This window comes from Actinotalea subterranea (genome assembly GCF_008364845.1).
Taxonomy (GTDB): Bacteria; Actinomycetota; Actinomycetes; order Actinomycetales; family Cellulomonadaceae; genus Actinotalea; species Actinotalea subterranea.
Window position 1 is genome coordinate 1 of sequence record NZ_VTTP01000012.1, and the last position, 57,553, is coordinate 57,553.

The following is a 57,553-nucleotide window of genomic DNA, read 5'->3' on the forward strand; positions in this document are numbered from 1 at the left end:
TCGGGATACTTCCTCGGTGCTGCCATGACCCTCATCCTCCGTGGGTTGAGAGCCTCTACGGAAGTCGGGGCGGTTCAGTGCTCGCGGTCCTCGCTCTCGTGGTGGCGCTCGTCCAGGCCGCCCAGATCTGGGCCGGTACCAACCAGCGGCGCATCTTCACCCTGCACAGCTCGGGCCGCTCCTACTGGTCCATCCAGTCCCACCAGGCGGTCGTCGAGGGTGTGTTCATCCTCGTCGTCGTTATGGCCGCCGCAGGGGTGTCGGCAGCCACCTACGGCACAACGCCCGCTCAGACCGTTTTCGTGCTCGGTCCGATCATCCCGCTGTACCTGGTGGGCAGCGTCGCCGCACACCGGGTTGCCGCCGGCACCGTATTCGCCGCCTCTCTGCACCGCAGGGCCTGACGCACAACGTGGAGAACCAGTGAGCATCGAGGTCACCGACCTGACCGTCACCATCGGATCGCACACGATCCTCGACGCCATCAACCTGACCTGTCGACCCGGGGAGATGCTGGCCCTGGTGGGAGCCTCCGGATCGGGCAAGACCACCCTGCTCAACTGCCTGGGCCTGCTGCAGCGCCCGACCCGCGGGACGATCCGCGTCGACGGAACCGACGCCTCCGGATGGGGTGACCGACCGCGGCAACGCTTCTGGCGCGACAAGGCCGCCTTCATCTACCAGGACTACGGCCTCATCGAGGACGACTCCCTTGAGTACAACGTCACCCTCACCCCACGGGGACTATTCCGAAACCGTCGGCGCGTGCAGCCGCGCGTCGAGGACGCGCTGGCCACCGTCGGGCTCGCCGGGCGCGCGCTCGACCGCGTCTCGGTGCTCTCCGGCGGTGAGAAGCAACGCGCTGGCGTCGCCCGTGCCCTATACAAGAGAGCCAGCTACATCTTCGCCGACGAGCCGACCGCATCGCTCGACGCCGACAACCGCGACACCGTCACGCGGCTGCTCGCCCGAGCTGCTGCAGACGGGGCATGCGTCGTCATCGCGACGCACGACGAAGAACTCGCAGCCCATGCCGACAGCGCAGTCACCCTCGGAATCGCTTCGCTCTCCCTCCCCGCGCATCGGGTCGATGCCGAGAGTGCCCTCTGAGCGCTGAGGGTGACGTGTTTGTGCTCCCACAGCGACCCGGCTCCTCAGTCCCGGGTCTGCTCCGCCGGGAGTAGCGCACGGAGGGCGATCGTCTCTGCCACTCCTTGGCTGGCTACTCAGACGAGGGTCCTTCAGTCGGCGGTGGGCGGATCCTCGGCGACGAGCTCGACCTCGAAGCCGGCGTCGTCCTCGAGGAAGGCGGCGTAGTGATGCGGACCGCCTGCATGGGGGTGTCGGTCGGCGAACAGGAGGCTCCAGCCGTGCTGGGGAGCGTCGCGTACCAGGGCGTCGACCTCCGCCCGACTACCGGCCCACAGCGCAAGGTGGTTCATCCCGCTGCGGAGCCGTTGTGCGCGTCCGGGCACGTGGTCGCTGCCGGACTCCAGCACGAGGTAGGAGTCGCCAAGGGCCCATCTCCGGCCGGTCTCCCAGGTGCCAGTGAGCTCGTAGCCCAGCCGGGTCAACAGCCAGGGCCACGGCCCGTCGGGCTGCGTTGCGTCGTCGCGCCACAGCTCGAGGTGGTGCAGGTGTCCTCGGCGCGACATGGTGCCCATCATGGCCTCGGGGAGCCGGCCTGACCGGTGTGCGCCCAGCAGGTACCTCGAGGCATCGAGGGACGTCTCAACGGGCTCGCTTCTGAAGGTCACCGCATAGCGCCCGCTGCACAGCTCGTCGCCGAGCATCTTCGCGGGGTCGGAGTACCCGCGTGCAAACGCCGGCAGGCCGGCGACACAGGTATGAATGGGGCAGGATGGGCCGACGCTGGTGAGGAGGCGCGCGGTGCACGCAGCGGGACGGTTGCGGGCGGCGGCAGCGACGCTCGTCGCGCTCGCGGTGCTCGCGGGGTGCGCGGGCGGGAGCGGAGACGACGGCGCGCCGCCCGGAGCCGGGCCCGACGCCGAGGTGGGTGCGGGGGCGGACCCGGTCGACCTGATCGGCCTGTGGCGGGTGCACGACGCCGAGGGCGAGTCCGACCCCACCTGGCTGCGCCTGGACGCGTGGGGCCTGGACCTGTGGCGTGACTGCGGGCTGCTGACGGGCTCGTGGAGCGCATCCGGGACCGCGATGGTCACCGCCGTCTTCGGCGCCGTGGGCGACTGCGGGGGCTCCGCCGTGCCCGAGGTGCCCTGGCTGACCAGCACGGCCGCCTACCGGTCCGCGGATGAGGGCTGGGAGCTCCTCGACGCCACCGGCTCCGTGGTCGCGACGCTCACGGTCGACGGCGCACCCGAGCCCATCCCGTCCGTCGCCGAGGCGTACGCCGAGCCGCCCGAGGTGACGGCCGAAGCCCGCGCCGCGCTGGCGCCGCCCGCCGCCCTGCCGGAGGGGCTGGCGGCCGTCGACGCCGCCGAGCTCGAGGGCCGGTGGGTCCCGGCGTCCGGCTCCGGGTGGCCTGCCGAGGAGCCGTTCGTGGAGTTCGGTGCCGACGGCTCCTGGACGGCGTCCGACGGCTGCAACGGTGCCGCCGGGCGCTGGGCCGTCGACCAGGGGGGCCGCCTGCTCGCGACCGAGGGACCGATGACAGCCATCGCGTGCGACGGCGTCGGCGTGCCCGGTGCGGTGGCGAACGCTGGCCGCGCGGGTCTCGACGGCGGCACGCTGGTGCTCACGGATGCTGCCGGCGAGGAGCTGCTGCGCCTGGCCCGGGACTGAGCCGCCCCGACCACGCCTCACAGGTGATCCACGGCCGATCCGGCGACGACGCCCTGCCGCGGCGGCTAGCGTGGCCGCACAGGGTTCGACGGATGAGGTGGCTCGCATGACGGCCCGCACGATCATGGTCGCGTACGCGACGCGCTACGGGTCGACCGAGGGGGTGGCGACGGCCGTCGGGGAACGCCTCGTCGAGCACGGCCTCGACGCCCGCGTGCAGCCCGTGTCCGCGGTGCGCTCGTTCGACGGCTGCTCGGCCGTGGTCCTCGCCACGCCGTTCTACCGGGGCGCCATGCTCAAGGACGCGAGGCGCTTCCTCGACGTGCACCGCCACGAGCTCGCGTTCCTGCCCGTCGCGCTCCTGGCCCTCGGGCCGGTCTCGGCGACGCAGGACCTGGCCGGCGCACGTCGGCAGATCGACGCGGCCCTCGCCCGCATCCCCTGGTTCCAGCCGGTCGCCGCCGAGATGTTCGTCGGCCGGTACGACCCGGACCGGCTCACCCTCGGCGACCGGCTCACGGCGACGCTGCCCGCGAGCGGCCTGCGAGGCGTGACCGCGCACGACGACCGCGACTGGGACGCCATCCGCGCGTGGGCCGACACGCTTCCGCCGGTTCTCGACGCCGTCGCCTGACCGCGAGGCTTGCGCGCAGAAGCTCTTACATCGGCGCCGCGCCCGCCGACAGGGACATTGGTCCTAGGCTGGGTCCCGCGCGGCCGAGGCCGCGCACCCGGCCCCGACACCGTCGGGCGGGACGAGGACGACGAGGGGCTCGACGTGCACGCGGACGACGCATGGCCCGACCTGCGGAGCCGCGCACGCGGCCTCGTGGTCGGGTACTGCCTGGGTGACGCGCTGGGCCGCGCACCCGAACCCAGGCGCGCGCAGCTCGTCGCGGGCACACCCAGCATGCTTTTCCTCTCGAGCACCGAGGGCCTCGTCCGGGCGCTCGTGCGCGAGCAGCTCACCGGGCTCGGCGGCGGCCTCGCGGACGCCTGCTGGCACGCGACCACCCGGTGGGCGCACCGGTCACGGCGGGACACCCTCGCCGGCGTCGTCGACCGGCGCGAGGCCGCCGAGCCCGGATCCTGGCCCGACGGCTGGCTGTCGGAGATCGCGATGCTGCAGAGCGGGCGCGGGTCCGCCCCGGCGATCGAGGCCGCGCTCGACCTCGGCCGCGACCTCGACCCGAGGCCTGGGTACTCGGCGTCGGACAGCATCGGCGACCTGGTGCTCGCGCGGGTGCTGCCCGTGGCCCTGCTCGCGGCCGCCCGCCCGACGGCTGACCTCGCGACGGACCTCAGCGCTGCAGCACGGGACGTCGCCGCGTACACGCACGGACTCGTCGGGCAGGTGCTCGCCGTGGCACTGACCCGGACCCTCGCCCACACGCTCGCGACGGGAGCGGTGCACCCGCTCGTGGGGCTGCCCGACCTGTCCGAGCTCTACCTGGGCGTGCCGCACGCCGACGAGGTCGTGCGCGCCCGGGTCGCGCTGCGGGCCGTCGCGGACCACCTGCCGCCGAACCCGCGCACGAGCTCCGACATCAGCCACGGCGTGCCGTCGGGTCCCCGCAGCGCGTTGCGCGCGATGACCGAGGGTCTGCACTGCGCCCTGACGTACCCGCAGCGCGACCAGGTCGCCGACGCCCTCGAGGAGGTGCTCACGGCGACGCCGCAGCCGGCCGCCTCGGCCGTGACCTTCGCGCTCCTCGGGGCCGCGCACGGGATCGAGGCGCTGCCGCCCGACGCCGTCGCCCGGCTCGACGTGGGCCACGTCGCCGACCAGCTCGCCGTCGACCTGCTGACCCAGGCGGAACGGCACCCGCTCGCGTCGAGCAACGGCGAGGCCGCCAAGGCGTGGCTGCGGCGCTACCCGCCGTCCTGACGCCGGCAGCGGGGCCGTCCACGCAGCGGTGTCGGTGCCCGGGTCTAGCGTCCGGAGGGCGGCGCGAGGTGGCTGACGGCGTCCGGCCGGCACGCGGATGCGCGCCGCCGCGACAAGGAGCACACGGTGAGGTACGGCATCGAGGTCGTCCCGTTCGGTGAGTACGCGGACCCACGGCAGGTCGTCGAGCTCGCGGTCGCTGCGGAGGCGGCCGGGTGGGAGGCGGTGTCCGTCTGGGACCACGCCCACTTCCCCGGAGGCGTCGGCGACCCGTGGGTCACGCTCGCAGCGGTGGCCTCGGCGACGACGACGCTGCGCCTGGTGACCGGCGTCAGCCCCGTCCCCCGCTACCGGCCCCACCTGCTCGCCCGGACGCTGCACGCGCTCGACACCCTCAGCGGCGGCCGCGTGACACTCGGAGCCGGCCTGGGCGTGCCCTGGGACCTCGACCCCGTGGGTGACGGCGCGGACGACCGCACGCGAGCGGCGATGACCGATGAGGGGCTCGACCTCGTCGCCCGCTGGTACCGGGGCGAGACCGTCACCCACCACGGCGAGCACTACCGGTCCGACGGCGCGCAGGTCGCCGGGGCGCCGGCGCAGACCTCGCTGCCCGTATGGGTCGGCGGTGTCAGCCGGCCGGCGCTGCGCCGCGCCGTGCGCTGGGACGGCTGGTTCGTCGGGACCATCGACGAGGCCCAGGACGTGACGTTCACACCCGAGCGGCTCGCCGAGGGCGTCGCATACCTCCAGGACCAGCCGGGCGTGTCGACCCGGTCGACCGGACCCGCGTTCGACGTGGTCGTCGACGGCATCTCACCCGCGGACGGGCCCGGTCTGAGCCGCGAGTACGCCGACGCCGGGGCCACGTGGTGGTTCGAGTCGCTGTTCGGCCTGCGCGGGACGCACGAGGAGATGCTCGAGCGGGTCGCGGCCGGCCCGCCGCGCTGAAGCCCGACGCCATCCCCACAGGTTGTGGCGCACGGGAATACCCGTCCACCACACGTGTTGAATACCCCTGGGGGTATACTCTCCCACGCGCATCGACACGAAGGGCACACCCATGGCAACCGTCAACCTGACCGCGGACACGTTCGAGAAGGCCGTCGAGGACAGCTCGATCCTGCTCGTCGACTTCTGGGCGGCCTGGTGCGGCCCGTGCCGCATGTTCGGCCCGGTGTACGAGAAGGCCTCGGAGCAGCACCCCGACCTCACGTTCGGCAAGGTCGACACCGAGGCCGAGCAGGTCCTCGCCGCGCAGGCCGGGATCACCTCGATCCCCACCCTCATGGTCATCCGCGACGGCGTCCTCGTCTTCTCCCAGGCGGGCGCCCTCCCGGCATCCGCCCTCGAGGACCTCATCAGCCAGGTGCGGGCACTGGACATGGACGCCGTGCACGCCCAGATCCGCGAGCAGCAGGGCGCGAACGCCTGACCCTGGGCGTCCAACCCCGCCGTCAGGCGATGGCGAAGATGACCGCGGCGATCGCGAAGCCCATGAGGCCGATCGTCGTCTCCATGACGGTCCACGTCTTGAGGGTCGTCTTCACGTCCATGCCGAAGAACCGGCCGACGAGCCAGAAGCCCGAGTCGTTCACGTGCGACGCCATGACCGAGCCGGCGGCGACGGCGAGGACGACGGCCGCGAGCTGAAGGCCGCTGAAGTCCCCGGCGGCCACCGCGGGCTCGATCAGGCCCGCGGCCGTGATGAGGGCCACGGTCGCCGACCCCTGGGCGATCCGCAGGATCGTGGCCACGACGAACCCGGCGACGATCACCGGCAGCCCGATGTCGCCTAGGGCGTCCGCGAGCGCGTCGCCGATCCCGGAGGCGCGCAGCACCGCACCGAACATGCCACCGGCCCCGGTGATGAGGATGACCGACGCCACCGGGCCGAGCGCCGAGTCGAGCAGCTTCTCGATGACGGTCTTGTCGCGGCCGCGCCGTCGGCCCATCACCCATGCCGCGACCAGGACGGCGACCAGCAGCGCGACGGGCGTCGAGCCGAGGGCCCGTGCGACGACCACCCAGGTCGCCTCGCCGTCGATCACGCCCGCACCACGCAACGTGTCGAGCCCCGTGTTCACGAAGATCAGCACCAGGGGCAGCAGGAGCACGCCCAGGACGGTGCCGAGGCTCGGCGGGTTGTCCGGGTGGTCCTCGTCGGGGGTGCCGAGCAGCTCGGGGACCGGCAGCACCCAGCGGCGCCCGACCCACACCCCGTACATGTAGGACGTGACGTACCAGGTCGGGATGGCGACGACGAGGCCCAGGAGGATCACGAGGCCGGTGTCGGCGCCGAGCAGCTCGGAGGCGGCGACCGGCCCGGGGTGGGGTGGCACAAAGATGTGCATGACCGAGAACGCGCCGGCGACGGGCAGCCCGTAGGTCAGCACCGAGCCACCCAGCCGCCGGGCGACGGCGAACACGATCGGCAGCATCACGACGAGGCCCGCGTCGAAGAAGATCGGGAACCCGAAGATCAGTGACGCGACGCCGAGCGCGAACGGTGCGCGCTGCTCGCCGAACCGGTTGACGAGCGTGTCCGCCATGACCTTGGCGCCGCCCGACGTCTCGACCATCCGGCCGAGCATCGCGCCGAGCCCGACGAGGAGGGCCACGGAGCCGAGCGTCGTGCCGAACCCCGTCGTCAGCACCGAGACCACCGAGCCCGCGGGGACGCCCGTGGCGAAGGCCGTCACGAGCGAGACGAGGATCAGCGCCAGGAAGGCGTGGAGCCTCAACTTCATGATCAGGAACAGCAGCAGCCCGATCGCCGCCGCAGCGATGGCGAGCAGCGGTCCAGCGGTCAGCGTCTGGGTCCAGTCCTCCGGTGGCACGGTTCCCCCTCGGTGGTCATGCGGTGTCGTGACGGTCTACTCGGTCGCCGCCGCTCGTCGGGCCCACCCCTGCGGGCCCCGGTGGCTCAGCCGCCCGCTCCCGGGGCCGGCTCGAGCCCGAGCGTCGTGATGGTGCGGTCGGCGACCTCCTGCGGCGGGACGTCGACGACGACCACCACGCCGTCCTCTCCCTCGACGAGGGGCTCGAGCGTCGCGAGCTGGGACGGCAGCAGCGTCGTCGGCATGAAGTGACCGGTGCGGTGCGCCATGCGCTCGCTCAGGAGCTCCTCGGGGGCGGTCAGGTGGACGAACCGCACGCGCCCCTCCGCCTCGCGCAGCACGTCGCGGTACGCGCGCTTGAGGGCCGAGCAGGTCACGATCGAGCTCTCCCCCCGGCGCGTCTGCTCCGTCAGCCAGTCACGGATGGACCGCAGCCAGGGCCACCGGTCCTCGTCCGTCAGCGGGATGCCGGCCGACATCTTGTCGATGTTCGCCTGGGGATGGAACTCGTCGGCCTCCGCAGCCGGCCACCCGAGGCGCTCCGTCAGGTGCTCCACGAGGGTCGTCTTCCCGGAGCCCGCGACCCCCATGACGACGACGTGCTGGACCTGCCCCGACCCGCCCGTGCTCTCCATCCGGCCACTGTGCTGGACGGCGCCGACGTGCGCGACCCGAGGCCGACCAGTGGTCCCGCACGCCGACGACCACCGACCACGGGCGGGGTCCGACGACGCGCGGTGGCGGGAACTGCCACAACGATGGCCGGATCTCGCCAGCCACGCGCTGCCCCGAGCGCATACCGTCTGCGGGTGAGCACCCCTGCGACCCCGCGCGGCGTCGACCCGAGCCCGACGCCCGGACCTCGCGACCGCCGCACGGCCGTCCTCGCGGCGGGCGCCATGGGCGTCACGATCCTGCTGTGGGCGTCGGCCTTCGTGGGGATCCGCAGCGTCGGCTCCGACATCGGCCCGGGCCCGCTGACGCTGGGCCGGCTGGCCGTGGGCAGCTTCGTCCTGGGCCTGTTCCTGGTGGCGCGCCGGCCCGCGTGGCCCGCGCGTGAGCACTGGCCGCGCCTCGTCGCGATCGGGCTCCTGTGGTTCGGGGTCTACAACGTCGCCCTCAACACCGCCGAGCAGAGGGTCGACGCCGGGACCGCGGCGATGCTCGTCAACGTCGCACCGCTGATCGTCGCCGCGCTCGCGGGCGTCGTGCTCGGCGAGGGCTTCCCGCGCCCCCTCGTCCTCGGCGGGCTCGTGGCCTTCGCGGGCGTCGTCCTCATCGGCACCGCGACGTCGACCAGCACCGAGGCCGACGTGTGGGGCGTCGTGCTGTGCCTCGTCGCCGCGGTGACGTACTCGGTCTCCGTGATCCTGCAGAAGCCCCTCCTCGGAGCGCTGCCCGGGCTCCAGGTCACGTGGATCGCGTGCACGGTCGGCACCGTCGTGTGCCTGCCGTTCGCCCCGCAGCTCGTCGCGGACGTGAGCGACGCCGCACCGGCGTCCCTGTGGGGCCTGCTCTACCTGGGCGTGTTCCCCACCGCGATCGGGTTCAGCACGTGGGCGTACACGCTCGCCCGGACGAGCGCGGGCCGCACCGGCGCGACGACGTACCTGGTGCCTCCGGTCGCCGTCCTGCTCGGCTGGCTGCTGCTCGACGAGGCCCCGCCCGCGCTGGCGCTCGCCGGCGGCGCCCTGTGCCTCGTCGGCGTCGCCGTCACGCGCCGCGGGGCCGGTCGCCGCCCCCACCCCCGCCCCGAGCCAGTGGTGGGCCCGGACGTCGCACTCGCCGCCGACGTGCCCCCTGTCGTGGACGCCCCGGCGCGGTGACCTCCCCGCCCCTGCGGCGCCTGACTAGACTCCCCCTGTGATCTTCAAGGCCGTGGGCGATGGCCGTCCGTACCCGGACCATGGCCTGACCACGCCCAAGCAGTGGGCCGAGGTTCCGCCCCGGCAGGTCCGCCTCGACGACCTGGTCACGACCAAGCGGACCCTGAACCTCGACAACCTGCTGTCGGAGGACTCCACGTTCTACGGCGACCTGTTCGCCCACGTCGTGCAGTGGAAGGGCGTCATGTACCTCGAGGACGGCCTCCACCGCGCCGTCCGGGCCGCCCTCCAGCAGCGCGCCGTCCTGCACGCCCGGGTCCTCGTCCTGGACGAGCAGTGACCGCGCCCGACCGCGACCGCAACCTGCGGCGCCGGCACATGCACGAGCGGCAGGCCGTCGTCTTCGGCTCCCTCGTCGCCGCGCTGGCCGTCGCCGCGCTCGCCTCGGCCGCCGTGTACACCGGGGCCCTGTCCGTGCCGTTCCTCGAGCGCGACTTCACGTCACCGAGCCCCGAGCCGACCGGCCCCAACCTGCCTGACCCGCCGTGCCCGCCCGAGGGCACCCTGCCCGTGGCCGCGAACGCCATCCAGGTCAGCGTCTTCAACGGCGCCGGACGGTCGGGGCTCGCCGCCGAGACGAGCACCGCGCTCGCAGGCCGCGGCTTCGTGGTGCTCGCCGCGGACAACTACCCCGCACGGATCACGACGACGGCGCAGATCACCTTCGGCGAGGCGGGCATCGCCGCCGGCTACACGATGGCGGCCTACGTCGACGGTGCGACCCTCGTCATGGACAAGCGCGCGGACGCGACCGTCGACCTCGTCGTGGGCGAGGCCTTCACCGGCCTCACGGACCCCGCGGCCGTCGCGCTCGACCCGGCGACCGCCCTCACCGGGGTCGAGGGATGCGTGCCACTCGAGACCGCCCGCGAGAACGCGCTCCCCGCGGCGACGCCGACGGCGGCCCCAGAGGACGAGGTCGCGGTCGAGCCGGAGACCGAGACCGAGGGCTGACCAGCAGCCTCAGCCCACGCGGGCCCGGCGGCGTGCACCCCTCCCGGTGCGCACGCCGCCACCGGCCTCAGCGCGCTGCGGCCTCGCTCGTGCCCTCGAGCTCCGTGCCTCCCGGGACCGACGCGGGGCTCGCGGGCTCCGCCGACGTGCCGCGCCACCGGGCGATCACACGCATGAGGTGGTAGACGCCGAGGGCGGCTGCCGTACCGAGGGCGATGCCCTTGAACTCGAGGCCCTCCTGCGGGATCCACGAGTAGTCGGCGATGCCGACGATGAGCGCGACGGCCGCCGTCGTGAGGTTCACGGGGTCCGAGAAGTTGACCTTGTTCTGGACCCAGATCCGGGCGCCGAGGATGCCGATCATCCCGTAGAGGAGCGTCGCGGCGCCGCCGAGCACACCGTTCGGCACGGAGCCGACGAGCGCCCCGAACTTGGGCGACATGCTGAGCACGAGCGCGCCGGCGGCGGCGACCCAGTAGGCGGCCGTCGAGTAGACCTTCGTCGCAGCCATGACGCCGATGTTCTCCGCGTACGTCGTGGTGCCGGAGCCGCCGCCGATGCCCGCGAGCGTCGTCGCGAGGCCGTCGGCGAGCAGGGCGCGCCCCGTGAGGTCGTCGTAGCTCTTGCCCGTCATCGCCGCGACCGACTTCACGTGGCCCACGTTCTCGGCGATGAGCACGAAGACCACGGGGAGGAAGAGCGCGAGGACGCTCAGGTCGAACGTCGGCGACGTGAACGTCGGCAGACCCACGAGGTCGGCCTCGCCGAACGCCGTGAAGTCGACCTCGCCGCGCAGCACCGCGAAGAGGTACCCGATGACGACGCCGACGAGGATCGCGAGGCGCCCGAGCATGCCCTTGAAGAGCACGGTCACGAGGATGATCGAGCCGAGCGTCACGAGGCCGGTGAGCGGCGCGGCACGGAAGCCCGAGCAGCCCTGCTGGACGATCTCCCCGTCGACGACGGCCGACTGGCACGTGCCCCACGCGACGGGCGCGAGGTTGAGGCCGATGAGCGCGACGATCGTGCCCGTGACGATCGGTGGCATCACCACGTCGATCCAGCGCGACCCGGCGAGGTGGACGACGGCGCCCACGACCGCGAGCAGCACACCCGTGAGCAGGATGCCGCCGACGGCGACGGACTGCCCGCCCGTCGCGGTGGCCGCGAAGATCGGTGCGATGAACGCGAACGACGAGCCGAGGTAGCTCGGCAGCCGGTTGCCGGTCACGAGGAGGAAGACGACGGTCCCGACGGCGGAGAAGAACAGCGTGGTCGACGCCGGGAAACCGGTGATCGCGGGCACGAGGATCGTGGCGCCGAACATCGCGACGACGTGCTGGAGGCCGATGCCGATGGTGCGGGGCCACGTGAGCCGCTCGTCGGGTGCGACGACCGCCCCGGTACCGATCCGTCGGCCATCTCCGTGCACGCGCCAACCGATGCTGCTCATCCGCACGACTCCCTCGAGTGGTGGCCGTCCCGTCGATGGCGCAGGGGGCGCCTACGGAGGCCCGGAGGAAGACTAGCGATCGGCGGCCTGCGCCGTGGGCGCTGTGGGATGCTGTGGCCGAACGCACGTACGACCCCGTGCCACACCCAGGGAGCACCCTTGAGCCAGCCCACCCCGCAGCCGGACGCGAGCAGCGAGCCGACCCCCGACGCCACCCCCGCGTCAGGCGCGGAGCAGCCGGTCGAGCAGGCGCAGCCGGTCGAGCAGGCGCAGCACGGCCACCCGGCGCAGGCCCCGCAGGCCCCGCCGCAGCAGGGGTTCCCGAGCCCGGCGCCGTACCCCCAGCAGCAGTACCCGGCTCAGCAGTACCCGGCTCAGCAGTACCCGGCTCAGCAGTACCCCGGCCAGCAGCCCGCCCCTCAGGCGTACCCGAACCAGCAGTACCCGAACCAGGGCTACCCGAACGACGGATACCCGACGCAGACGGCCTACCCCGTGGCGGGCTACGGCTACGCCGCGCAGGGCTACGCGGCGCCCGCCCCGGCCAACAACACGATGGCGCTCATCTCCATGGTCGCCGGGATCCTGGGCTGGACCATGCTGCCGTTCATCGGGTCCGTCGCAGCCGTGATCACGGGGCACATGGCCCGCAAGGAGATCGCCCGGACGGGCCAGCCAGGCTCCGGCATGGCCCTCGCGGGCCTCATCCTGGGCTACGCCATGGTCGGGCTCACCGCACTCCTGATCATCGGCTGGCTGCTCCTGTGGGGCGTCTTCGCCGCCGCCTGGAGCACCAGCACCTACTGAGGTCTGAGCCCTGCGCACCCGGGACGCTGCGGCCGCGTGGTGCGGCTTCGGGCTCGTGCACGCCTGGCTCGCGTGGCTCGGCGTCCACGCCGTGCCGTCGGCCGCCTTCCACGACGTCGACCTGTACCGCTACTGGATGTACCTCGGCCTCGACGCCGGCCAGTGGCCCGTCCTCGACTCCGTGTGGGTCTACCCCGCGGGCGCCCTCGTGCCCATGCTGCTGCCCGCCCTGGGCACCACGACGTCCACGGCCGGCTACGCGATCGGGTGGTGCGCGCTCGTCACGGTGCTCGACGCCGTGGCGTTCGCGACGCTCCTGTCCTCCGGGGGGCGGTCGCTTCCGGCTGCCACGAAGCCCACCACGTGGGGCCCGGCGCCGCGCCGGCTGGTCGCCGCGTGGTGGTGGCTGGCGTTCCTGCTGCTGCTGGGGCCGATCGCGATGGGGCGCCTGGATGCCGTCGTCGTGCCGCTCACGATGCTCGCGCTGCTGCACGCCGCCCGGAGCAGGCACGCCGACCGGTGGGCCGCGGCGCTGCTGACCGCCGCGGCATGGGTCAAGGTCGCGCCCGGGGCGCTGCTCCTGCCGCTCGTCGCCGCGGCACGGCGCCCGCTGCGCGACGTCGTGGTCCCGGCAGCAGCCGTGTGCGCGGTCGTCGTCGGTGGGGTCGCGGCGGGTGGCGGCCTGAGCCGCATCGCCGGCTTCCTCGGCGTCCAGGGCGACCGTGGCCTGCAGGTCGAGTCGGTCACGGCGACGCCCTGGATGATCGTCGCGGCGGTGCGGGACGACGTCGCGGTGGTCCTCAACGAGCAGCTCGTCACCTACGAGGTCCGCGGCCCGGGGGTCGCGGCGGCGGCGAGCGTGCTCGACGCCCTCCTGCCCCTGGCGGTCGCCGCCGTCGCGGTCACGGCGTGGGTCGCGCGGCGTCGGGGTGCGGCGTCGGCCGCGCTCCTTCCAGGGGCGCTCGTCCTCACGCTCGTCCTCGTCGTGGTCAACAAGGTGGGCTCGCCGCAGTTCGTCACGTGGCTCGCGGCGCCCGTGGTCGTCCTGCTCGCGGCTGGACCGGCGTGGGGGCGGGGCGCACCGGGACCCGGGCGCGGCCCGCGCGGCGTCGGCGCCGTCGCCGCCCTGGCGCTCGTCACCGCCGCACTGACGCAGGCCGTCTTCCCGTGGGGCTACCTGCCGCTCCTCGAGGGGGACCCGGTGATCGCGTGGCTGCTCGCGGCGCGCAACGTGGCACTCGTCGTCCTGCTGGTCCAGGCCTGCCTCCTGCTGCGCGCCGCACTCTGCCCGCCCCACGACGGACCGCCCCACGACAGACCGGGCCGCGGCGGGACAGCGGACGGCCGCGCGGACGTCGACGGCCACGGGCCCCGGCGTGGTCCTACGGCCGACGACGGCGGCGGGGAGCCTCAGCCGAGCTGAGGCATCACCTCGCGGGCGACCAGGTCGAGGTGGTCGAGGTCGGCGAGGTCGAGGACCTGGAGGTACTGGCGCTGCACGCCGGCCTCGGCCAGCGCACCGAGCCGGTCCACCGCCTCGCTGACGGTCCCCGCGACGCCGTGCTCCCGCAGCTCGGCCGGCTCGCGGCCGATCGCGGCGGCCCGACGGGTGAGCTCCGCCTCGTCCGCGCCGACGCACAGGACGAGCGCTGCCGAGTAGACGAGGTCGTCGGCGGGCCGGCCGATGTCCTCGCAGGCCTGCCGCACACGCGCGAAGCGCTCCGGGATCTCGGAGATCTCGGGGAACGACGTGTTGTACTCGCTCGCGAACCGCGCGGCCAGCGCGGGCGTGCGCCTCGGCCCGTTGCCGCCGACGATCACGGGCACGCCGGCCAGCCCGGTCCGGACGGCCGCGTCGTCGGCGTGGACGCCTCGGACCTGCGCGGGCTTGGGCAGGGCGGGCGAGTCCGTCAGCGTGTAGTGCTTGCCCGCGTGGCTGAAGCGCTCACCGACGGGCGTCGACCACAGGCCGGTGACGACCTCGAGCTGCTCGGTGAGGAGACCGAAGCGCTTCTCGGGGAAGGGGATCCCGTACGCCTCGTGCTCGCGCGCGAACCAGCCGGCCCCGAGGCCGAGCTCGACGCGTCCGCCGGACATCTGGTCGACCTGCGCGACCTGGATCGCGAGCACCCCGGGGTGCCGGAACGTCGCGGAGGACACGAGCGTGCCGAGCCGGATGCGGCTGGTCTCACGTGCGAGGCCCGCGAGGGTCGTCCACGCGTCCGTCGGCCCGGGCAGGCCGTCGCCGTCGCCCATGACGAGGTAGTGGTCGGACCGGAAGAAGGCGTCGAACCCGAGCTCCTCCGTGGCCTTCGCCACCGCGAGGATCTCGTCGTACGTCGCGCCCTGCTGGGGCTCGGTGAAGATGCGCAGATCCATGCCCCCAGCCTGCCACCCCGCACCCCGCACCCCGCGCGCCGCGCCCGCGGACGGGGCTGGGCGGGGGCGGGTGTGGGCGGGGGCGGGTGTGGGCGAGCTTCAGGCGACGGCGGTGACTCCGAGCTCGTCGAGGAGGGTCAGGACGCGCGCGCGGATCTCGTCGCGGATCGGGCGGACCGCGTCGATGCCCTGACCTGCGGGGTCGTCGAGCTTCCAGTCCTCGTAGCGCTTGCCGGGGAAGATGGGGCAGACGTCGCCGCAACCCATCGTGATGACGACATCCGACGCCTGGACGGCCTCGGTCGTGAGGACCTTGGGCTGCTCGGCGCGGATGTCGATGCCCACCTCGAGCATCGCCTCGACGGCCGTCGGGTTGACCTGGTCGGCGGGCATGGAGCCCGCCGAGCGGACCTCGACGGCCCCGCCGGACAGGTGGTGGAGGAACCCGGCGGCCATCTGGGACCGGCCGGCGTTGTGCACGCACACGAACAGCGCGCTCGGGCGGGCGTCGGAAGCCGGGGCAGAACCTGGTGCGGTCATGACATCTCTCCTGCGGGTCGTGGGTCGGTCGGGGTGGTGCTGGTCGGAGCAGCGCTGGCGGGGGTGGTGCTGGTCGGGGTGCCAACGGTCGGGGTGCCAACGGTCGGGGTGCCGGCCGTCGGCGGGGTGTCCGGGAGGAGCTCGGCGGCGAGCAGGCGTACCCGGCGGTCGATCTCGTCGCGGATCGCGCGCACACCCTCCGGCGAGGACAGGGCGGGGTCGCCCACGGCCCAGTCCTCGTAGCGGACGCCGGGGACGATCGGGCAGGCGTCGCCGCAGCCCATCGTGATGACGACGTCGGCCGCGCGGACGGCGTCGTCGGTGAGCGGCTTGGGGAACGGGTCCGCGTCGGGCGGGACGATCTCGTCGAGCAGGGGCCGCACGGTCGCGTGCACGGCGCCGCCGGGGTTCGAGCCCGCGGAGCGCACGACGACGGCGTCGCCCACGTACTGCTGCAGGAGCGCGGCGGCGAGCTGCGAGCGACCCGCGTTGGCGACGCACACGAACAGGACCTGCGGCACGTCACCGTCGGCCCGTGGACGAGCGCCGGCGGGTTCGCCCGTGGACGCCTCGCCACGCGCGGCGCGTCGTCGGATGCGGCTCAGGTCCTCGAGGCGCTGCCGCGCGAAGCGCTCGGCGAGCACGGGCACGTGCACGGGGATCCGGGACGTGCGCAGGAGCACCGCGTAGGACTCGCGGACCACGGTCAGGACCGCGTCCTGCGAGAGGTCGGGGAAGTCGGGCGCGAGCCGCTCGGCCGCCCGGGTGAGCGCGGTGTCCGTGTGCAGGAGCGCCGGCTGCCCGACGTCGCACGGCTCCGCCTCGAGCGTCACCGCTGCCGGCCCGAGCGACTCGAGCAGGCTCGCCACGACGCGGTGGGCGCCGGGCGCGACCCGGTAGTACACCCATGTGCCGCGACGGTCGGAGACGAGGAGGCCCGCGTCCCGCAGCACCTTGAGGTGGTGCGAGACGGTCGGCTGCGACACGTCGGCCACCGACGCGAGGTCGCACACGCACGCCTCCCCGGACGGCTCGGCGGCGACGACCGAGATCATCCGCAGGCGCAGCGGGTCGGCGAGCGCGCGGAGCATCGCGGCGAGGCGGTCCGCGGAGTCGGTCGCCATGGCGTGGACGGAGCGCGGCGGCGCCGCGGGGGTCGAGGTCATCGTGCGTACTCCTCGTCGGGGTCCGGGACCTCACGTGCGTTGTCACGCCGGGCGCCGGCGCTGACGTCGGCCCCGGTGGGCGGAGCGTCCGCGAACCAGCGTCTGCCGGCCCACAGGCTCACGTGGACGAGACCGACGAGCACGGGCACCTCGATGAGCGGCCCGACGACGCCCGCGAGGGCCTGGCCCGACGCCGCGCCGAACGTGCCGATCGCCACGGCGATCGCGAGCTCGAAGTTGTTGCCGGCCCCCGTGAAGGCGAGCGTCGTCGTCCGCGCGTACCCGAGCCCGAGGAGGCGGCCCAGCAGCATGCCGCCGACCCACATGACGGCGAAGTAGACGAGCAGGGGCAGCGCCACCCTGACGACGTCCCAGGGCCGCTCGGCGACGGCGTCGCCCTGGAGCGCGAAGAGGACGACGATCGTGAAGAGCAGCCCGCGCAGCGCCCAGGGCGAGATCGCGGGCACGAACACGCGCTCGTACCAGGCGCGGCCCCGACGGCGTTCGCCGATGCGCCGGGACGCGAACCCGGCGGCGAGGGGCACTCCCAGGAACACGAGGACGTTGAGGGCGATCTCGCCGATGCTCACCTCGAGGCCAGCGGTGTCGAGGCCGAGCCACCCGGGCAGGACCGTCAGGTAGAACCAGCCGAGACCCGCGAACGCGACGACCTGGAAGGCCGAGTTGAGGGCGACGAGCACTGCCGCGGCCTCACGGTCACCGCACGCGAGGTCGTTCCAGATCACGACCATCGCGATGCACCGGGCCAGGCCGACGATGACGAGGCCGGTACGCAGCTCTGGCAGGTCGGGCAGGAACGTCCAGGCCAGGGCGAACATGAGGGCCGGCCCGACGACCCAGTTGAGCACCAGGGAGCCGACCAGGAGGCGGCGGTCGGCGGTGACGTCCCCGAGGCGGTCGTAGCGGACCTTCGCGAGGACCGGGTACATCATGACGAGCAGGCCGAGGGCGATCGGGAACGAGATGCCGCCGACCTCGAGGGCCGCGAGGACGTCGCCGAGGGCGGGGACGAACCGGCCGAGGGCGAGGCCGCCGACCATCGCGAGTCCGATCCAGAGCGGGAGACCCCGGTCGAGCGCGGACAGTCGGGCGGCAGGAGGCTGATTCGACACGGCTCTATATTGATGGATGTCGAAACAGAAGGCAAGCCTTGTTGCAGCCCTCGGCCACGCCCCCGCTGTTCCGGTTCCTCACACCTGGCAGGTCGGGCACCAGAAGAGCGAGCGGCCGGCCATCTCCTCGCGGACGATCGGCGTCCCGCAGACCAGGCAGGGCTCCCCGGCCCGTCCGTAGACGGCGTGGCGCAGCGCCGGGTCGGCGACCGCACGGGCCCGCCCGGCCGCGTCGAGGTCCTCGCGGGTGACCATCACGCCCGTGCGCACTCCGTCGTCGAGCAGCTCGACCCAGTCGCGCCACAGCCCGCGGGCGACCTCGGTCGGGACCCGCGTGCCGGGGGTGTGCGGGTCGAGCCGGGCACGGAAGAGCATCTCGGCACGGTAGATGTTGCCGATCCCGCTGATGACGGACTGGTCCATGAGGAGCTGGCCGACGGGCGTGCGCCGGGAGGTCAAGCGGCGAACGGCGCTCGCCTCGGCCTCGGCGCCCGCGTCGACGCGCGGGTCGGGTCCCGCCTTCGCGAGGAGCGCCGCGACGTCCTCGGGAGTCAGCACCTCGCAGGCCGTCGGGCCGCGGAGGTCGGCAAGGCTGCCGGCCGTCATGAGCCGGACACGCACCTGGCCGACCGGCTCAGGCGGGAACGGGGGCGGCGCGTCGTCGGGCACCGTGCCGACGGCGGTCGGCAGGCCCCGCTCGCCCTCGCCCATGCGGACCGCACGGCGGAGCCTCGGCGCACCCATCGAGCCGACAGCGGCGCTCTGCGTGGTGATCGGCGAGATGCGGCCGTGGAAGTCCCACGCGCCGTACAGGCCGAGGTGCACCCGCAGCCACTGCTCGGGCTCCGGGTCCAGGCCGGCGACCCGGACGGCACGCCGGCCGCCAGCACCCGTGCCCGCACCCCCGGCCGGGCCGAAGCCGAGCAGGAGGTGCTTGCCGACCGCGCGTGCGGCGGTCATCCGCCGCCCGTCGAGGAGCGCCGCGCCCGCCGCGAACCGCCCCTGCGGGGACGACGCGGCGACGACGTGCCCGACGAAGTCGGCGTCGAACTGGAGCGCGATGCGGTGGACGGTATGACCTTCGGGCACCCGCAGAGGCTACGACGCCCCACCGACGTGCTCGCCGTGCCGGTCGAGCACCGGGCACGTACCGTGACCGGGTGCCCACGTTCGAGAGCGACGGCGCGATCTTCACCGCGATCGGCGTCGCCGCACTCGCGGCCGCGCTCCTGCCCCGGATCCTTCGCCGCGCGCCGGTGTCGCTGCGCTCGTGCTGCTCGTGTCGGGGTTCGTCGCCTACAGCGTGATCCCGGCGCTCCCGGACCCCGACCCGACGGTGCACTCCGACGTCGCCCTGCACCTCACCGAGGTGTGCGTGATCGTCTCGCTCATGGGCGCCGGCCTGGCGATCAACCGCCCGTTCGGCCGGCGGGCGTGGGGGACGACGTGGCGCCTCCTCGCGATCACGATGCCGCTGTCGATGCTGGCCGTGGGGTTCCTCGGCTGGTCCGCCCTCGGGCTCGGCGTCGCGGCATCCGTCCTCCTCGCCGCCGCACTGGCACCGACCGATCCCGTCCTGGCGACCGAGGTCCAGGTCAGCGAGCCGGTCGCCGAGCCAGGGGCGGTCGATGACGAGGCGCGCTTCGCCCTCACGTCGGAGGCGGGCCTCAACGACGGCCTCGCCTTCCCCTTCACCTACGCGGCGATCGGCATGAGCCTGGTGGGTCTCGCGCCGGGCGCCTGGCTCAGTCACTGGCTCGTGACCGACGTGGTGTGGCGCCTGAGCCTCGGGGTGCTCGGCGGGCTCGCCGTCGGCTGGCTCCTCGGGCGCCTGTTCTTCTCGAGCTTCGCGGACCGCCACGGCATCACGGAGCACGCCCAGGGCTTCGTGGCGCTCGGAGCCACGTTCCTCGCCTACGGCGCGACGGAGCTCGTCGAGGGGTACGGGTTCATCGCCGTCGTCGTGTGCGCGTCGACGGTGCGCGCCGCCGAGCGCTCGCACTCCTACCACCAGGTGCTGCACACGTTCGTCGAGCAGATCGAGAAGCTCCTCACGGTGGCCGTGATCGTGCTCCTCGGCGGGGCGGTCGCGCGCGGGCTGCTCGCGCCGATCGGGCCGGCCGAGGTCGCCGTCGCGCTCGGGTTCCTCCTCGTGGTCCGTCCGCTCGCCGGGTGGATCGGCCTCACGCCGGGCAGGACGGGCCCCCGCGAGCGCGCGGTCATCGCGTTCTTCGGCGTCCGCGGCGTCGGCTCCCTCTTCTACGTCGCGTACGGGCTCCAGAACGGCGTCTTCCCGGAGGGCGAGCGCATCTGGGCGGTCGTCGGCCTCGTCGTCGCGGCATCGGTCGTCCTGCACGGCGTCGTGGCGACGCCGGCCATGCGGTTCCTCGATGCCGAACGGCGCCGCGCGGCAGCTCGACGTGGCGGTGGGGACCAGGCCGACGTCGCGACGACCCCGGTCTGAGCAGGCACCCCGGGCGGGGCGCGGCCAGGCGGGTGGCAGGTCCACCGGCCACCCGCGCGCGGCGACGCGACGCTTACCCGGCCACGTACTGCTCCCCGACGGGCACGGCGACCGGCAGCGTGTTCTCCGCGGCGGGCAGCGGGCACGTCCACGCCGGGTCGTACGCGCACGAGGGCTGGTAGGCGAAGTTCAGGTCGACCACGAGGTCGTCCCCCGCCCCGCCGAGGTCGGCGCCCTTGACCGTGTCGAGCACGTACCGGCCGCCGCCGTACGTGGTGACGCCGCTCGTCGCGTCGCGCAGGGGCAGGAACAGCCCGCCCCCGTAGCCCGCGACCCACCAGAGGTCCAGGTCGCCGAGCCCCGGCAGGCCCACCCTGCCGACACGGTCGAGCACGACCAGGCCGTCGCCGGCCGTCCGGACCTCGCGACGCGTCCTGCTCAGGCCGGTCCGCACACGCACGACGAACCGGAACGACGGGTCGTACGTGGCGACGACAGGCCCGGCGAGACCGGCGCGCCTGTCCGGACCGACGGGTGACGCCGGGTGGGTGCGGACGAGCGCGGCCCGCGCCTCGACCCATCGCGCGTGCGCGGTCGCGGGGTCGGGCTCCGCGCGCACCGCGGCGTACATCGCCGCCACACGTCGGCGCCAGTCGAGCAGCTCGAGGTCCGTGAACGTCATCTCGCGAGCCTACGGAGGCCCTCCGACGCGCGGGCGACGCCTCCTCCCGGGCGACAGGGGCCACGCGGACCCGATGAGTTCGGGGCCCGCGAGCGGTCTTCCTCCCGACCGACACGACCCACCCCCGAGGAGACCCGTCATGAAGCTGACCGTCCACGAGTTCCTGACGCTCGACGGCGTCATGCAGGGCCCCGGCGGCGCCGACGAGGACCCGTCGAACGGGTTCACGCGCGGCGGGTGGCTGGTCCCCCACGCCGACGCCGGCATGGGTGAGGTCGTCGACAGCTGGTTCGCGCGCGCCGGGGCGGTGCTCCTGGGCCGTTCGACGTTCGTCATGATGCGCGACTTCTGGACTCTCGTCACCGACCCCGAGGACACGGTGGCGAGGGCGCTCAACACGCTGCCCAAGTACGTCGTGTCCTCGACGGTCGAGGACCCGGCGTGGTCGCCGACGACGGTGCTGCGCGGCGACCCCGTGGCTGCGGTCCGGGCCCTCAAGGAGCAGCCGGGCGGCGAGCTCCAGGTGCACGGCAGCGCCGAGCTCGCGGCGACGTTGCACCGCGCCGGGCTCGTCGACGAGTACCGCCTGCTCGTCTTCCCCGTCACGGTCGGCGCGGGCAAGCGGCTCTTCACCGAGGACGCCCCGGCGTCGGGGTTCACGCTCCTCGAGTCCCGCACCACGAGCACCGGCGCCGTGTACAGCGCACTCGCGCCGGCGCCCTTCCGCGCCGGGGAGATCGTCGTCGAGGACGGTCGGGAGGTCACGACGACCCGCTGACGTGCCGAGCCGCCGCTACGAGGCCCTCAGCGCACCGGGATGTCGGTGAGCCGGAACGCGCGCTGCCCGAGCCCGCCTCCCACCTGCACGGCGATCTCGTCGAGCTCGCCCACGTCGGGGTAGATGATGCTGAACGTCCGCGTCGCACCCGGCGCGAGCGTGCCGTCGGTCTCGAGGTCGGTCGCGGGCAGCCACTGCTCGTGGCCGTCGGCGCTCACCGCGTCGAGGTAGTCCATCGGGTAGACGGCCGTGGACCCCCGCAGCATCACGACGCCGGAGGCGGATCGCTGCACGGAGTAGGCGTCGCCGCGGTAGTGCCACACGCCCGCGAGGAACGCGACGCCGTCCTCGGCACCCTCGTCCACGGGGCTGATCTCCAGGTCGAGCACGACGTGCCCGTCGACGCGCCGCGCCTGCGGGGCGCGGATCCGGTAGGTCCCCAGGTCCTCGACGAGGACGCCCTCCGCACCCGTGCCCACCGGGCCCTTGTCGAACGGGGGCAGCTCGCCGTCCGTCGTGACCTCGACCGTCCGGGTCGTCTGCGAGGTGAGCGTCAGAGCCACCCGACGGTTCGCCGCGCGACTTGCCTCGTCGGTGCCCGGGACGAGAGGCTCCGACTCGCCCCGGCCCTCGACCTCGAGGGTGAAGGCCGTCGTGTCGATGCGCTCGGCGAGGGCGGCGGCCACGGCCTGCGCCCGCCGGAGCGAGAGGTCCTGGTTGTACGCGTCGCTCGCGACGTCGTCGGTGTGGCCGACGACGCTGACGGTGCCCGGCTCCCGGCTCGCGAGGTGGTTCGCGGCGGCGTCGAGCGCGGCCTGCGCGACCTCGGTCAGGTCGGCGGAGTCCACCGCGAACAGGACGTCCGACCCGAGCGTGACCTGCACCTCGTCGGTCGTCGTCAACGTCTGCACGGCGCCCGCGAGCTCGGCCGTGAACGACTCGAGACCGAGGACGGGGGCCTCGGCCACCGTGTCGAGGTCGAGGGGCTCGACCTCCTCCACCGGCGCGGGGCTCGCGGCCGGGTCGCCGTCGGCGTCCGTCGGCGCGGAGGCCGGCAGCTCGGGTGAGGGCACCTCGCCGTCGACCACCGCGACCCCCGGCAGGTACGGGCCACCCGGCACGAAGACGCCGAGCGAGGTCACGTCCTCGGGCGGCGCGGCGTAGGCGGTCTGCAGGCGCATCGTCGTCCCCGGACCGAGCGCGATGAAGTCCTGGCCGGTGGTCACGGCGCGCCCGTCGGCGTCCTGAGCGACGGTGTGCACGACGTCGCGGTCGAGGTCGAGCAGCCGCAGGCCCGACAGCGCGGGCAACGTCAGGACGGGGACGCCGCTGAACACGCTCGACAGGAACGCGTCGTCACCACCCGTGTCCTCCATCGCGAGGTCCATCGTGAGCACCACGTGCTCGCCGACCCGGACGATCGGCAGGACGTCCACCGCGACCTCGGCCCCCGCAAGGTGCAGCGTGGTGGTCGCCGCGACCGCGGACGTGTCGACGGGCGCCGGGGTCGACGCCTCGCCCGACGGTTCAGGCCCCGGCTCCCCAGCGCCTCCTGTGCACGCAGCCAGCAGGACGAGCACTGCGGCGCCCGCGGTGACGCCCCGCCGGCCCATGGTGTCGAGACGCACGAAAGCCCCCATTCCCGGACAGATCAGCCGCCCACCCTACCGACGCGCGGGCGCGATCCGGCGCACGGGCCCGCACACCGGCGGCCGACCGGCGACGGTCCCGCGCGGGTGCGGGCCCCGGCGGTGAAACGCTACCCCGGCCGGTGGACATGAGGGTGGTGTCGACCTCAGGAGCGAAAGGGGCACCGTGGACTCCCCCGAGGAGCTGTTCACCACCCTGTTCGAGAGCACCCACCAGGCCCTGCTCGCCTACGCGGTGCGGCGCGTCGCCGACCCCGCGGACGCGGCCGACGTCGTCGCCGAGACCTTCCTGGTGGCGTGGCGCCGGCTCGACGACGTGCCGCCCGGCGACCAGGCCCGGCCCTGGCTCTTCGGCGTCGCGCGGCGGGTCCTCGCCAACCTGTACCGGGGCGAGCGGCGGCGGACGGCGCTGGCCGAGAGGCTGCGCGAGTCGCTGTCGGAGGTGGTCGTGCCGCCGGACCTCGCACCCGTCGAGGTGGCGATGGCCGCGCTGCGCCCGGACGACCAGGAGCTCCTGCGGCTCGTCGCCTGGGAGGAGCTCGCACGCGACGAGATCGCGCTCGTGCTCGGCATCCCCAAGGCCACCGTCCGGGTGCGGCTGCACCGCGCCCGCCAGCGGCTCGCCGCCCAGATGGCGGCGCTCGAGCGCGACGGCTCCGTGCCGCCGCACGTGCCGGCTCCCCGCCGGGCGGGCGACACGCAGCAGCGGGGACCGCAGGTGACACGCAACGGCACTGACGGACATGTGGTGATCGGACGGGCACCGGCCCGCCTGGGAGTGGAGGAGGCCCGATGAGGAACGACGACGTGCTCGCGCAGCTCCGCGGGGCGGACCCGGCCCGCGGGGCCGACCTCTCCCGGACCGACCGAGGGGCGCTCACCGCCCTGCGCGAAGGGATCACCATGACCGCACGCACCAGCACCTCCACACGTCCGGCCCGACGCCTGGCCACCCGGGGCGGTGTCGCACTCGTCGCCGGCGTGATGCTCGTCGGCGGTGGCGCCGCGTACGCCGCCTATGAGCGGCTCTACGTCGGCGGCGCCGCGGACGGGATCACCTGCCTGACGCAGTGGAGCGACTGGCCCTCGTCGTCCACGGGAGGGCCGGAGCTGACCGGCGACCCGGTGGCCGACTGCCAGCACTACAACGACCTCGAGGGCGTGGAGCCCATCGCGGACCCGGTGGCGTTCCGGTTCGAGAACATGCTCTTCGTCGCCCCCCGCGGGGACGTGCCCGAGGGCTCGACCCTCCTGGCGGCGCCCACCGCCCAGGACGAGGCCCGGCGCGAGCTCCAGGCGTCGCTGCACGACCGTGTCGACGGTGTGAGCTCGCGGTGCATGACCGCCGACGAGGCGGCCGGCTTCGTCACCGCCGAGCTCGAGCGGCTGGCACTCACCGGGTGGCAGGTGGAGATCACGCAGAACGAGCCCTCGGCCGATCGCCCGCTCGACGTCTGCGCCAGCGCGTGGGCCGACGAGGCCGGCGCCGACGTGGTTCGCGTCACCCCGAACTCCATCCCTGCCCCGGAGGTGCTGGAGGCGAACGGGGACGTGGTGCCGTTCGTCTTCACGCTCGCGGACACGCTGCGTCAGGCCGTCGCCGAGCAGTGCGTCTCGCTCTCCGTGGCCGAGGACGTCGCCACGGCGGCGATCGGCGCCGAGCACCACTGGCCGACGACCGCGATCGTCGACCCCGACGCGTCGTGCACGCGCGTCGACATGGAGGTGGGCGGCAGCATCCTCGTGACGCTGCGCGGGCCCGAGGTCGCGACGCCGTAGCGCGCCCCAGATGCGGTGGTGCCCCCGGACCGCTGGGTCCGGGGGCATCGCCACGCCCGGCCGGGACTACGGTGCACCCCCGCCCTCACCTGCACAGGGGACAATGGGACGATCGCTCGCACGGCACGGGGGACGTGACGGGGACCATCGAGCAGGCGAGGGCAACGAGGCATGGCGACAGGGATCCGCGTCGGGGTCGTCGAGGACGACGCCGCGGGCCGTGAGCTGATCACCGCCCACCTCGCCCGGTACGAGCGCGAGAACCCCGGCGTGACGTTCGACGTGCGCACGTTCACCGACGGTCTCCACGTGATCCGTGGCTACCGGCCCGAGTTCGACATCCTGTTCCTCGACATCCAGATGCCCGGCCTCGACGGCCTCGAGACGGCCCGGCGCATCCGGGTCCTGGACTCGAGCGTCGTCCTGGTGTTCGTCACGAGCAGCACGCAGTACGCGATCAAGGGCTACGAGGTCGACGCGCTGAGCTACCTGGTCAAGCCCGTCCCCTACTTCGCGTTCTCCCAGGAGCTCAAGCGGTCGCTGAGCCGCGTGGTCCGCTCGGGCGGCGACTCCCTGATGCTCACGACGGCGGGCGGCATCGCGCGCGTCGAGGTCGCGGACGTCGTGTACGTCGAGAGCAACAAGCACCGGATCGCCGTGCACACCCTCAACGGCACGTACCAGCTCACGGGCACGCTCGCCGCGTTCGAGGAGGAGCTCGTCCCCAAGGGGTTCTTCCGCCCCAACAGGTGGTTCCTCGTGAACCTGAGCCACGTCACGGCCGTGGACCAGACGAACTGCCGCATGGTCGGCGGCGCGGAGCTCCCCGTGAGCCGGGCGCGCCGGAGCGCGTTCCTCGGTGCGCTCGCGGACCACGTGGGCGGTCACGTCCCGTGATCCAGGAGGTCCTGCCCGACATCCCGCGGGAGTACACGGCGCTCGCCGAGTGGGCCGCGGTCCTCGTCTACGTGCTGGTGGCCCGCAAGCGTCTGCCCCGCCCGCAGCTCGTCGCGGTCATCACCGTCGGGCTGCCGGCGCTCTGGGGGGTCCAGCTGCTCGCGGCCGCGCTCCCCCGGCCGCTGTGGACGCTCGGCATGGCGCTCGCGGTCGCGGCGATGTACGGGCTGCTCGTGGCGTGCGTCGACGTGCCGGTGCGCGACGGCGGGTACTTCGTCGCGCGGGCGTTCGTGCTCGCCGAGCTGGTCGCGTCGCTGCACTGGCAGCTCCACGCGTACTTCTTCCCGACGACGCCGTCCGGCAGCCCGGTGCTCCGCGGGCTCCTCCTGGTCGCGGTGTACGGCGGCGGGTTCGCGCTCGCGTTCGTGCTCGAGCGGCGGCACGTGCCGCGGGACCAGCCGCTCGCCGTCGACCGCCGGGGGCTGCTCAGCACCGTCGCGATCGCGGTCATCACGTTCCTCATGAGCAACATCAGCTTCCTGAGCACGAGCACCCCGTTCAGCGGGCGCCTGGGCCTCGAGATCTTCTACATCCGCACGCTCGTCGACCTCGCCGGGTACGTCGCGCTCTACGCGCAGCAGGGCCAGCGGCTCGAGCTGCAGCGCGCCAAGGAGGTCGAGGCGATCAACCGCCTGCTGCACTCCCAGCACGAGCAGTACCTGATGTCCAAGCGCAGCATCGACGAGGTCAACCGCAAGTACCACGACCTCAAGCACTGGATCACGGCGCTGCGCGCGGAGACGAGCCCGGAGGCCAAGGCGGGGTACCTCGACCAGCTCGAGGAGTCGCTGCGCGGCTACGCGACGCGCACGGAGACGGGCAACGGCGTGCTCGACACGATCCTGACGACCAAGTCGGCCGTGTGCGCGGACCACGGCATCACGCTGACGTGCGTGGTCGACGGCTCAGCCGTGGCGTTCATGGACGCGATGAGCCTCAGCGCGCTGTTCGGCAACGCGCTCGACAACGCGATCGAGAGCGCCCGGCGGGTGCCGGACCCGGAGCGCCGGCTCATCCGGGTGGCCGTGTACACGCAGGAGGAGCTCGCGCTCATCCGGTTCGAGAACTACTTCGAGGGCGAGCTCGAGTTCGCGGACGACCTGCCGCGCACCACCAAGGACAACGCGGAGCAGCACGGGTACGGCCTGAAGAACATGCGCCAGGTCGCCGAGGGGTACGGCGGGTCGCTGACGGTGCACGCCGAGGACGAGTGGTTCGCCGTGCGGGTGCTGCTCCCGCGTCCGGTCAGCTGAAGCCGATGGCGCGCTGCGCGACCCGGTAGGCCAGCACGGACACCCGGCGGCCGGCCGGGCCGGGCAGGTTCGAGAGCTGCCCGAACGCGGACCATCGCACGGTGCGGTACAGCCCCGGGTCATGGCGCCGCAGCTCCGACCAGAGGCGGTCCTTCTCGGCGAGCGCCGCCGTCGTGCCCGCACGGATCAGCAGGATCGAGGAGACAGCGCAGACGATCTTGACGTAGTGCAGGAGGTAGGCGCGCAGGCGACGGTCGGCGACCGCGGTGCGCGAGACGTGCTCGAGCATGAGCCAGTTCACGCGGAGCTGCTGGTCGATCCGCTTGAGCATCACGGACTCCTGGACCGACTGGTCGGCCCGGCCGATGAAGTAGCGGTAGAGGTCCACGTCGAGGTAGTAGAGCGTCCGGACCCGGGCGAGCGGCACGAACGCGTAGAGGTTGTCCACGTAGAACGTGTGCTCGGGCAGCCGTAGGCCGGTCGCACGCAGCACGGCCGTCCGGTAGGTCAGCGCGTGCATCATCAGGTACTGCCGCTTGGCGAAGTGCCCGGTGTCCGCCCAGCCGATGACCCGTCGCCGCGGCAGGGCACCGCGGTACCGCACGGCCGTCTTGGTGCGCTTGCCGACCTTCTCGTACACGAAGTTCGCGACGAGCAGGTCGACGTCGCGGTCCTCCTCGACGAAGCCGCGCAGCGTCGTGAGCACCTCGACGAGCGCCGGCCGGTCCAGCCAGTCGTCGGCGTCCACGACCTTGAAGTACGCACCGGTGGCCAGCTCGAGCCCCGTGTTGATCGCCGACCCGTGGCCGCCGTTGGGCTTGCTCACGAGCCGCACGACGCCGGGGTGGCGGTCCACGTACTCCTGCGCGAGCGCCGCGGTCCCGTCGGTGGACCCGTCGTCCACCACGAGGACCTCGAGGTCCGTGCCGAACCCGACGAGCGAGTCGAGGGCGCGCGCGAGGTACCCCTGCGCGTTGTAGGCCGGGACGACGACGGTCAGGAGCGGGTTCACGACGGTCGCACCACCACGGGCGCGCCGGCCGCCTCGGGCTCGGGCACCGTCCGGAAGATGACCTTGAAGATGGGGAAGAAGACCCAGAACGAGATGGCCGCGTTGATGATCATCGTGACCACGTCGGCGAGGGTCTCGCCCGTGCCGCCCAGCGCCCACGTCTCGATGAAGAGGTCGTAGATGGGCGTCTTGTACAGGCCCTGCGCCGCGGCGGCGATGAGGGTGATGACGACGTACGCGATGGCGTACCAGGTGGCCGCCTTCGCGATGGACGAGTTCGACTTGAACGTGATGGTCCGCTGGGCGAAGAAGTTGATCACCTGCGCCACCAGCAAGGTGATCTGCACGGCCAGGAAGTATGCCAGGCCACCCCCGCCGGCCGGCAGCGCGCCCGCGGCGTAGTCGAACACGTAGTACTGCGACCCGTCCGGGTTGGACCCGACCGGCCAGAGCTGGAACGTGGTCTCGACGAGCGGCGTCATGCCGAACACCCACTTGAGCAGCGGCATGAGCGCGAGCTGCAGCACCGTGATCCCGTTGCTGAGCATGAAGAACACGACGAACTGGGCGAGGCCGGGACGCTTCTCGGCGAATCGACGCCAGGCGTCGCGGAGGCGGGTGATCATGAGAGCTCTCTCGTTCGCGTGTGGGATCAGGTGGTGCCGCGCAGGGCGCGGACGGTGGCTCGGTTGGCACGGCGGTTGCGGAAGAAGCCGCGGAGCGCGGCGCGGGCGCCCGACCAGAAGCGGCCGTTGACGATGCGGACGATGCCGTCGACCATCTCGGCGCTGACCATGCCGTTCGTCATCTTCCCGATGGCCCGGAAGGGCATGTTGAGCAGGAACAGGATGTTGAGGTCCGGTGCGCCCTTGCGGTCGGCGACGTCGCGCCGCCACGCGAGGAAGCGGTACGCGAGGCGGGCCAGCGGCGAGCGCGCGTCAGCCATCCGACCCAGCGCGTCGTTCACCGTGAGCGGGCCCGTCCCGTCCGTCACGCGCGCCGGGCGGCCGAGGAGCGCCTCGAAGTCCGCCTCGGGCACGCGCCGCACGTCGCCGGTGCGGTACCGCTGGGGCACGTCGTCCTCGCGCGCGGGCACGGTGCCCGTGACCTCGACGGCGACGGTCAGGGCCAGGTCGTCGACGTTCGCGCCGGCCAGCACCTCGTACGTGCCCTGCTGGACCTGCCACGCGCCGGACGCCGTGTCCCAGTGCCTGAAGGCCGCGTCGCCGAGCGGCACGGAGACGGTCGCGGACTCACCCGGTGCCAGCTCGACGCGCGCGAAGCCCGCGAGGGTCCGGTCGGCCCGGTGCACGCCCGGGGTCGTCCGGCGCACGTACACCTGCACGACGTCGGCCCCCGCGACGGCGCCCGTGTTCGTCACCGTCACCGTCGCGGCGTCGGGCGTCGCAGTCAGGTCCGTGTACGCGAAGCTCGTGTAGGACAGCCCGTAGCCGAACGGGAAGGTCACCGGGACCCCGGCCGTCGTGTAGTAGCGGTAGCCCACGAACAGGCCCTCGCGGTACTCGGCGGTGCGGCCGGTCGCCGGGAACGTCTCGGCGGTCGGGGTGTCGGCGAGCGCCACCGGCACCGTCTCGGCGAGGCGCCCCGAGGGGTTGACCGCACCAGTCAGGACGTCCAGGAGGCCCCCGGCACCCGCCTGCCCCGACAGGTAGCCGTGCAGGAGCGCCTGCGCGGACCCGAGCCACGGCATCTCGACGCCGCCGCCGCCGGCGAGGACCACCACGGTGCGCGGGTTGACGGCGGCGACGGCCTCGAGGACCTCGACCTGCGCGGCGTGCAGCGCGAGCGTCGACCGGTCCAGGCCCTCGGACTCCGCGATCTCGTCGAGCCCGAGGAAGAGCAGCGCGACGTCGGCGCCCCTGGCGACCTCGACGGCCTCGTCCCGCAGGGCCGCGTCAGGCTGCCCCGCCCGGTGGAACCCTGCCGCGAAGGCCGTCATCTCGAGGCCCGAGCCGTCGATCACGTCGAGCACGGAGTCGAGCCGGGTCGGGTTGACCGCGGAGGACCCGGCGCCCTGGTAGCGGGGCGTGCGGGCGAAGTCGCCGATCACCGCGACCCGGGTCCCGGGCGCGAGCGGCAGGAGCGCGTCGTCGTTCTTGAGCAGCACCGCGCTGCGGGCGGCGACCTCGCGGGCCAGCGCGTGGTGCGCGTCGAGGTCCACGGCCGGTGCCGGGTCCTGCGGGCTCCGGGCCTCCGCGACGAGGCGCAGCACCTCGGCCGCGCGTGCGTTCAGGTCCGCCGCGTCGAGCCGGCCGGAGCGGACCGCGTCGACGATCTGGCGCGCCGAGTCGAGGCCCGCGGCGGGCATCTCGAGGTTCGAGCCCGCGGCCACCCCGGCCACGACGTCGTTGGAGCCGCCCCAGTCGGTGACGACCACGCCGTCGAAGCCCCACTCGTCGCGCAGCACGTCGGTGAGCAGGAACCGGCTCTCGTTGGCGTACACGCCGTTGACCAGGTTGTACGCGGACATGAGCGTGCGCGGCCGGGCCTGCGTCACCACGATCTCGAACGCGCTCAGGTAGATCTCGCGCAGCGTGCGCTCGTCGACGACGGAGTCCGAGACCATGCGGCGCAGCTCCTGCGAGTTCGCCGCGTAGTGCTTGGGGCACGCCGCGACGCCCTGCGACTGGATGCCGCGCACGTAGCCCGCAGCCATCCGGCCCGCGAGGAGCGGGTCCTCGGAGAAGTACTCGAAGCTGCGCCCGCCCAGAGGCGACCGCTTGACGTTGAGGCCCGGGCCGAGCAGGACGTCGACGCCCTGCGCGGCAGCCTCGGCGCCCAGCGCACGGCCGACGCGCTCCGCGAGCTCGACGTCCCACGTGCTCGCCACGGCCGACGCCGTCGGGAAGCACGTCGCGGCCTCGGACGCGTTCAGACCGAGGTGGTCGGCGGAACCGACCTGCTTGCGCACCCCGTGCGGGCCGTCGGCGAGCCACAGGGACCGCACGCCGTGGCGCGGCAGGTCGTACGTCTCCCACACGGACTTGCCGGTGAGCAGGACGGCCTTCTCCAGCAGCGTCAGGTTCTCGATCATGGCTTCCTCGATCCTTCGCGGCGGCCGGGACGGCCCTGGACCGTGCCGGCGCGGCGCGGCTGCTCGTCGACGACGTGCACGGTCTCTCCTTGCTCTCGCGGGGCGGTTCCTGCTGGGTGGCTGAGTGGCTGGTCGGCTGGGTGGTGCCTGGCGTGCGGCGGACGGGGCGGGTGCGCCCCACCGTCGGGCCGGCGGTGGTGGGCGCCGGCCGGCCCGACGGGGGCGGCCGTCGGGCCGGAGCACCGGGTACGGGTCCCGATCGGGGCCGTGCCGGCGCTCCGCCCGACGTCGGCGGTGGCGGCTACCTCGTGCCGCGGTCCCGACGGGCCTGCCCGGGCTCGGCGTCGGCGGCCCCGGCCGTGGCGGCTCGGTGACGCAGCACCCGGCGGGTGACGAGCAGCCCGCCGCCGACCACGAGGAGGCCGAGGAGGATCGACGCACCGATCTGCACGTACACCCAGGTGGGAGGCGTGTACTCGACGGTTGCGCCCGGGGCCAGCCCGTTCATGGCGTTCGAGTTGGCGACCGTGAACAGGATGTTGTGGGTCGCGTCCCGGATGTCCGTGACCGCCTTGGCTGACGTCGTGTCCGCGAAGGACTTCGACGGCTGGAAGGTCAGCGTCAGGTCCGTGCCCGCGCTGATCCCCTGGTTGGGGTTCATGTACGGGTACAGGTTGAAGTCCGAGATCGCGAAGCCCTCGAAGCCCCACTCGGTGCGCAGCACGTTCGTCATGAGCGCCTCCGAGCCGCCGCTCCAGGTGGCCCCGATGCGGTTGAACGAGCTCATGACGCCGCCCGCGCCGATCGTCGTCTCCGAGATCGTCCCGTCGTCGTCGGACACGTACTGGACGTCCATCGTGACGTTCTTGACGGCCATCTCGAACGGCTTCAGGTAGACCTCACGGATCGTCTGCTCGGTCGCCCACGTGGCGATGCCGTTGTTGACGCGGTTGGTCTCCTGCTCGTTGAGCGCGAAGTGCTTGAGCATCGTGTAGACGCCCTTGGTCGCCGCACCGTTGGCCACGGAGGTCGCCATCGCACCCGAGAGGAACGGGTCCTCCGAGTAGTACTCGAAGTTGCGGCCGCCGAACGGCGAGCGGTGCAGGTTCATCGCCGGCGCGTACCAGCCGTTGAGGCCCTTGTGCAGCGCCTCGTTGCCGAGCATCTCCCCCATCGCCGCACCGAGCTCGACGTCCCACGTCTGTGCGATGAGGAACTCGGAGGGGTAGGCCACGCCGTTGATCGAGGAGTTGATGAACGAGGAGAACCCTGCGGGGCCGTCCGGCTCGACGGTCTGCGGCTTGGCGATCGAACCGATCGCAGCCGTCTGGTAGGCGCCGTTGAGGAGCATGCCCGTCATGTCGCCGACCGAGAGGGAGTCGAGCAGCTCGTCCCACTGCGGGTCGTCCTTGGGCAGGCCACGCATGTCGATCAGCGCGACCTCGGAGCGCTCGCCGGTCGACGGCATCTCGCCCTCGAACGCGTCCGCGGCGGCCTCGTGGTCCCATGCGGCGAACCCGGCGGCGACGGCCTCGTCCGCGACGAGGAGGTCACCCGTGGGCGCCGTCGGGAACGTGCCCGCGAAGTCCGCGCGGGACATCGACAGGATCTTGCCGTCGGTCGGCTCGGTCGCGAACTGGGCCGAGACGTCGTCGAACTGGTTGGTGACCTCGGCGAGGTCGGTCGACCGGTGGTTCTCGCCCGAGTACACGACGTCGGAGTCGACGGTGTAGTCGATGGGCTCGGTGCCGGGGGCGACGGTGTGCGAGTCGGTGCGCACGCTCAGCGTGTAGTCACCGGCCTCGAGGACGTACGCCGCGGCGTCGAGGTGGTCGTAGGAGGCCATGTCCTCGACGGCGAGCTCGATCGTGACCTGCTCGCTCGCGCCCGGCTCGATGACGCCGGTCTTCGCGAACCCGCCGAGCACGACCTCGGCCTTCTCGATGCCGCCGTCCGTGTAGGGCGCCGTGTAGTACAGCTCGACGACGTCCTTGCCCGCCGCGGCACCGGTGTTGGTGACCTCGACGGTCACGGCGATCGTCCCGTCGACGTCGCCCAGCTCGGTGCCGACGACCTCCCACGCGAAGTCCGTGTAGCTCAGGCCGTAGCCGAACGGGTAGACGACGGCCTCGTCGTAGTCGATGAAGCCCTCGGCCGCCGCCGTCTCGTAGTAGCGGTAGCCGAAGTAGATGCCCTCGGCGTAGTTCACGAAGGGTGCGTCGCTCGTGACGGTCGCGTTCGACGTCGCGCTCTCGACGGCCGAGACCGGGTAGGACGCCTCGACGTTCTCGTAGACGAACCCGCCGAAGTTCACGAACGTCGGGTCGGCCGTGAAGTCCGCCGCCCACAGGTCCGAGGTGCGGCCCGACGGGTTCACGTCGCCGGACAGGATGCGGCCCAGCGCGTTGAGACCCGTCGCGCCGGGCGAGCCGGCGAGGAGGATCGCGTCGACCTCGGGGTCGTCCTGCAGCGCGCCCATCTCGATGGTGGTCGAGGCGTTGACGACGACGACCACGGTCTCGAAGCTCGCCTTCGCGAGCGCGATCAGGTCCTTCTCGTCCTTGTTGAGCTCGAGCTGGTGCTGGCCGTCCTCGGCGTTCTCGTCCCAGTCGCTCATGTCCTGCGTGAGGTCGCCACCCTCGCCGCCGGGGCGGCCGATGTAGACGACGGCCGCGTCGGAGAACTGCGCGAACGAGGACGACTGCGCCTCGTACTCGCCGACCGGCAGCTCGCCGATCATGTAGCTCGACGCGCCGGGGTTGTCCATCTCGATGTACCCGCGCGGGTTCTCGGCCACGAACGCCTCGATCACGCCGAACACCTGGTCGTTGACCTGGAATCCCGCGTTCTCCAGCCCGGCGCGCGCGGTCACCGCGGAGTTCGTGTCGACCGAGCCGGAGCCCGAGCCGCCGAACACCGGGTCGGCCGCGGCACGGCCGAGCATCGTCACGCTCGCGCCGGACGCGAGGGGCAGCGAGCCGCCCTCGTTCTTCGCGAGCACGATGCCGGCGCCGGAGATCTCCTCGACGAGCGCCTGCGCGGCCGCGTCGACCTCGTCGATGTCGGCGTAGTCGGACTCGTAGTACTCGGTGTCCCAGCCCGCCGACTCCTCGGAGTTCGTGAACGTGTACGTCCCGGAGCCGAACTGGGACGCGACCCAGCCACCGGCGACGTTCAGGGCCACGTTCGCGACGACGACGAGCGCCGTCACCGTGGCGAGCACGGGGACCCAGATCCACAGGAACTTCTTGTTGGACATCGGCTTCTTCGCTCGATCGGCGGTCTTCGCCTTGGCGTTCACAGCATTCCTCCTTGAGTGCGGCCGGCGATCAGGCTGTGCGGGACGACGGCGTCCGTCGTCCCGCAGCGATCAGCCGGCCGTGCGGCACGGACGGTGGCCGCGGCGGGCGTGCGGCGCCCGTCCGGGCCTCGGTCGCGGGTGCCCGCTCCTCAGGGGACTGGGGGCGGGCACCCGGCCCTGGGCCCGCAGGACGCGGGGGTGCGGGACGACTACTTGGTGACCTCGGTGATCTCGCCGTCCTGGTCGATCTGCCACGTCTTGCCGGTCTCGGCCGAGTCGGCCTCGATCGTGTACGTGCCGTCCGTGATCGTGATGGTGCCCTGGACCCGGGAGGCTGCGTCCGAGTACGAGTAGGGGACGACGAGGAGGCCGTACTTCACGGTCGGCGCCTGGACGTCGCTCGCGAGCATGATCTGGGCCCAGCTGTCGTCCTCGGCGAGTGCGTCGGCGACAGCGGTGCGGGCGTTCTCGAGGTCCTCCGCGACGTCGACGTCCACCGTCTCGGTCTCGGCGGCGTCGCCGCCACCACCCGAGCCGGTGTCGCTGTCGCTGCTGCACGCGGTGAGGCCGGCTGCGCCGGTGAGGGCGACCAGCAGGCCGAGGCCGGTGGTCAGCACCTTGTGTCGCTTCACTTCTGCTCCCTTGATGAGTTCTGGTCCGGGCCCACCCCGTGACCGGTGCTGCCCGCAGGCGGCCGGCGGCGTGCCGCCGACCACCTGCGGTTGGTGCTGCTACTCGGAGATCTGACCTGCGTAGTTCAGGCCGAACCCGAACGTCCAGTCGTTGCCTGCGGCGTCGACGTACGTCGTCATGTCCTGGCTGACACCCTCGGACTGGGACTCGACGGCGTCCATGTCCAGGGGGAAGCCGATCGGCAGACGCCCCTGGGGCTCGTGCAGCCCCGCCGCGACCGTGAGGGTCGCGAGGTCGCTCACGCCGAACCCGACCAGGACGGCGTCGGACTTGGCCTCGAACTCGGCCGGGACGACCGGGTTGTTCGCCTTGACGACGGTGACGACCGGGATGTCCTTGCCCGACGCCTCGACCGCGGCGAGCGCACGCTCGAACGCGTGGATGTCCGCCTCGTTGGAGATGCGCGACGTGTTGCCGAAGTACGAGCGGTTCTCCTTGGTGCCGTCGGCGAGGACGTCCCCACCGATCGACGTCGTCCGGACGTTCGCGCCGTCAGCGGTGTACGGCGCCCACTGGAGCGAGAGCGGGTACCACGCCTTGGTCTCGGGGTCCTGACCGGCGGCGTTGAACGGGCCGCCGTTGTTCGGCGAGCGCAGGCCGACGAGCACCAGGTCCACGTCGGACAGGTCCGGGGCCGTCTGCGAGACGACCTTGCCCTCGGCGTCGAGCTCGACGGTGTCCGTCAGGACGGTGCCGAAGATCTGCTCGGCCGCCTCGACGCTCAGCGACGGGCCCTCCGTGTAGACCGCGGGACCGAACAGGCCCGACATGCCCGTGTCGTACGTGTGGGGGATGTAGACGGTCTTGTCCGACCAGTCACCCTCCGCCGCCTCGGCGATCGTGCCGTCGTTCTTGACCATCACGACGGAGCTGAGCTGGGCGTTGAAGCCCGCCTCGACGTTCTCGGCGGAGCCGACCGTCGCGAGGGACTCCTCGAGCTCGACGAACGGCGAGTCGAACAGACCGGGCGCGAAGTACATCGTGAGGATGCGTGCACCGGACTCGGCCCAGCGCGTGTCCGCGTCGACCTCGACCGTGCCGGCCTCGAACTCGGCCTGCCACGCGTCGTACGCCTCGAGGATGTGCTCGGAGGTGTTCACGCCACCGAACATGTCGATGCCGTTCTTCAGGACCGCGACGTAGCGCTCGACGGGGGTCATGCTCTCGGCGCCCCACGCGGTGCCGAGGAACGCGCCCTCGTCGGTGATGCCGGTCATGACGGCCCAGTCGGTGACGATGGCGCCCTTGAAGCCGATGTCCTCACGGATCTGGCGCATGAGCTCGGTGTTGTACGCCGTGCCGATGACCTGCTCGCCGGCGACGGGGTTGCCGTCCTCACCGAGCATGATCGAGTAGGCGGTCATCATCGCGAGGGAGTCGGTCGCCGCAGCGAACACGGACGCGTGGTCGTCGAGGCCCTCACCCGGGACGGCGTACTTGCCGACGCTCGTGTGGGACTCGCGGCCGCCCTCGCCCGAGCCGTCGCCCGGCGCGTGCTTGATGGTCGTCGGGACGCTGTTGACGCCCCAGCCCACGTTGGTGCCGTCCTCGTCGTACGTGCCCTGGAAGCCCTTGACGTACGCGGCGGCGAGCTCGCCGGCCAGCTCGGGGTTCTCACCGAGCGTGCCCGCGACGCGGAGCCAGCGGGGCTCGGTCGCGAGGTCGATCTGCGGGCTCAGGGCGTTGGAGATGCCCAGGGCGCGGTACTCGTCGGAGACGACCCGGCCGAAGTCCTCGACGATCGCGGGGTCAGCGGTCGCGGCGAGGCCCAGGACCGACGGCCACAGGGAGACGCCGGCGCCGGTCTCGATGTACTCCGAGCCCGACTGCGCCTCGGAGCGGGGGTCAGAGCTGAAGTTCGCGGGGATGTACGGCTCGTCCTCCGTGGCGATGGACTCGACGTACGCCTGCATCGCGTTGACCCAGGTGACGTTCTCCGTCACGTCGGACCCGCCCGCGTTCAGCACGTTGCGGAGCTTGTCCTGCGACAGGTAGGTCTCCTGCGCCTCGGTGAGGCCGTCCGCCGGGGTGCGCTCGTGGGAGCTGAAGAGCATCAGCCCGGAGATCTGCTCGGTGGTCAGCTGGGACGCGAGGTCGGCGGCACGCTCGCTCGCCTCGACCCGCCAGTCCTCCCAGACGTCGAGCTCGCCGTTGGCGTTCATGTCCTTGAACGCCAGGGTCGAGCCGTCGACCTCCTCCTCCAGCAGCGTGATGCCGCTGTCGGCACCGAAGGACAGCGTCGCGCCGTCGCCGGGGTTCTCGACGATCGTGAAGGCCGTCGTGCCGTCGGTGACCTCACGCTCGACGTAGTGGTTGGCGTCCGTCGTCGCGTCGGGCTCCGGCGAGGTGGCGGTGCAACCCGCAAGGGCGACCAGGGCGAGTCCGGCGACTGCTGCCGTCCCCTGGACACTCATCGTCTTGCCGGCGCGTCCTCGCGCCGTTGTCGTTGTCTTCATCGACCTTCCCTTGTGGACTAGCGGCCCTGCCCCCGCGGCACCGGCATGGCCGGTCGTCGGAAGGGCCGGCGGGAGTGCGCGACACCGCGCACCCTGCGAACCGATCGCGGCCGCCGGACGAGGTTGTCCTTCGGCTGCGCGGCTGACGCTAGCCACGGGCCGGTGCGCCGATCCGGGCCGTTGCACGAACGGTCGGTCTGGACGCACGAACGGTCCCGCAGGTCACGGCCAGATCACGGCGAGGTCACGGAACGGGGCTCTACCCTGACCTCATGTACGACACGGTGCTCCTCGACATCGACGGCACCCTGTGCGACCCGGGGCGCAGCATCCTCACCGCGGCGCAGCACGCGCTGAGGCAGCTCGGGGTCGACGAGCACGACGAGGCGGCGCTGCGGCGCTTCGTCGGGCCCCCGCTTGAGCCCTCCTTCCGCGACTACTACGGCTTCGCCGAGCCCGACGTGCAGGCCGCCGTCATGCACTACCGGGAGCACTTCTCCGACCACGGGATGGCCGAGTACCGCCCCTACCCCGGCATCGCGGAGGCGCTCGAGGAGCTGAGGGGCCGAGGGCTGCGCCTCGCCGTCGTCACCGCGAAGATCCAGCCCTTCGCCGAGCAGGCGCTGCGCACGACCGGCCTGCTCGGCTTCTTCGAGCTCGTCAGCGGACGCGCACCGGACGAGGTCGTCGAGAAGTCGGTGACCCTCCGCGCCGCCCTGGCACGCCTGAGCCCAGCGCCCGCCAACCCGGTGATGGTCGGCGACCGACGCCACGACGTCGAGGCCGCACGAGCCAACGACATCGAGTCCATCGGGGTCCTCTACGGCTACGGCACCCGCGAGGAGCTCGAGCACGCCGGCGCGACCCACCTGGCGGCGGTGCCGGCCGACATCGTCGACGTGGTCGCTGGCCGCTCCTGACCGGGACGGCCGAGCGCGTGGCACTCAACCCTCGAAGACGTAACCGACGCTTGTGAGCGCCGGCCATCACGCCCGGGGCCGTGGCTCATCGAACGACGGCGACGGCGTTCACGCCGTCTCCGCAGCCGCCTGATCTCGCCCGTCGAGGAGAGCCGCGAGGAGCCCGACGAGGGCTGCCACGACGAACGCCTGGAGGTGGTGCGGCGGTGCGGCGCTCATCCCGTGGACCCCGTCCAGCCGGCCGAGAACCGAGGCGGTCGCCCACCACGGCAGCAGCGGCGCCACGTAGCCGCCGACGATCACGCAGAGCGCGACGACCCGGAGGCGACGCCCGGCGTCGGCGCCCAGCTCCGCGGTCCTCGCGATCGCTCGCAGCAGAGGGAGGAGCGCGACCGCAGCGACGAGCACGGCTGCACCGCGGACCAGGACGTCGGCCCGCGAGAGGAACCGCTCGCCCAAGGACGCGTCGGGGGCATGGATCACGACGATCCCCAGCGGGTCCGACCGCGGGTCGGTGTCGGGCGCTCCACCTGCCGGTACTCCGCTGACGCGCACACCGTCGAACGGCTCCCCGCCCACATCGAGCGCTAGGTCGGCACCCAGACCGTCGGAGGTGGTCAGCCGCACGGGCACCGCGACCTCTTCCAGGACGTCCCCGGCCGCGTCGAGCATCTGGAGCACACCGACCATCACGCCGATCGCACCGAGCACCACGAGCACCGGGCCCAGCACCGCGGCGACCCGCTGCCACGCCGTACCAACCGTCACGACATCAACCTCCCGTCGCGCAGCGTAGTGACGGGAGCAGACGGTCGATGACCGCCGACGCCGGGCAGCCCGTCGCCGGGTGCGTCAGTCGGCGAGGGCCAGCTCGTCGACCACAGCGGCCACGCGCGCCCGCGCCGCCGCGTCGAGCCCTCGCACAGGCCTGGGCAGGCTGTCCGGCCCGACGAGCCCGAGGTGCTCGGCGACGGCCGCGGAGACCCTGAGGCTGCCGTGCTCCGCGATCAGCGCCCAGAGGGGCGCGAGCCGCGCCGACTCCGCGGTCGCGGCGGCGTGGTCGCCCGCGAGCGCCGCTCGGGTGAGGGCGAGCGCGGGTGACGGCAGCGTCCCGGCGATAGCCGAATACCAGAGGTCGCAGCCGGCGATCAGTCCGGTCGCCGCGAGGCCGTCGCCGGAGATGCCGAGGGCGACCGAGGGCGGGACGCGGTCCCGGATCGACCGGACGCGAGCCGCAGCCCGAGCCGGGTCGGTCGGGCCGCCCGGGATCTTGATCGACGCGACGCCTGGCAGCGCCGCGACCCGCGCGTAGAGGTCCTCGCTGAAGGTGACGTGGGTGGTGCCGGGGTTGTCGTAGACGACCAGCGGTACCGAGAGCCCCGCGGTCACGTCCTCGAACAGCCCGAACACCTCGTCGTGCCCGAGGCGTTGGTACGTGACGGGTGCGAGCAGGACGGCGCGCGCTCCTGCCTCCTGGGCGTCGTCGGCCAGACGCTGCACCTGGGAGGTCCGGAGCGCGCCGATGCCGACCATCACGGGGACGTCGCCCGCGTGCTGCACGGCGAGGCTCGCGACGCGGCGCCGCTCGTCGCGGTCGAGGTACATGTAGGAGCCGGTCGACCCGAGCGCCGTGATGGAGTCGACCCCCGCCGACGCGAGTCGCTCGACCAGGCGCGCGAACGCCGGCTCGTCGAGGGCGTCGTCGCGCAACGGCGTGAGAGGGAAGGCGCTGAGGCCGGTGAACATGGGGGCTCCGTCCCGGTCGGACGCACCATCGTGCACGACGGCGGCGCGCGCACGTCAGGCCGACGCTCCGGGGTGCCCGCGGCCCACGGCTACGCCATCGCGCGCCTGAGGGTGCGCCTGCGCTGTCACTAGAATGTCCGGTCGTGCAATCTAATGTACGATGGGCACTATTCTGACAGGAGGCGCGATGGACTGGCGCAGACCCACCGAGGCACTGATCCCGGGCCTCGAAGGAGCGGCGCTGCGACAGCTCTACGCGGTCGACGCCCCGCAGACGGCCGGTGACGTGCACGAGCGCGCGGGAACGGGCTCTCGCAACGGCATCCGCTACGCGCTGGACCGGTTGTCCGACCAAGGCATCGTGGTGCGCACCACCGTCGGCAACACCGCCGTCTACGAGCTCAACCGGGACCACTTGGCGTACACCGCCTTGGACGCGGCTCTGCGCACCTACAGCCCCTACGCCGAGCTCCGAGACCGGCTCCGCACGCTCGCCGGCGGCTGCACGTGGAACGGTCCCCTGTTCTCCTTGGCGGTGTACGGGTCGGTCGCGCGCGGTGAGGCCGGCCCGGACTCCGACGTCGACCTGCTGCTGGTCCTGCCGGACGGACGCGACGCCGACGACGCACAGGTCGACGACCTGGTCGAAGCCCTCCACGTCGCGGTCAGGCGGTGGACCGGCAACCGCGCCCACGTCAACGTGCAGAAGCTGAGTCAGGTCCACATGGCGGCGGCCGAGCGCAACCCGATCTTCATGTCCTGGTTGGGTGACGCAGACTTCGTGTTCGGGAAGGACGTCGTCGCGCAGGCGAAGGGGGCAGTGGGATGAGCCCACGCCACACGGGCCGCGTGGCGGACATGACGACTGCCGACGTCCGAGTCCGCGCAGCCGCCGCACGGAAGTTCCTCGAGGTCGCCCAGTCGCCGAGGAGGACGACACCAGCTACCGCCTCGTCTGCGCCTCGCTCGCGGTTCTGTCGGGCATCGCGGCGAGCGACGCCATCTGTGGACAGGTACTCAAGCAGCGCTCACGCGGCCAGGACCACCACCAGGCAGTCGAGATGCTCCGCACCGTGCGAAACGCCGGGCCTGCCGCGAAGGCCCTGTCGACGCTTCTCGACATCAAGGACGCCGCCCAGTACGGCACGGATGGCCTGCCGGCGGACAAGACCGCACACGCACTCAGAGCCGCAGAAGCCGTCGTGGACCAGATGGAGGCAATCCTGCGCTCGTGAGCCACTCGGACACGAGGAGCGGTCAGCCGTGGCTGAAGAGCACCGCCCCGTTGCCGTCGCGCACGACGGCCCGCATCGCGTCGACGTCCAGCTCGACGGTGAGGGATCCCTCCCCATCCTGCGCACGCGCGACGTACACGTAGCGGTTGGTGGTGAGCTCGACCTTCTCGGTGCGGGCGTGGACGAGCCACGGGTGGCGGCGGCGCAGGCCGATGAGGTCCTGGTGCACCCGGTACATCCACCGGCCCTCGTCGCCGTGCGCGCCTGGGTGCTCGCGCAGGGCGGGGCGCACGGTGTCGTCGCCGCCGAGGCGCTCCTCCTTGACGCCGGTGAACGCGAGCTCGTCGCCGTAGTACACGGACGGCACGCCGCCGGTGGTCATGAGGACGACGAGCGCGAGGACCGCGCCGCTGGCGCCGACCCTGCTGGCGATGCGGGTGACGTCGTGGTTGCCGACGAACGTGTGCGGCGTGAAGTGCTCGAGGAACCCGTTGTGGCGGGTGAGGCACCAGTCGAGCTCGAAGAAGTTGCGGTCGAGCAGCGAGCCCCACACCGCCTTCCACAGCTCGTACTGGGTGACGGAGTCCATGCCGGAGGCGGTGACGACACCGGCGTAGTCGCCGTGGATGACCTCCCCCACGATCCAGGCGTCGGGGTGGTGGGCACGGACGGTGGGCAGCACGGCCGCCCAGAACTCGGGCGGGACGGCGTAGGCGGCGTCGAGCCGCCAGCCGTCGGCGCCCCGGTCCAGCCAGTGCCGCATGACGGTGGTGACGTACTGCACGACCTCGGGACGGCTGTGGTCGAGCGCGACGAGGGTGCGGTGGCCCTCGAAGTCGGCGGCGCGAGGCCCGCCGGGCGCCTCCCAGTCGATGCTGAAGTACGGGGCGTAGCGACTGCCCGACCCCTCCCGCAGAGCCTGGACGAACCAGGGATGGCCGGCCCCGACGTGGTTGAACACCCCGTCGAGGACGAGGCGCAGCCCTCGCTCGCGGCACGCTGCGACGAGCGTGTCGAAGTCGTGGTCATCGCCCAGACGACGGTCGATCGCGAGGTGGTTGGTGGTGTCGTACCCGTGGGTCTGCGACTCGAAGATGGGACCGAGCGAGAGCCCGGACGCGCCGAGCCCGACGGCGTGGTCCAACCAGCGGCCCAGGTGCTCGAGACGGTGGCCGGCGTCGTCGGGCGAGCGGTCGCGGACGGGCGCGCCCGTCATGCCCAGCGGGTAGACGTGCCACAGGACGCAGTGCTCGACCCAGCCCATGCGATCTCCTTATTGAGGCAGACTCACTAACGAGGAGAGGCTAGTTCACCTGCGGTAGCGTCCACAAGGTGCAGCGACGCGACACCCGACCCCGGCGACGCCTCGACCCCGAGGAGCGCCGGGAGGCGATCCTGGCGGCCGCCGTGGACGCGTTCGCCGCCCAGCCCTATGACCGCGTCGGCATCGCGACGCTCGCTGCCGACGTGGGCGCGTCCGAGGCGCTCGTCTACCGGTACTTCACCTCCAAGGCCGACCTGTACGCCCACGTCGTGCAGCTCGCGGTCGATGACCTGCGCACCCGGCAGGCCGCTGCGCTCGCCACCATCGCCCCCGGCGCCCCCGCCCGGGACACGGTGCGCACCTCCCTGCACGTCTACCTCGACCACGTGCGTGACCACCCCACCGGGTGGTCGGCACCGCAGCTCGCCACGCACGCGGAGCCCGAGGCTGCCGCCGCAGTACGCCGTGAAGCCCGCCGCGACTGGGTCGAGCGCCTCGCCACGCTGCTGCGCCCAGACGGCACCGGGCCCCGCGACGACTACGCCCTGTGGGGCTTCTATGGCTTCGTCGACGCCGCGTGCCTGCACTGGGTGACCCGCGGGTGCCGCGACGAGGAGCGCGGCTCCCTCGTCGACGCCGCCCTCGGCGCCCTGGAGGGCGCGCTCGGCGACTGGGGCCGCTGAAGAGCAGGGCGGGCACCAGCAGGAGGCCCCTCAGCACACTCCCGCACGGGCCGAGGCCTGCCGACCATGTGGCACGGCAAGGACCGTGCCCGAGGGGTCGACCGTGTCGCCGATCCGCAGCCCCGAGGATGCCACCGGCGCCTACTTGTCGGCCGTGGCGGGCGGCACCCCGTACTCCGGGTTCGTCAGATCGCCCCAGTCGCCGAACGGCGGCCGGTCGAGCCAGAAGCCGTCAACGGGCGCATCTGTGAGCTTCGCCGTGTGAAGCATGCCGTCCTTCTCGTCGAACCGGACGGTCCCGGTCCCGTCAGGCCGGAACTTCTCCTTGATCGTGCGCGTCGCCTGACTGCGCAGATGACGGGCATCTGGATCTGGGTAGACGTAGGTCACGGAGATCCAGCGCCACAGCCGCTCACCTATGGCGTCGTAGTCGGTGGACCGCCACACCGATCCACCCGGCGTGAAGAACTCGACCCGCACCCGTCTCGTCGAGGACCCGAAGATCACCCAACGGGGCCGCGGCGTGCCGTCAGCGTCCCTGGTAGCGGCGTCGACGACAGAGACGAGGCCCTGAGCGTCGTACCCCGCATCCCAACGCGCCCGAGCGTCCCCGACGGAGAGCCACTGGTGACCCGGGAAGGGCCGGCGGCTCGTCGCCACCCAACGCGTCGTGTAGAGCACGTCCTCGCTCACAGGGCTCCGTTCCTCGCGCGACCTCGCACTCGGCCCCCCAGAGGGCCCGCTCCTCCCGCCACGCCAGGCGGGTCGCTCGTGCCATCACCGTAGGCGCCCGCCAGCGCCGGACACGGGTGGAGACGCAGAAACGGGTCGAACCCGTGGGTTCGACCCGTTCTCGATCTGCTGACAGATCAGATGGCGGGGTGTCGACAGAACTGCGTGACCTGCAGTGACGGGGGGTCTCTCGGATGCGTCTGAGAGCGCGGCCTCGCGCCACATTCTCAGTGGCCTGACCTGCGAGAACACACGGGCGGCCTCAAAAGAAGAGCTGAACTTTTGAAGAGGCCCGTCGCCCGCAGACGACTCCGACGTGACCCGCACAGAGTATCTCGGAGAGATGACAAGGCTTGAGGCCGATTGCCATGGCAGCGCGTCAGGTGCGTCTCGGGTTCAGGAACGAGACCCTCGCTACACCCCCTTGCGACGCGAGAGCGAGCACGATGTCCCTCATCGACGCCCGTAGGTCCTCATCCGATCCGCTGGCGTCAACCTCCACCGTCTCCGGGTAGACGCGGAAGACGGCAAGGGGCGGCTCATCAAAGCGCACCTTCCCGCTCATGTGGTGCCCATCTTCTCCGAACACGATCGCCGAACTCTCGGGCCGCCAGAGCAGTCCTGCCTTTGCGCGGTACCGGACAGGTGCGGTCAGTCGACGACCAGCCTCCGCGACGACGCTGGCTGCTGTCGCCACCGATCGCTCAAGATCCTGCACCGTCAGGGCGAGCACTGACTGCTCACGGTAGTCGGCGAGCAACCCCACCCGCTTGGCGAAGAAGACCGATCCGTCGTAGCCGATGGCAGCTGCGTCGTCGTGCACAAAGGACTGAGTGCTCTGCCACCGGCGCCGGCCCGGACGCACGTTGAAGGTCCGAGGGGAGCCGCCGTTGCAGCCGGAGAGGATTCGCTCGGCGAGGCGGAAGCCTTCGTACAAGACCGAGGAAGCCTCCGCGCTAGACACCTGCCCAACTCCGAGAGGCACCGGGTCGACCGGGATCGCGGTCATCAGCATCCATATGGCCTCGCCATCGGCCTGAGTTCGCAGACTGAGCGCTTCGGCTTCCTCCGCCCAGGCCGTGTCGAGCAGCGCTGCGCGTTCCTCCTGGCCGCGGAACCGGGCGCGGTACGCGCGCTCGATCTGCCACTCCTGCATCCACTCGGTATGGCTCCCGACGCGGATCGGGACGCCGAACAGCTGGGCCCTGGTCACCAGGTGCGGGGCATCGACACTGGGGGCGACTCCTATGGCTAGCACATGGACGCTGCCAGCAGCGTCCTCGAGGCGGTCGATCGCCAGGTTCACGATCGCGGGCCGGACGCCCGAGAACGCTGCGCGCCTGAGCTTCTTCTCCTGCTCTTGATCGATCAGGCCGACATCCTGCAACTCACGCGCGGCAGACGTCCTCCGGTCCTCCCGGACACCGACGACGATCAGGCCGCCACCACCGTTCGCCATGGCGGCCACGTCCTTCGCGAACTCGTCAGCCCAGCTGGGGCCGTCCCAGAGTGCAGCCTTCCAATCAAGGTCCTCTTGTTCCCGGACGCCCACGTCTACAGCCTGTTCAATCATCTCGAAGGTTAGGGAGGGTGTCGGGGCCAGCCCGAGTTCGCGATGCAGCGGAGTGAACACCAACCAACCGTAGGGACCTGGGTGGTTCTATGGCGAGCCATGTAGGCCGAGATTGGTTGATGCAAGCGACAGTGCCTCCCGGGCGCCGCTTCGCTCCGCAGCGCCGCATCCCAAGTTGGATACGGGCGGGCGTGATCTTGGCGGTTGTGGCGCCGGAGTCACCGGTACCCAGCGACCTGGCTGCGACGGCGCGGAAGACGGCACGCACCCCGGTCCGCACCGCTACGGTGCGAGTACTAGCCGAGGCTAGGCGCGATGTGTGGTAGACCGACATCAGCTCGCGCGGATGCCGGTCGAGACGGTACGAGTCGACGCGGCGCGAGCGCGTTGCGGACGTCAACGCGGTCGCCGCTGGCCACGCGAGTGCGCCAGTCCCCGACGGCTGCACAGACGCCGTCGTCGACTCGGGGGTGGCGCTAATGCACATCGGCACAGTGTCCACACACCGACACGGGACTCGGTGAAGCGTTCGCCTCGGGCTCCTCCTGGGCTTGGGCCCGCCACCAGTGGGCATTCCAGCTCTCGCCGGCTCGAGATCTCCTGCCGACGGCGGACAGTCTCGGACTACGGCACCACCACGCCACGGTGCTCTCCGAACATGTGGGGATCGGAATCGGCCTGACGGTTCTCGATGCGGTACTCCACCGGCGCCATCGTGGCGCGCAGGTAGCGTTCCATGACCTGGGCTTCGTCCTCTACGGGAGGTCAACGCCGAGTGTCAACGACGGCTGAAAACGGACCCCCTGCTGCTGTCTGAACTTTGACCCCCTTGGTGGTCTTGACTACTTGGTCTCGCGGTGTGTGCGGGTGCGGTAGGAGTCGCCGTCCAGGGCGATGACTTGGGGGTGGTGGACGAGGCGGTCGATGGTCGCGGCGGCCACGACGTCGTCGCCGAGGGTCCCGCTCTAGCGTGAGAACGGCAGGTTCGAGGTGAGGATCACCGAGCCGGTCTCGTAGCGAGGGCAATGAGCTGGAGGAACAGTGAGGCGGCGGCGGTGTCGAAGGGCAGTTAGCCGACCTCGTCGATGACCAGCAGCCGATAGCGGCCCACGCGGCGCAGTTCGCGCTCTAGGACCCCTCGGTTGTGGGCGTCGGCCAGGCGGGTGCTCCACCCGGTGGCGGAGTTGAACGCGACCGGGCACGTGGCCTCGGCGGCTTTGATGCCCAGGCCGATGGCAAGGGTGCTTCTATGACCCGTCAAGCGGCTCTTGGGAGGCTTGCGGTGACCGCGGCTGCGTGGTTCTCCATGAGCGTGCAGCTCCGCCTCTCGATCGACGTCGGGCCGACCGACCGACCGACACCAGGGCCAGCCCCTACCCGCGCGCAGGTCGACCGCGTCGAAGTCCTCCGGGAGCGGATCGCAGGGCCCGGCGGCGAGGTGATTGCCGAGCCGGCCCCTCCCAATCAGGACTGAGCGGACTCCCCTGCGACCCATTCGGGCAGGTCGTCAGGATCCTCGACGGCGACCTTCCTTGCCCCTGCGCGCTCGAGTAGCCGAGCGCGATGGCGACCGTTGACCCATGCGCCGTCAATGACGCAGATCGGCCACATGAACAGGGAGTCGAACCACATCAGCGGGTGCCTCCGCAGCCCGGCGTTGCGTCCGAACGCATCCCACTGCTCAAACGTCCAGGGGCCCGGTCGATCAGCCACCGCCGCGACCGATACGGCAGCCACTTCGCACCACCGGGCTCGTGGTGTCCGGCTCCGGTAGCCACGGTTCTGCTCGTCCAGCTCGACGGCCTCGCCGGGCTCCCACGCTGGGAAGTCGGAGACGCTCATGACGACGAACACGCCACTCACATCGGGATGCGGCCGCTGATCACAGCCCCCATCACCTCGACGAGCAGGTCCTTGCTGACGCCCACGACGCCGTCACGGAAGGCCAACAGTCGGGACGCTCTCGGGCTCCCTTCTGGGGCGCTGTCGATCTGCGCGTCCAGCGCCGCGAGGAGCCGCTCGACGGCTGCCTCCGGCGTTGGCCACTGCCCCGATGCCCGGAGCCCTTCCGCCGTGATGCCCAGGACGTAGCAGTCGGCCCCGTCGTAGGTGCTGGAATCGCGGATCTCAAGATGCTCGTCCCCGAGGTGCAGGAGCGCACGGACCGCGGCTCCCTGCTCGAGGCCGGCCCTTGCGGCGACCGCATTCGACGTTATGGGTGGGCGGACCTCGTCAAGCAGTTGCGCGGCAGCAAGCAGCACCGGGTAGTCGCGAGACGCCCAGACATCGGGCAGCGCCTCGGTCATCGGACCTCCCTATCACCGGACGCCATCGCGCCGTCGAAGCCCTCGCGACGCCATGGCGCCCCCGGCTGCCGCGCAGAGGTGGACGGCCACGGGGACGAGCATCACCGTACGCGGCCCGCGACGCACAGGGGCTCCGCCGAGCGGGTGACCCGCGGCGAGGGCACTCGCCATGCAACAGCGTCGTTACCTACGCCTCGAGGGGCTGGTTCCGGAGCTTCGAAAGGCAGTACTGGCGCTGTCGGACCGCGGGTGTCACGTCCATCGCTCCCGGCCGCCCCGCGAAGGTCTGCCACGCGCCGGTCGCGACGTAGTCGCGGACCCACGCGCGGCTGGCTGTGACGAGAGGAAGTGCCACCGCGAGGTTCTGGCCCTTCGGGGCTTGCATGTAGATCGATCCGGTCACGACGTCCCCCGATGAGAGCGGGGTCGGCCCGGTGATCGGGCTGGCGGTCGTGGGGTAGATGAGCAATCCCTGCGTGCTTGACGCCGTTGTGGTCACTGCGAGCCAGCGGTGTCCGACAGGCGTGCGGGTGGTGACCGCGCGCCACGTGCCGCCCTGCCAGGACGCGACCCCTGCGGTGCGGCCCGTCGTGGGCGTGACAGCGTCGATGCGTGCTGGCGGGAGCTGGAGGAACTCGCTGTCTCCGATCAGATTCACGTTCGGGGTCGCCGGGCTCCCGCCACCGCTGGTGATCGGGCCGATGCTCGCGACGGGGAGGTCCGCAGGGTCGCAGGTGCCACCGGCCGCACCCAAGCGCCGGCCGTCGAGGCGAAGATCATGAGTTTCTTGCCGGCGGCGACGAACTCCTCCGCGAAGCAGCGGCGCGGGTGGAGGGTTGATGGACGACGCGCCGTGCCATGCCCGTGAGTGAGAGCCTGTTGGGGCGGGGAGGATGGGCTAACCACGGTCTCCGGCGGGGGGACACCGAAACGAGCGACCGCCCCGGCTCGAGCTCGACGGGCTCCCACCCGAGCCTTGTGAGTTGGCCCCTGTCAGTTCTCAGACGCTTCCTGGACGGCTGCAGCCGCGATTGGGCCGACAGGCCGTCGTAGCAGTCCTGGCACTACGTGGACTCCAAGGGCGCTCAGCAACTCGTGGCTGGCTGCGCTCTCCAGGGCCAACTCCAGAGCAGGCGCACCGGCCTGATCGTCGAGAAGCAGGTAGATCGCTGTCGGCTCGCTGTCCTCTCCCCGCCGGAGCTCTTCAAGCTCTCGCGCGGCCGCTTCGACGACATCCCGCAGGCCGTCAGCGTCGTCCAGGACGTCCAGCATCGCTGCACGTAGGTCTTGGTCGGAGTCCGTGCTGCCGACCTCCGCAACTGCGCCACTGGGCACAACGCGGGTGAGGCCGAGCAGCTCGGGGCCCAGGCCCGCCTCGTAGACCGCGAAGGGGATGGCGCTTAGCACCGCCTCAGTGGTGGAGCGCTCGGCCGATCCGCCCGCGAGGCCCTTCCTGAGCCGGTTGGCAACGACCGTCCGAAGCCGGTCGGACCCCTCAGCCGCTCGAACGAGCCCTCTCGCGATCACGAGCGGCTCCGCAGGGAGCGGGTCCGCCAGGCTCTCCACGCCGATTCGGACTAGCGACTCTTGGTGCGTTGGGTAGCTGCGCGCGAGCCCGTCGTCGATGAGGGCGAGAGCCAGCGTCGGGCTGAGCGGGAACAATCGCGACAACCGCTCGGAGGCCCCTGTATCTAGGGATCGGAGCAAGTCGATCAGTTGCCTACGTACTCGGTCGGGACCGTCGGCGAAGATGCGACCTGCCGCGAAGATCCAGGTGTTGCGCCAGTGGGGGCTGGGCGCGGCGACCCGCAGTGCGTTCAAGGCGCCGTCTTCGCCCGAACCGGTGAGGTATCGCGCCGCCATGAGTTCTTGCAGGGAGCGAATCTCGAAGCCCACGCCACTCCCTGCGCGGGGCGTCAGGAGCACGAGACGCAAGGTCGCGGCGTCCACGATCTCATCGACGACGTGCGCGTCGTCACCGTCGACCCGGAACCCGGCTCCGCGCAGGAGGTCTTGCACCTCCTCGCGCAACTCCACCGGCGAGAGCGACGCCATCGCGCCGGCGGCCTCCTCGCTCCGACACTGCAACTTGAACCCGACACGCTCGTGCAACGACGTGATGTGGGGGCGGTGTCGCTGGAGGATCTCCGACAGCGCCTTGTTCTTGTTGGTCTCGCGGCGAAAGACCGTTTCGAAGTAGCGGTCGAACAGCCCGTACCGATCGGTCGGCAGACTCGCGTTGGACTCCAAGATCAGCGTGAGGATCAGGACTTGGAGCGGTGTCTGCATCAGGTGCCGTAGCGCCTCGTCATCCACAGCCTGGGAGAGGCGCATCTGAATACGTTCACCCCGCTCGGGCTCGTCGTGGAGGCGCATCTGGGTCACGAGGGTGCCGTAGGCGACCGCATCCCCCGTGGTGAGGCGAGCAAGGTCCAGGCGCGCGAACTGCGTCGGGGCAATCTCCTCGTTGTACCCAGTGGGCCTGGTCGTGACGACGACCAGCAGGTCCGCGCCGCGGGTCTCGGCCTCCGCGACGAACGACTCGATCTCCTGAATCAGACGCCGACGCGCGTCGCGCGAGGCGACTTCGTCGAGTCCATCGAGCACCAGGAGCCACGGCCACTGCAGAAGCCATGCGTCCAGGTGGTATGGCTTGACGTCGCCAGTCACCGCCGACTGGTTGACCAACTCGCTGATCCAGCGGAGGAGGTGGGACTCGCCTTCGCTGCTGTAGCGCTCCGTGTACTGCGCCAGGTCTACCCGGATAGGCCACCGGCGATTGCTCGGCATCGGGCAGCCCATCCGATCTAGTGCCGCTCGGGTGCCCTCCACCACCGCTTGGTGACGCGGTCCAAGTTCCGAGTGCTCGAGCATGGCGGCGCGATAGACCTGAATGATGAACTTGCTGACGGTCGTCTTGCCGTTGCCCGGGCCTGCGGCCAGCACGATGTGGCTGCGCAGGGGGAGGAGCGGTTGCGACGGTCGGAGCGACCGATCTCCATGCTCAATGACGTGGCGGATGATCTTGGTGACGGGCTGGTCGGTGTTGGGCTGCTCGTCGGCTACCGGGAGGTCGATCACGACGTCGTGCAGCGGCGTCTTATCAGCGGGGTCGGAGCCGGCCTCGTCGAAGTAGACGTACTGGTCCTCGATGAGTCTGGTGGTCGCGTGTCGGCGCAAAGCTGGCTCGAGCGCTTCATCGCTGACGGTGCCGGTGAGTTGCTGCAGTGCCGAGAGGACGTCACCGGCGGTGAGCATCCCCGGGACGCTTCGGCGGACTTCGGAGTACGCAGTTAGGAGCGACTCCAACTGGTTCCCGTCCCAGATACGCCAGTCACGGATGCAGCGTGCCCGCGCTAGGAGCTCGGGGTCCCTCTCCGTTCCAGTTTCCTCCTCCTGCGACGACTTCAACCTGCTCAGGTGGTCATTGACGCTCCTCTTGACGGTATCAATGCCTCCCTTCTTCCCGACTGGGCTCAGACGCACGTTGGTGACGAAGATGAGGTAGTCCGGTACCTCCATGCGGCTTCTGGTGGCCTCGACCCATGCGTCCAGTTCGGCGCGGATCTCCTTCGCCACCCAGGTGGCGTCCGTCGTCGGTTGGTCCGAGAGTTTGTCCTTCTGCTTGGCCTGGAAGACGGTGTAGCCGTCCCACGCGGCACTGGCGGACTGGCCGTCCTCGCCGTCCCAGTTGAGTGGACCCCGAAACGTAAAGTCCCGGCCACCGTCGGGTCCACGCCCGAACGAATGGACCCCCGCCCCGAGTGCGCGGACCGCCAACGCTGCGGCCAGTTGCTGGAACGCTGTCGCGCTCAGCGACGTGAGTGGATCGGTCATTGCTGCCCCCCCGCTGCGTTGCCGTGGAGCTTGGCGACCTGCTTCATGCCGACGAAACTACAGCGGGCGCCTTGGCGTTCGGGGCTACTCCACGCTTCGCGTGCAGGCAGACGCCACCCCGGGCTCAGGGCGCAGTCCGGAAGGCGGCAGTCACGACGCGATCGGCGACGCGGTCGATGTCGTCGCCGATCAGGCGCGCTGCCGTGGCGCGGGACGGTGCAGCACGGCGGTGTAGCCATCTCCGCTGCCTGACCACGACGTGTGCACGAACCCGCGGGCGGCAATCAGAGGTGTGACGTTGTGGAGACCCGCCTGGTGGAGGCCCCCGTCCCGTCCCATCCGGTGGCGACGGTCTCGACGACCTGAGTGCTCGACGACTCCAGCGCGAGCATCCAGTCTCTCCGGTGCGTTCGTCGGGGAAGACGGATGCCGCCATCAGGTCTTGGTGCTCCGCATAGGGAGCGTTGCACAATCTGGTGGGATGTTGGCGACGAAGTCGCAGGTGATGACGAGGGTCACCTGCTCCGGGAGTGCGATCGCACCCACCACCGTTGCACTCCGCGACATGAGCGCTGGCGCCGAGGGGTTCGCGGGATCGATGCCAATCAGCGTCGGGTCGACTTACTCAAGCGTGACCTTGGCCGCCGCTGCGGGTGATGCTTCGTCGCTCACCACACCAGCCTGGCAGACAGTGCGGGCAGCCCAGGCGCCGCATCACCTGCGCGGTGCCGTCCTCGGCTACGCACACTTGATCGCGTGTGCGTCCGGCGCGTGCACCGCGCGGCGTGGAGGCCCGCCTTCTGGCGGTGGGACTCACCGGGCCGCATTCACGGATGCGCTAGCGGTGGCCGCAACCACAGGTCACGGAGGGAGGTGCCGGTGGAGGGTGGCGCCTTGACCGGGCCGCGTCCGCGTAACGGTCTGCCTGGGCCGCGCCTGAGGGGCTCGAGCTCGTCGTGTCGGTGGTGTACGGCACACTACGACAATGGCGCTGAGGTCACCGATCTTCCTAGATTACGAGACGCTGCTCGCCCACGCGGAGTACCACGATGTCGATGTGCCGCGGCAGGCGGAGGTCGTCGAGAAGGTCTCCCGGCAGCGGTCGCTCGCTGGCAAGGCTGGCCTTTCCGGACTGGGCGCGAGCGGCGGCGTAGGTTCCGATGTCGAGTACCAGTCGACGTACCGCCTCACACCGAACCTCAAGGCCACCGTAAGCAGGGTGATCGACGCCCTCATCCACGAGGGCGGCGTCAAGGTGGGACCCGATAGTGAGACACGGCTCGGGCGGGACGATCTCGTTGAGTTGACCGGCCGCACTCGAATCACGACGGCAAGCCTCGCCGGCAAACTGCTTCACATCGTCCGTCGCGTCCTCGCTGACGCCGAGCTGGATGTGACACAACTCGATGACCTCAGGGCTGACGCACCACAGATGCTCGCCGAGCTCAAGGCGGTGTACCTCCGTAACGAACTCCCACCGATTCCGATCCTGTTGGAGATGACGGGCACCGCACTCCCCCAGCGGGTCTACGTCAGCGTCCGGCCCGACCACTTCGTCGACGCAGCCGGAGCGAACCGCCTCGAAGGCGAGTTGCGTGCTCTCGGCACCGTCTCTCACCTCGTCGAAGGCGGTGATGATGGCTTTCTCAGCGCGGAGACATGGCTCCTCGACGGGTTTGAGTACCTCGTGAAGCGGAAGCTCATGGCATCGATCGGCGACCAGGTGAAGAGCCTCGCGACAGTGCTCGACCTGGATCTCCCGGCTGACGACGTCCACGCGTACATCACCGGCCCGGCCATCATCGTTGATGCCATCGCGCTCTACTGACGACCCCCGAAGGGTCCACTTCCTCAGCTGCCCGCGCCGACCTCAACGGACCGTCTTGAACTGATCAGCTCTACGCCTGAAGGGAACTCGTGATGAGCAGATGCACAGCCCCATACCGGGGTCATCGAACGGCAAGTGGACGCGCCGCCTGTCCCGCATGCGGCGGCCGCGGCAGGCACTACTCGCCAAGGCCGTACTACCCGCCGTCGACCTACACACCGAGGAGTGGCGACGGCGCGGCGCTGGGCGGTAGCGGGGCCAGTGGCGGCGGTAGCGCCCGGCCGCGATGGTCGCCGAGCAGCTCACCGGTGACGTACACGCCCGCCGAGGTGCGGGCTCTGACCCCGGTTCGCCGGGCGGTCGAGCTGCGAGCGCGCCAGGAGCCCGACCTTCGCGACGTCTTTCTCTGCCACGCGTGGGACGACCGTCGCGGCGCAGCCAAGGAACTGCACGACCTACTCGAGGCCGAGGGCGTGACCGTCTGGTTCAGCGAGAAGGACATCCTGCTCGGCCAACCTTTCCTGCGTGAGATCGACCGGGGCCTGGCCAAGTCACGCACAGGTGTCGTGCTAGTAACGCCTGCCCTGCTGAAGCGCGTCGACAGCCGTGGGGTATCCGACAAGGAACTCTCAGAACTCCTCGCGCGTGACCTGCTGATCCCTATCGTCCACGAGACGACCTACGCCGAGCTCCGGAAGGTCAGCCCGTTGCTCGCGTCCCGAAACGGGCCGGACACGTCGGACGACTCGATGGAGGACATTGCCATCAAGATCGCCGAGCTCGTTACGGTTGAAGACGAGTTGGTGGGTGCTGGATAGCCGGTCCCTTCGTAGCCCGGAGGACGATGTGCACCGGAGGTGTCTCCGCCCAAGTTCTAGTGGTGCGGTGAGGACGTCGCCGACTGGACCCGGCCGCACCCTCGGGCGCTACGGGTACCCAGTCGGTGCGCACAGCCGGCGCACATCGGAGATCACGCGCCAGACGACGAGCGCGCCGTAGCAGATCGGTCCGTACTCGCTCGCGCAAGTTCGGATCGCCGGCGGGGACGAGCGCCTCATGTTCGAGGCCAGGTCGCTCTGCGACGGGCAGCCCATCGCGGTCGTGTCGAACGGTGGCCCGGGCGGCTGCGACATGTACAGGCCGCTCGACCGGGACGGATGGGCGGCGATCCGCCACTTCGAGACGTACGCAACCGCGTGGGGTGCCGACCAGCAGCCGGCGATCTGGTTCGCCGAACGACGCGATCGTCTACGAGCCGCTCGAGCAGTCGTGGGTCGACCGCCTCCCTCCGGATCAGCCCGGGGCACTAAGGCTGTGAGAGTCAGGTCGGGAGAGACCCTACGGGTCACAGAACGCTGCCGCGACCGAACAGGGCAGCGAAGGTGGAGCGGGGAGCGGGGGGCGCGGGCGCGATAACGTGGGGTCTCCACCCAGTTCCCCTGTGGGTTGGAAGCCGCGATCCGGGGCGTCGGGCTCTGAGAGCTAGCAGAACTAGCTTTCAGCCTGTTCTCAGAACTTGTCCCCCAACAGCGCAAGAGGATCGGCTGCGCTGGCCACTAGTCGACCCGGACAGCCGTCGCGGGATCGATCCGGGCGGCTAGCACGGCCGGAGCTATGGCGCCCACTCCGCCGACTCCGATGCCTAGCAGCAACGCCAAGCCGAGGTCGCTCGCGCCTAGGGCAAACGTCCAGCCGTTGACAGCGCACAAACTCGCCACCCCAACCAAGGCAAGCGACCCACCGGTGAGGCCGCCCAAACAGCCCACTACCGCGCCTTCAAGCACAAAGATGGCCATGACGGCACCTTGCGACGCGCCGATAGCACGCCGCAAGCCGATTTCCGATGTTCGAGCTGCCACCGACACGATCATCGCATTCGCGATGAGCAGGGCAGCAATTAGAGTTAGAACAGCGCCCACAACCGAGACATAGCGTTGCATGCTGTCATCAATCCGGCCTCGCACATCGGTCGTGTCTGCCGCCAGCGAAACCGAGAACCTTCCAGGAGCGTCGGGGGCGAGGGCGTATGGAAGCGCTTCTGCGACGGGGCCCGCAGCGCCCATTGCAACACGTACTGTCATGACTGTTTCGCGATCCGAGCCACGAATTGCTAGCGCGGACTCGTACGGGACGATCACCGTGCTGTCGAGTCCACCCCCGAGCACAACACCCGCCAACCCAAATTCCTGATTCTGCACGTTGAACGCAACCCCCGAGACGGGCCCGCCGATCGCTGGTACACCCAGTGTCTCCGCGACGTCGGCACCAACAAATGCCGGGTGAAGGGCGGAGGAGTCCAGCAGAGACGCCCCCCCGGGGGCCACTGAGGCGCCGATCGCGTGCACGTAGCCGGACGTGGCTCCAATTAGCTCCTGGCCTTCGGATAACCCACCCGCTAGGACCCGTGGGTCCGTTAGCAGAGCTCGCTCAAGGTCAAGTCGCAAGCCAGCGCCTTCTACCATCGGCAACTGTTCGACCAAATCCACAGAGCCGCTTGGGAACAACGCGCCGAATTCAGCCGCCGGGCATTTGCACGATCGCACCGTTAGCAGATTGCTCCCGGACGCCGCGATCTGGGCCGAAACGTGGCGGGATGACGCCGCCGCCAAACCGCTCGCTGTACCGAGCGCGCCCACGCTGAGGGCGACAGCAACCACCAATAGGACGGTGCGCGACTTTCGCTGCTGGAGTTGAACGATCACGTCCTCTGAAGAATCGCGCAGAGCGACTGCGAAACGTCGAAAGTGTGTCACGGATCTGTCCGCCCAGAACTAAGGCTGACCACGCGATCGGCCCATGAGGCCACCTGGGCGTCATGCGTAATGACAACTACAGCTGTACCGCCGGACGCATGACGGCGTAGGAGGTCCAGCACTTGCGCCGCGTTCTCGCGGTCGAGGTTTCCCGTCGGCTCATCCGCGAGGAGCACGGCGGGCGACAGTACCGCTGCCCGCGCGATCGCTAGCCTCTGCTTCTCGCCCCCGGATAACACAGCTGCCTTCGCCCATGTTCGATGCTCAAGCCCAACTTCCGCTAAGACGGCCTCGATCAGATCTTGCCGACGGCGCCTTTCAACGCCGACAGTGGCCAGTTTCAACCATACGTTCTCGAACACCGTCCGACTGCCTAGCACATGGTACGACTGAAACACAAAGCCGAGCTCTAACGCACGCAGGCGGTCCCGCTCGCGAGCGCTCAGGTCAGCGGTGTCTTGGCCAGCCAACGCGTAACTGCCAGACGTAGGCTTATCGAGCAAGCCAAGGAGGTTCAAGAGCGTGCTCTTACCCGCTCCGGATGGACCTACTACGGCTACAACCTCAGCCGTGGCGGCATGGAGCGTAGCGTCAGCGAGGGCGATCACCTCCGGTGTACCTGGATATGCACGTCGCATGTGTCGGGCATCCAGCAGGATGCTCACGGCGGGTCACCGAGAAGTATTTGATCACCTACGCGGAGACCGGCCGACCCAGTGCTCTCGGCTTCGACGATCACCTTGCCACGACCTTCGGCGAGCACTAGCACGGGCACCCGCGCGTACCCG

General features: G+C 71.4%; 53 protein-coding genes and 1 pseudogene (1 of these 54 cut by a window edge). 24 read left to right on the forward strand and 30 right to left on the reverse strand.

Annotated features, from left to right (window positions below; genetic code table 11):
- The first annotated feature begins 77 nt into the window (after positions 1–77).
- Both FZ988_RS18790 and FZ988_RS18795 read left to right on the forward strand, forming a co-directional pair.
- Positions 78–404: a hypothetical protein gene (locus tag FZ988_RS18790; protein WP_223145169.1), complete on the forward strand. Its 327-nt coding sequence runs from the start codon at positions 78–80 to the stop codon at positions 402–404.
- Between the two features lie 19 nt (positions 405–423).
- Positions 424–1,110, forward strand: coding sequence for an ABC transporter ATP-binding protein (locus tag FZ988_RS18795; protein WP_149205055.1), 687 nt, complete (start codon positions 424–426; stop codon positions 1,108–1,110).
- A gap of 131 nt (positions 1,111–1,241) precedes the next feature.
- Here the strand turns inward: FZ988_RS18795 and FZ988_RS16065 are convergent, their stop codons facing one another.
- A complete protein-coding gene (locus FZ988_RS16065) occupies positions 1,242–1,793 on the reverse strand; it encodes a VOC family protein (RefSeq protein WP_342781348.1) in 552 nt (183 codons plus the stop codon).
- Between the two features lie 97 nt (positions 1,794–1,890).
- Between FZ988_RS16065 and FZ988_RS16070 the strand changes: the two genes are divergently transcribed.
- From FZ988_RS16070 to trxA, 5 genes are all read left to right on the forward strand, one after another.
- Positions 1,891–2,763 carry an META domain-containing protein gene (locus FZ988_RS16070; RefSeq protein ID WP_188079140.1) on the forward strand — a complete coding sequence of 291 codons (873 nt, stop codon included), beginning with the start codon at positions 1,891–1,893 and terminating at the stop codon, positions 2,761–2,763.
- Positions 2,764–2,869: 106 nt separating this feature from the next.
- On the forward strand, positions 2,870–3,397 hold the full coding sequence (locus tag FZ988_RS16075; RefSeq protein WP_188079141.1) for a flavodoxin domain-containing protein: 528 nt from the start codon (positions 2,870–2,872) through the stop codon (positions 3,395–3,397).
- Between the two features lie 144 nt (positions 3,398–3,541).
- The gene (locus tag FZ988_RS16080; protein ID WP_149205058.1) at positions 3,542–4,651 is read left to right on the forward strand and encodes a hypothetical protein; all 1,110 of its coding nucleotides are present in this window, start codon (positions 3,542–3,544) and stop codon (positions 4,649–4,651) included.
- A 126-nt stretch (positions 4,652–4,777) separates the two neighbouring features.
- On the forward strand, positions 4,778–5,602 hold the full coding sequence (locus FZ988_RS16085) for an LLM class flavin-dependent oxidoreductase (RefSeq protein ID WP_188079142.1): 825 nt from the start codon (positions 4,778–4,780) through the stop codon (positions 5,600–5,602).
- 112 nt (positions 5,603–5,714) lie between these two features.
- Positions 5,715–6,086: a thioredoxin gene (gene trxA, locus FZ988_RS16090; RefSeq protein WP_149205060.1), complete on the forward strand. Its 372-nt coding sequence runs from the start codon at positions 5,715–5,717 to the stop codon at positions 6,084–6,086.
- A gap of 22 nt (positions 6,087–6,108) precedes the next feature.
- On the opposite strand, the gene FZ988_RS16095 is transcribed toward trxA, so the two are convergent.
- Together FZ988_RS16095 and FZ988_RS16100 are read right to left on the reverse strand one after the other, a co-directional pair.
- The gene (locus FZ988_RS16095; protein WP_149205061.1) at positions 6,109–7,491 is read right to left on the reverse strand and encodes a GntP family permease; all 1,383 of its coding nucleotides are present in this window, start codon (positions 7,489–7,491) and stop codon (positions 6,109–6,111) included.
- Between the two features lie 86 nt (positions 7,492–7,577).
- Positions 7,578–8,126 (reverse strand): gluconokinase, encoded by a 549-nt coding sequence (locus FZ988_RS16100; RefSeq protein ID WP_149205062.1) that lies wholly within the window; start codon positions 8,124–8,126, stop codon positions 7,578–7,580.
- Between the two features lie 174 nt (positions 8,127–8,300).
- Here FZ988_RS16100 and FZ988_RS16105 point away from each other — a divergent pair, with 174 nt between their 5' ends.
- From FZ988_RS16105 to FZ988_RS16115, 3 genes are read left to right on the forward strand one after another with little or no spacing between them, the layout of a single operon-like run.
- Entirely contained in the window at positions 8,301–9,317 is a 1,017-nt protein-coding gene (locus tag FZ988_RS16105; protein WP_246169567.1) for a DMT family transporter, read from the forward strand.
- A 37-nt stretch (positions 9,318–9,354) separates the two neighbouring features.
- Positions 9,355–9,657 (forward strand): type II toxin-antitoxin system VapB family antitoxin, encoded by a 303-nt coding sequence (locus FZ988_RS16110; RefSeq protein WP_149205064.1) that lies wholly within the window; start codon positions 9,355–9,357, stop codon positions 9,655–9,657.
- Positions 9,654–10,331: a LytR C-terminal domain-containing protein gene (locus FZ988_RS16115; RefSeq protein WP_149205065.1), complete on the forward strand. Its 678-nt coding sequence runs from the start codon at positions 9,654–9,656 to the stop codon at positions 10,329–10,331. The genes FZ988_RS16110 and FZ988_RS16115 overlap by 4 nt, the downstream gene beginning before the upstream one ends.
- Before the next feature lie 67 nt (positions 10,332–10,398).
- On the opposite strand, the gene FZ988_RS16120 is transcribed toward FZ988_RS16115, so the two are convergent.
- The gene (locus FZ988_RS16120) at positions 10,399–11,784 is read right to left on the reverse strand and encodes a uracil-xanthine permease family protein (RefSeq protein WP_149205066.1); all 1,386 of its coding nucleotides are present in this window, start codon (positions 11,782–11,784) and stop codon (positions 10,399–10,401) included.
- Between the two features lie 159 nt (positions 11,785–11,943).
- Here FZ988_RS16120 and FZ988_RS19055 point away from each other — a divergent pair, with 159 nt between their 5' ends.
- Positions 11,944–12,591 (forward strand): DUF4190 domain-containing protein, encoded by a 648-nt coding sequence (locus tag FZ988_RS19055; RefSeq protein ID WP_188079143.1) that lies wholly within the window; start codon positions 11,944–11,946, stop codon positions 12,589–12,591.
- A gap of 55 nt (positions 12,592–12,646) precedes the next feature.
- A complete protein-coding gene (locus FZ988_RS16130) occupies positions 12,647–14,014 on the forward strand; it encodes a glycosyltransferase 87 family protein (RefSeq protein ID WP_149205068.1) in 1,368 nt (455 codons plus the stop codon).
- On the opposite strand, the gene FZ988_RS16135 is transcribed toward FZ988_RS16130, so the two are convergent.
- The 5 genes from FZ988_RS16135 to FZ988_RS16155 form a co-directional block, all read right to left on the reverse strand.
- Entirely contained in the window at positions 14,002–14,970 is a 969-nt protein-coding gene (locus tag FZ988_RS16135; protein ID WP_149205069.1) for an LLM class F420-dependent oxidoreductase, read from the reverse strand. The two genes, FZ988_RS16130 and FZ988_RS16135, sit on opposite strands and share 13 nt — an antisense overlap.
- A 99-nt stretch (positions 14,971–15,069) precedes the next feature.
- Positions 15,070–15,510 (reverse strand): arsenate reductase ArsC, encoded by a 441-nt coding sequence (locus FZ988_RS16140; RefSeq protein WP_149205070.1) that lies wholly within the window; start codon positions 15,508–15,510, stop codon positions 15,070–15,072.
- Complete coding sequence (locus FZ988_RS16145) at positions 15,507–16,676, reverse strand: metalloregulator ArsR/SmtB family transcription factor (RefSeq protein WP_149205071.1); 1,170 nt, start codon at positions 16,674–16,676, stop codon at positions 15,507–15,509. The genes FZ988_RS16140 and FZ988_RS16145 overlap by 4 nt, the downstream gene beginning before the upstream one ends.
- The gene (arsB, locus tag FZ988_RS16150; protein ID WP_281287197.1) at positions 16,673–17,809 is read right to left on the reverse strand and encodes an ACR3 family arsenite efflux transporter; all 1,137 of its coding nucleotides are present in this window, start codon (positions 17,807–17,809) and stop codon (positions 16,673–16,675) included. Before arsB ends, FZ988_RS16145 begins: the two co-directional genes overlap by 4 nt.
- 78 nt (positions 17,810–17,887) lie before the next feature.
- Positions 17,888–18,898 carry an Fpg/Nei family DNA glycosylase gene (locus FZ988_RS16155; protein ID WP_149205072.1) on the reverse strand — a complete coding sequence of 337 codons (1,011 nt, stop codon included), beginning with the start codon at positions 18,896–18,898 and terminating at the stop codon, positions 17,888–17,890.
- Positions 18,899–18,969: 71 nt separating this feature from the next.
- Between FZ988_RS16155 and FZ988_RS16160 the strand changes: the two are divergent.
- Positions 18,970–20,273 (forward strand): annotated as a pseudogene (locus tag FZ988_RS16160) (cation:proton antiporter).
- 73 nt (positions 20,274–20,346) lie between these two features.
- On the opposite strand, the gene FZ988_RS16165 reads toward FZ988_RS16160, so the two are convergent.
- The gene (locus tag FZ988_RS16165) at positions 20,347–20,955 is read right to left on the reverse strand and encodes a DUF1684 domain-containing protein (RefSeq protein WP_149205073.1); all 609 of its coding nucleotides are present in this window, start codon (positions 20,953–20,955) and stop codon (positions 20,347–20,349) included.
- 139 nt (positions 20,956–21,094) lie between these two features.
- On the opposite strand from FZ988_RS16165, the gene FZ988_RS16170 reads away from it, so the two are divergent.
- Positions 21,095–21,733, forward strand: a complete 639-nt coding sequence (locus FZ988_RS16170) for a dihydrofolate reductase family protein (RefSeq protein WP_149205074.1) — start codon at positions 21,095–21,097, stop codon at positions 21,731–21,733.
- A 26-nt stretch (positions 21,734–21,759) separates the two neighbouring features.
- On the opposite strand, the gene FZ988_RS16175 is transcribed toward FZ988_RS16170, so the two are convergent.
- Positions 21,760–23,361 (reverse strand): OmpA family protein, encoded by a 1,602-nt coding sequence (locus tag FZ988_RS16175; protein WP_149205075.1) that lies wholly within the window; start codon positions 23,359–23,361, stop codon positions 21,760–21,762.
- 187 nt (positions 23,362–23,548) lie between these two features.
- Here FZ988_RS16175 and FZ988_RS16180 point away from each other — a divergent pair, with 187 nt between their 5' ends.
- The 4 genes from FZ988_RS16180 (at position 23,549) to FZ988_RS16195 (ending at position 27,371) form a co-directional block, all read left to right on the forward strand.
- Entirely contained in the window at positions 23,549–24,178 is a 630-nt protein-coding gene (locus FZ988_RS16180; protein ID WP_149205076.1) for an RNA polymerase sigma factor, read from the forward strand.
- A complete protein-coding gene (locus FZ988_RS16185; RefSeq protein WP_149205077.1) occupies positions 24,175–25,161 on the forward strand; it encodes a hypothetical protein in 987 nt (328 codons plus the stop codon). The genes FZ988_RS16180 and FZ988_RS16185 overlap by 4 nt, the downstream gene beginning before the upstream one ends.
- A 171-nt stretch (positions 25,162–25,332) precedes the next feature.
- Entirely contained in the window at positions 25,333–26,058 is a 726-nt protein-coding gene (locus FZ988_RS16190) for a LytR/AlgR family response regulator transcription factor (RefSeq protein ID WP_149205078.1), read from the forward strand.
- Positions 26,055–27,371, forward strand: coding sequence for a sensor histidine kinase (locus tag FZ988_RS16195; protein ID WP_149205079.1), 1,317 nt, complete (start codon positions 26,055–26,057; stop codon positions 27,369–27,371). Before FZ988_RS16190 ends, FZ988_RS16195 begins: the two co-directional genes overlap by 4 nt.
- Here the strand turns inward: FZ988_RS16195 and FZ988_RS16200 are convergent.
- The 6 genes from FZ988_RS16200 to FZ988_RS16225 all read right to left on the reverse strand — a co-directional run bounded on the left by FZ988_RS16200 (position 27,364) and on the right by FZ988_RS16225 (position 37,888).
- A complete protein-coding gene (locus FZ988_RS16200; protein ID WP_149205080.1) occupies positions 27,364–28,383 on the reverse strand; it encodes a glycosyltransferase family 2 protein in 1,020 nt (339 codons plus the stop codon). The genes FZ988_RS16195 and FZ988_RS16200 overlap by 8 nt on opposite strands.
- Positions 28,380–29,009, reverse strand: coding sequence for a hypothetical protein (locus FZ988_RS16205; protein ID WP_188079144.1), 630 nt, complete (start codon positions 29,007–29,009; stop codon positions 28,380–28,382). Before FZ988_RS16205 ends, FZ988_RS16200 begins: the two co-directional genes overlap by 4 nt.
- Positions 29,010–29,035: 26 nt before the next feature.
- Positions 29,036–31,438: a glycoside hydrolase family 3 C-terminal domain-containing protein gene (locus FZ988_RS16210; RefSeq protein WP_149205081.1), complete on the reverse strand. Its 2,403-nt coding sequence runs from the start codon at positions 31,436–31,438 to the stop codon at positions 29,036–29,038.
- Positions 31,439–31,739: 301 nt separating this feature from the next.
- Positions 31,740–34,739, reverse strand: coding sequence for a glycoside hydrolase family 3 C-terminal domain-containing protein (locus tag FZ988_RS16215; RefSeq protein ID WP_246169568.1), 3,000 nt, complete (start codon positions 34,737–34,739; stop codon positions 31,740–31,742).
- A 209-nt stretch (positions 34,740–34,948) separates the two neighbouring features.
- Complete coding sequence (locus FZ988_RS16220; RefSeq protein WP_149205082.1) at positions 34,949–35,371, reverse strand: hypothetical protein; 423 nt, start codon at positions 35,369–35,371, stop codon at positions 34,949–34,951.
- Between the two features lie 99 nt (positions 35,372–35,470).
- Entirely contained in the window at positions 35,471–37,888 is a 2,418-nt protein-coding gene (locus FZ988_RS16225; protein WP_149205083.1) for a glycoside hydrolase family 3 N-terminal domain-containing protein, read from the reverse strand.
- Between the two features lie 272 nt (positions 37,889–38,160).
- On the opposite strand from FZ988_RS16225, the gene FZ988_RS16230 reads away from it, so the two are divergent.
- A complete protein-coding gene (locus FZ988_RS16230) occupies positions 38,161–38,808 on the forward strand; it encodes an HAD hydrolase-like protein (RefSeq protein WP_149205084.1) in 648 nt (215 codons plus the stop codon).
- Positions 38,809–38,916: 108 nt separating this feature from the next.
- Here the strand turns inward: FZ988_RS16230 and FZ988_RS16235 are convergent, their stop codons facing one another.
- Both FZ988_RS16235 and FZ988_RS16240 read right to left on the reverse strand, forming a co-directional pair.
- On the reverse strand, positions 38,917–39,576 hold the full coding sequence (locus FZ988_RS16235) for a hypothetical protein (protein ID WP_149205085.1): 660 nt from the start codon (positions 39,574–39,576) through the stop codon (positions 38,917–38,919).
- Between the two features lie 84 nt (positions 39,577–39,660).
- On the reverse strand, positions 39,661–40,554 hold the full coding sequence (locus tag FZ988_RS16240) for a dihydrodipicolinate synthase family protein (RefSeq protein WP_149205086.1): 894 nt from the start codon (positions 40,552–40,554) through the stop codon (positions 39,661–39,663).
- 187 nt (positions 40,555–40,741) lie between these two features.
- On the opposite strand from FZ988_RS16240, the gene FZ988_RS16245 reads away from it, so the two are divergent.
- Together FZ988_RS16245 and FZ988_RS18620 are read left to right on the forward strand one after the other, a co-directional pair.
- Positions 40,742–41,383 (forward strand): nucleotidyltransferase domain-containing protein, encoded by a 642-nt coding sequence (locus FZ988_RS16245; RefSeq protein ID WP_188079145.1) that lies wholly within the window; start codon positions 40,742–40,744, stop codon positions 41,381–41,383.
- A gap of 232 nt (positions 41,384–41,615) precedes the next feature.
- A complete protein-coding gene (locus FZ988_RS18620) occupies positions 41,616–41,789 on the forward strand; it encodes a hypothetical protein (protein ID WP_188079146.1) in 174 nt (57 codons plus the stop codon).
- A gap of 22 nt (positions 41,790–41,811) precedes the next feature.
- Here the strand turns inward: FZ988_RS18620 and FZ988_RS16250 are convergent, their stop codons facing one another.
- Complete coding sequence (locus FZ988_RS16250; protein WP_149205088.1) at positions 41,812–43,053, reverse strand: alpha-amylase family protein; 1,242 nt, start codon at positions 43,051–43,053, stop codon at positions 41,812–41,814.
- Positions 43,054–43,121: 68 nt separating this feature from the next.
- On the opposite strand from FZ988_RS16250, the gene FZ988_RS16255 reads away from it, so the two are divergent.
- Positions 43,122–43,736, forward strand: a complete 615-nt coding sequence (locus tag FZ988_RS16255; protein WP_149205089.1) for a TetR/AcrR family transcriptional regulator — start codon at positions 43,122–43,124, stop codon at positions 43,734–43,736.
- A gap of 141 nt (positions 43,737–43,877) precedes the next feature.
- On the opposite strand, the gene FZ988_RS18625 is transcribed toward FZ988_RS16255, so the two are convergent.
- The 7 genes from FZ988_RS18625 to FZ988_RS16290 form a co-directional block, all read right to left on the reverse strand.
- Positions 43,878–44,216 carry a hypothetical protein gene (locus tag FZ988_RS18625; protein ID WP_188079147.1) on the reverse strand — a complete coding sequence of 113 codons (339 nt, stop codon included), beginning with the start codon at positions 44,214–44,216 and terminating at the stop codon, positions 43,878–43,880.
- A gap of 631 nt (positions 44,217–44,847) precedes the next feature.
- Positions 44,848–46,101, reverse strand: a complete 1,254-nt coding sequence (locus FZ988_RS16265) for an RNA-binding domain-containing protein (protein WP_149205091.1) — start codon at positions 46,099–46,101, stop codon at positions 44,848–44,850.
- A 782-nt stretch (positions 46,102–46,883) separates the two neighbouring features.
- Entirely contained in the window at positions 46,884–46,982 is a 99-nt protein-coding gene (locus FZ988_RS19175) for an ATP-binding protein (RefSeq protein ID WP_281287199.1), read from the reverse strand.
- 523 nt (positions 46,983–47,505) lie between these two features.
- Entirely contained in the window at positions 47,506–47,895 is a 390-nt protein-coding gene (locus tag FZ988_RS16275; RefSeq protein WP_149205092.1) for a hypothetical protein, read from the reverse strand.
- A 5-nt stretch (positions 47,896–47,900) separates the two neighbouring features.
- Positions 47,901–48,347 (reverse strand): hypothetical protein, encoded by a 447-nt coding sequence (locus tag FZ988_RS16280; RefSeq protein WP_149205093.1) that lies wholly within the window; start codon positions 48,345–48,347, stop codon positions 47,901–47,903.
- A 187-nt stretch (positions 48,348–48,534) separates the two neighbouring features.
- Positions 48,535–49,005, reverse strand: coding sequence for a hypothetical protein (locus tag FZ988_RS16285; protein ID WP_149205094.1), 471 nt, complete (start codon positions 49,003–49,005; stop codon positions 48,535–48,537).
- Positions 49,006–49,340: 335 nt separating this feature from the next.
- Positions 49,341–52,184: an NACHT domain-containing protein gene (locus FZ988_RS16290; protein ID WP_149205095.1), complete on the reverse strand. Its 2,844-nt coding sequence runs from the start codon at positions 52,182–52,184 to the stop codon at positions 49,341–49,343.
- 985 nt (positions 52,185–53,169) lie between these two features.
- On the opposite strand from FZ988_RS16290, the gene FZ988_RS16295 reads away from it, so the two are divergent.
- The gene (locus FZ988_RS16295) at positions 53,170–54,012 is read left to right on the forward strand and encodes a DUF6414 family protein (RefSeq protein WP_149205096.1); all 843 of its coding nucleotides are present in this window, start codon (positions 53,170–53,172) and stop codon (positions 54,010–54,012) included.
- Positions 54,013–54,320: 308 nt separating this feature from the next.
- Positions 54,321–54,830 (forward strand): toll/interleukin-1 receptor domain-containing protein, encoded by a 510-nt coding sequence (locus FZ988_RS16300; RefSeq protein ID WP_246169569.1) that lies wholly within the window; start codon positions 54,321–54,323, stop codon positions 54,828–54,830.
- Positions 54,831–55,568: 738 nt separating this feature from the next.
- Here FZ988_RS16300 and FZ988_RS19265 read toward each other — a convergent pair.
- The 3 genes in view from FZ988_RS19265 to FZ988_RS16315 are tightly spaced (each overlapping or abutting the next) and all read right to left on the reverse strand, a layout consistent with a single transcriptional unit that may run on beyond the window.
- Positions 55,569–56,765, reverse strand: a complete 1,197-nt coding sequence (locus FZ988_RS19265) for an FtsX-like permease family protein (protein WP_149205098.1) — start codon at positions 56,763–56,765, stop codon at positions 55,569–55,571.
- Positions 56,762–57,430 (reverse strand): ABC transporter ATP-binding protein, encoded by a 669-nt coding sequence (locus FZ988_RS16310; protein ID WP_246169570.1) that lies wholly within the window; start codon positions 57,428–57,430, stop codon positions 56,762–56,764. The genes FZ988_RS19265 and FZ988_RS16310 overlap by 4 nt, the downstream gene beginning before the upstream one ends.
- A protein-coding gene (locus tag FZ988_RS16315) for a peptidoglycan-binding protein (protein WP_149205099.1) crosses the window boundary here: on the reverse strand, positions 57,427–57,553 show its end. The gene runs 1,193 nt beyond the window's last position; only the last 127 of its 1,320 coding nucleotides appear in the window; its start codon lies beyond the right edge, outside the window — the gene reads right to left on this strand; its stop codon occupies positions 57,427–57,429. The genes FZ988_RS16310 and FZ988_RS16315 overlap by 4 nt, the downstream gene beginning before the upstream one ends.

What these genes read in the sequence shown, in the direction of transcription:
- FZ988_RS16190 (WP_149205078.1), top strand. Translation starts at nt 25,333, where the DNA reads ATGGCGACAGGGATCCGCGTCGGGGTCGTCGAGGACGACGCCGCGGGC.
- FZ988_RS16140 (WP_149205070.1), bottom strand. Translation starts at nt 15,510, where the DNA reads ATGACCGCACCAGGTTCTGCCCCGGCTTCCGACGCCCGCCCGAGCGCG.
- FZ988_RS16065 (WP_342781348.1), bottom strand. Translation starts at nt 1,793, where the DNA reads ATGCTCGGCGACGAGCTGTGCAGCGGGCGCTATGCGGTGACCTTCAGA.
- FZ988_RS16280 (WP_149205093.1), bottom strand. Translation starts at nt 48,347, where the DNA reads ATGACCGAGGCGCTGCCCGATGTCTGGGCGTCTCGCGACTACCCGGTG.
- FZ988_RS16135 (WP_149205069.1), bottom strand. Translation starts at nt 14,970, where the DNA reads ATGGATCTGCGCATCTTCACCGAGCCCCAGCAGGGCGCGACGTACGAC.
- FZ988_RS16295 (WP_149205096.1), top strand. Translation starts at nt 53,170, where the DNA reads ATGGCGCTGAGGTCACCGATCTTCCTAGATTACGAGACGCTGCTCGCC.
- FZ988_RS16185 (WP_149205077.1), top strand. Translation starts at nt 24,175, where the DNA reads ATGAGGAACGACGACGTGCTCGCGCAGCTCCGCGGGGCGGACCCGGCC.
- FZ988_RS18620 (WP_188079146.1), top strand. Translation starts at nt 41,616, where the DNA reads ATGCTCCGCACCGTGCGAAACGCCGGGCCTGCCGCGAAGGCCCTGTCG.
- FZ988_RS16100 (WP_149205062.1), bottom strand. Translation starts at nt 8,126, where the DNA reads ATGGAGAGCACGGGCGGGTCGGGGCAGGTCCAGCACGTCGTCGTCATG.
- FZ988_RS16170 (WP_149205074.1), top strand. Translation starts at nt 21,095, where the DNA reads ATGAAGCTGACCGTCCACGAGTTCCTGACGCTCGACGGCGTCATGCAG.
- FZ988_RS16225 (WP_149205083.1), bottom strand. Translation starts at nt 37,888, where the DNA reads ATGAAGACAACGACAACGGCGCGAGGACGCGCCGGCAAGACGATGAGT.
- FZ988_RS16240 (WP_149205086.1), bottom strand. Translation starts at nt 40,554, where the DNA reads ATGTTCACCGGCCTCAGCGCCTTCCCTCTCACGCCGTTGCGCGACGAC.
- FZ988_RS16230 (WP_149205084.1), top strand. Translation starts at nt 38,161, where the DNA reads ATGTACGACACGGTGCTCCTCGACATCGACGGCACCCTGTGCGACCCG.
- trxA (WP_149205060.1), top strand. Translation starts at nt 5,715, where the DNA reads ATGGCAACCGTCAACCTGACCGCGGACACGTTCGAGAAGGCCGTCGAG.
- FZ988_RS16250 (WP_149205088.1), bottom strand. Translation starts at nt 43,053, where the DNA reads ATGGGCTGGGTCGAGCACTGCGTCCTGTGGCACGTCTACCCGCTGGGC.
- FZ988_RS16245 (WP_188079145.1), top strand. Translation starts at nt 40,742, where the DNA reads ATGGACTGGCGCAGACCCACCGAGGCACTGATCCCGGGCCTCGAAGGA.
- FZ988_RS16205 (WP_188079144.1), bottom strand. Translation starts at nt 29,009, where the DNA reads ATGATCACCCGCCTCCGCGACGCCTGGCGTCGATTCGCCGAGAAGCGT.
- FZ988_RS16145 (WP_149205071.1), bottom strand. Translation starts at nt 16,676, where the DNA reads ATGACCTCGACCCCCGCGGCGCCGCCGCGCTCCGTCCACGCCATGGCG.
- FZ988_RS16210 (WP_149205081.1), bottom strand. Translation starts at nt 31,438, where the DNA reads ATGATCGAGAACCTGACGCTGCTGGAGAAGGCCGTCCTGCTCACCGGC.
- FZ988_RS16165 (WP_149205073.1), bottom strand. Translation starts at nt 20,955, where the DNA reads ATGACGTTCACGGACCTCGAGCTGCTCGACTGGCGCCGACGTGTGGCG.
- FZ988_RS16075 (WP_188079141.1), top strand. Translation starts at nt 2,870, where the DNA reads ATGACGGCCCGCACGATCATGGTCGCGTACGCGACGCGCTACGGGTCG.
- FZ988_RS16290 (WP_149205095.1), bottom strand. Translation starts at nt 52,184, where the DNA reads ATGACCGATCCACTCACGTCGCTGAGCGCGACAGCGTTCCAGCAACTG.
- FZ988_RS16120 (WP_149205066.1), bottom strand. Translation starts at nt 11,784, where the DNA reads ATGAGCAGCATCGGTTGGCGCGTGCACGGAGATGGCCGACGGATCGGT.